The 56555-nt window shown below is 72.8% G+C and carries 51 protein-coding genes and 1 pseudogene (2 of these 52 running past the window's edge); 16 read left to right on the plus strand and 36 right to left on the minus strand.

Translation table 11 applies throughout. The features are described 5' to 3' along the window. Nucleotides 1-259 carry the start of an SLC13 family permease gene (locus tag KBY32_RS17435; RefSeq protein WP_210980687.1) on the minus strand. Its footprint begins 1136 nt before the window's first position, so only the first 259 of its 1395 coding nucleotides appear in the window; the start codon lies at nucleotides 257-259; the stop codon falls past the left edge of the window. A gap of 197 nt (nucleotides 260-456) precedes the next feature. Here KBY32_RS17435 and KBY32_RS17440 point away from each other — a divergent pair, with 197 nt between their 5' ends. Further along, nucleotides 457-1164: a FadR/GntR family transcriptional regulator gene (locus tag KBY32_RS17440; protein ID WP_210980688.1), complete on the plus strand. Its 708-nt coding sequence runs from the start codon at nucleotides 457-459 to the stop codon at nucleotides 1162-1164. Here KBY32_RS17440 and KBY32_RS17445 read toward each other — a convergent pair. Beyond that, a pseudogene (locus tag KBY32_RS17445) lies at nucleotides 1157-1421 on the minus strand (MerR family transcriptional regulator); the annotation flags it as partial. The gene KBY32_RS17440 and the pseudogene KBY32_RS17445 overlap by 8 nt on opposite strands. Nucleotides 1422-1559: 138 nt before the next feature. Here KBY32_RS17445 and KBY32_RS17450 point away from each other — a divergent pair. Beyond that, a complete protein-coding gene (locus KBY32_RS17450; RefSeq protein WP_210980689.1) occupies nucleotides 1560-2429 on the plus strand; it encodes a RimK family alpha-L-glutamate ligase in 870 nt (289 codons plus the stop codon). 160 nt (nucleotides 2430-2589) lie between these two features. On the opposite strand, the gene KBY32_RS17455 is transcribed toward KBY32_RS17450, so the two are convergent. From KBY32_RS17455 to KBY32_RS17500, 10 genes are all read right to left on the minus strand, one after another. Further along, the gene (locus tag KBY32_RS17455; protein ID WP_210980690.1) at nucleotides 2590-3207 is read right to left on the minus strand and encodes a hypothetical protein; all 618 of its coding nucleotides are present in this window, start codon (nucleotides 3205-3207) and stop codon (nucleotides 2590-2592) included. Beyond that, the gene (locus KBY32_RS17460) at nucleotides 3173-3991 is read right to left on the minus strand and encodes an FkbM family methyltransferase (protein WP_210980691.1); all 819 of its coding nucleotides are present in this window, start codon (nucleotides 3989-3991) and stop codon (nucleotides 3173-3175) included. Before KBY32_RS17460 ends, KBY32_RS17455 begins: the two co-directional genes overlap by 35 nt. A 29-nt stretch (nucleotides 3992-4020) precedes the next feature. Then, nucleotides 4021-4230 carry a Trm112 family protein gene (locus KBY32_RS17465; protein ID WP_055620801.1) on the minus strand — a complete coding sequence of 70 codons (210 nt, stop codon included), beginning with the start codon at nucleotides 4228-4230 and terminating at the stop codon, nucleotides 4021-4023. Then, nucleotides 4227-5132, minus strand: coding sequence for a hypothetical protein (locus tag KBY32_RS17470; RefSeq protein ID WP_210980776.1), 906 nt, complete (start codon nucleotides 5130-5132; stop codon nucleotides 4227-4229). The genes KBY32_RS17465 and KBY32_RS17470 overlap by 4 nt, the downstream gene beginning before the upstream one ends. Nucleotides 5133-5156: 24 nt before the next feature. Then, the gene (locus tag KBY32_RS17475; protein WP_055620799.1) at nucleotides 5157-5894 is read right to left on the minus strand and encodes a class I SAM-dependent methyltransferase; all 738 of its coding nucleotides are present in this window, start codon (nucleotides 5892-5894) and stop codon (nucleotides 5157-5159) included. Continuing rightward, on the minus strand, nucleotides 5891-7264 hold the full coding sequence (locus tag KBY32_RS17480; protein ID WP_210980692.1) for a condensation protein: 1374 nt from the start codon (nucleotides 7262-7264) through the stop codon (nucleotides 5891-5893). Before KBY32_RS17480 ends, KBY32_RS17475 begins: the two co-directional genes overlap by 4 nt. After that, complete coding sequence (locus tag KBY32_RS17485; protein WP_210980693.1) at nucleotides 7261-11619, minus strand: DUF3367 domain-containing protein; 4359 nt, start codon at nucleotides 11617-11619, stop codon at nucleotides 7261-7263. Before KBY32_RS17485 ends, KBY32_RS17480 begins: the two co-directional genes overlap by 4 nt. Then, nucleotides 11616-12395 (minus strand): bifunctional 2-polyprenyl-6-hydroxyphenol methylase/3-demethylubiquinol 3-O-methyltransferase UbiG, encoded by a 780-nt coding sequence (locus KBY32_RS17490; RefSeq protein ID WP_055620797.1) that lies wholly within the window; start codon nucleotides 12393-12395, stop codon nucleotides 11616-11618. Before KBY32_RS17490 ends, KBY32_RS17485 begins: the two co-directional genes overlap by 4 nt. Beyond that, nucleotides 12376-13536, minus strand: coding sequence for a glycosyltransferase family 4 protein (locus KBY32_RS17495; RefSeq protein ID WP_055620796.1), 1161 nt, complete (start codon nucleotides 13534-13536; stop codon nucleotides 12376-12378). Before KBY32_RS17495 ends, KBY32_RS17490 begins: the two co-directional genes overlap by 20 nt. 222 nt (nucleotides 13537-13758) lie before the next feature. Beyond that, nucleotides 13759-14745, minus strand: coding sequence for a DUF3068 domain-containing protein (locus tag KBY32_RS17500; RefSeq protein ID WP_210980694.1), 987 nt, complete (start codon nucleotides 14743-14745; stop codon nucleotides 13759-13761). Nucleotides 14746-14950: 205 nt separating this feature from the next. Here KBY32_RS17500 and KBY32_RS17505 point away from each other — a divergent pair, with 205 nt between their 5' ends. Together KBY32_RS17505 and KBY32_RS17510 are read left to right on the plus strand one after the other, a co-directional pair. Then, nucleotides 14951-15103 (plus strand): hypothetical protein, encoded by a 153-nt coding sequence (locus tag KBY32_RS17505; protein ID WP_210980695.1) that lies wholly within the window; start codon nucleotides 14951-14953, stop codon nucleotides 15101-15103. A 2-nt stretch (nucleotides 15104-15105) separates the two neighbouring features. Further along, nucleotides 15106-16353 carry a CdaR family transcriptional regulator gene (locus KBY32_RS17510; RefSeq protein ID WP_055620794.1) on the plus strand — a complete coding sequence of 416 codons (1248 nt, stop codon included), beginning with the start codon at nucleotides 15106-15108 and terminating at the stop codon, nucleotides 16351-16353. Nucleotides 16354-16358: 5 nt separating this feature from the next. Here the strand turns inward: KBY32_RS17510 and KBY32_RS17515 are convergent, their stop codons facing one another. Further along, nucleotides 16359-16922: a DUF2269 family protein gene (locus tag KBY32_RS17515; protein ID WP_210980696.1), complete on the minus strand. Its 564-nt coding sequence runs from the start codon at nucleotides 16920-16922 to the stop codon at nucleotides 16359-16361. 187 nt (nucleotides 16923-17109) lie between these two features. On the opposite strand from KBY32_RS17515, the gene KBY32_RS17520 reads away from it, so the two are divergent. Beyond that, nucleotides 17110-17883: an IclR family transcriptional regulator gene (locus KBY32_RS17520; protein ID WP_210980697.1), complete on the plus strand. Its 774-nt coding sequence runs from the start codon at nucleotides 17110-17112 to the stop codon at nucleotides 17881-17883. After that, nucleotides 17880-18728 (plus strand): SMP-30/gluconolactonase/LRE family protein, encoded by an 849-nt coding sequence (locus KBY32_RS17525; RefSeq protein WP_210980698.1) that lies wholly within the window; start codon nucleotides 17880-17882, stop codon nucleotides 18726-18728. The genes KBY32_RS17520 and KBY32_RS17525 overlap by 4 nt, the downstream gene beginning before the upstream one ends. Here KBY32_RS17525 and KBY32_RS17530 read toward each other — a convergent pair whose 3' ends face one another. From KBY32_RS17530 to KBY32_RS17540, 3 genes are read right to left on the minus strand one after another with little or no spacing between them, the layout of a single operon-like run. Beyond that, complete coding sequence (locus tag KBY32_RS17530) at nucleotides 18729-20135, minus strand: FAD-dependent oxidoreductase (RefSeq protein WP_210980699.1); 1407 nt, start codon at nucleotides 20133-20135, stop codon at nucleotides 18729-18731. After that, entirely contained in the window at nucleotides 20128-21363 is a 1236-nt protein-coding gene (locus KBY32_RS17535) for an MAB_1171c family putative transporter (protein ID WP_370592060.1), read from the minus strand. The genes KBY32_RS17530 and KBY32_RS17535 overlap by 8 nt, the downstream gene beginning before the upstream one ends. After that, nucleotides 21360-21974: a toxin-antitoxin system, toxin component family protein gene (locus KBY32_RS17540; protein WP_181890492.1), complete on the minus strand. Its 615-nt coding sequence runs from the start codon at nucleotides 21972-21974 to the stop codon at nucleotides 21360-21362. Before KBY32_RS17540 ends, KBY32_RS17535 begins: the two co-directional genes overlap by 4 nt. Nucleotides 21975-22208: 234 nt before the next feature. Between KBY32_RS17540 and KBY32_RS17545 the strand changes: the two genes are divergently transcribed. Beyond that, complete coding sequence (locus KBY32_RS17545; RefSeq protein WP_210980700.1) at nucleotides 22209-23717, plus strand: alpha-N-arabinofuranosidase; 1509 nt, start codon at nucleotides 22209-22211, stop codon at nucleotides 23715-23717. A gap of 221 nt (nucleotides 23718-23938) precedes the next feature. Then, nucleotides 23939-24598 (plus strand): DUF4360 domain-containing protein, encoded by a 660-nt coding sequence (locus KBY32_RS17550; RefSeq protein WP_055620788.1) that lies wholly within the window; start codon nucleotides 23939-23941, stop codon nucleotides 24596-24598. An 85-nt stretch (nucleotides 24599-24683) separates the two neighbouring features. On the opposite strand, the gene KBY32_RS17555 is transcribed toward KBY32_RS17550, so the two are convergent. The 8 genes from KBY32_RS17555 to KBY32_RS17590 form a co-directional block, all read right to left on the minus strand. Further along, nucleotides 24684-26318 carry a histidinol-phosphate transaminase gene (locus KBY32_RS17555; protein ID WP_210980701.1) on the minus strand — a complete coding sequence of 545 codons (1635 nt, stop codon included), beginning with the start codon at nucleotides 26316-26318 and terminating at the stop codon, nucleotides 24684-24686. Nucleotides 26319-26445: 127 nt separating this feature from the next. Beyond that, the gene (locus KBY32_RS17560; RefSeq protein ID WP_055620786.1) at nucleotides 26446-27597 is read right to left on the minus strand and encodes an aldose epimerase family protein; all 1152 of its coding nucleotides are present in this window, start codon (nucleotides 27595-27597) and stop codon (nucleotides 26446-26448) included. A gap of 59 nt (nucleotides 27598-27656) precedes the next feature. Continuing rightward, the gene (mmsB, locus tag KBY32_RS17565; RefSeq protein WP_210980702.1) at nucleotides 27657-28901 is read right to left on the minus strand and encodes a multiple monosaccharide ABC transporter permease; all 1245 of its coding nucleotides are present in this window, start codon (nucleotides 28899-28901) and stop codon (nucleotides 27657-27659) included. Further along, entirely contained in the window at nucleotides 28898-30448 is a 1551-nt protein-coding gene (gene mmsA / locus KBY32_RS17570) for a multiple monosaccharide ABC transporter ATP-binding protein (RefSeq protein ID WP_055620784.1), read from the minus strand. Before mmsA ends, mmsB begins: the two co-directional genes overlap by 4 nt. A 32-nt stretch (nucleotides 30449-30480) precedes the next feature. After that, the gene (chvE, locus tag KBY32_RS17575; RefSeq protein WP_364796813.1) at nucleotides 30481-31590 is read right to left on the minus strand and encodes a multiple monosaccharide ABC transporter substrate-binding protein; all 1110 of its coding nucleotides are present in this window, start codon (nucleotides 31588-31590) and stop codon (nucleotides 30481-30483) included. 182 nt (nucleotides 31591-31772) lie between these two features. Then, the gene (locus tag KBY32_RS17580; RefSeq protein ID WP_115508682.1) at nucleotides 31773-32735 is read right to left on the minus strand and encodes a hypothetical protein; all 963 of its coding nucleotides are present in this window, start codon (nucleotides 32733-32735) and stop codon (nucleotides 31773-31775) included. 154 nt (nucleotides 32736-32889) lie between these two features. Continuing rightward, complete coding sequence (locus tag KBY32_RS17585) at nucleotides 32890-33894, minus strand: zinc-binding dehydrogenase (RefSeq protein ID WP_210980703.1); 1005 nt, start codon at nucleotides 33892-33894, stop codon at nucleotides 32890-32892. Then, on the minus strand, nucleotides 33891-35048 hold the full coding sequence (locus KBY32_RS17590) for a mandelate racemase/muconate lactonizing enzyme family protein (RefSeq protein WP_210980704.1): 1158 nt from the start codon (nucleotides 35046-35048) through the stop codon (nucleotides 33891-33893). Before KBY32_RS17590 ends, KBY32_RS17585 begins: the two co-directional genes overlap by 4 nt. 313 nt (nucleotides 35049-35361) lie before the next feature. Here KBY32_RS17590 and KBY32_RS17595 point away from each other — a divergent pair, with 313 nt between their 5' ends. After that, a complete protein-coding gene (locus KBY32_RS17595) occupies nucleotides 35362-36357 on the plus strand; it encodes a hypothetical protein (RefSeq protein ID WP_210980705.1) in 996 nt (331 codons plus the stop codon). A gap of 19 nt (nucleotides 36358-36376) precedes the next feature. Here the strand turns inward: KBY32_RS17595 and KBY32_RS17600 are convergent, their stop codons facing one another. Continuing rightward, nucleotides 36377-36814 (minus strand): MarR family winged helix-turn-helix transcriptional regulator, encoded by a 438-nt coding sequence (locus KBY32_RS17600; RefSeq protein ID WP_055620778.1) that lies wholly within the window; start codon nucleotides 36812-36814, stop codon nucleotides 36377-36379. 75 nt (nucleotides 36815-36889) lie between these two features. Here KBY32_RS17600 and KBY32_RS17605 point away from each other — a divergent pair, with 75 nt between their 5' ends. Both KBY32_RS17605 and KBY32_RS17610 read left to right on the plus strand, forming a co-directional pair. Then, complete coding sequence (locus tag KBY32_RS17605) at nucleotides 36890-37903, plus strand: NADP-dependent oxidoreductase (protein WP_055620777.1); 1014 nt, start codon at nucleotides 36890-36892, stop codon at nucleotides 37901-37903. 94 nt (nucleotides 37904-37997) lie between these two features. Next, on the plus strand, nucleotides 37998-38417 hold the full coding sequence (locus tag KBY32_RS17610) for an organic hydroperoxide resistance protein (protein WP_115508849.1): 420 nt from the start codon (nucleotides 37998-38000) through the stop codon (nucleotides 38415-38417). 55 nt (nucleotides 38418-38472) lie between these two features. On the opposite strand, the gene KBY32_RS17615 is transcribed toward KBY32_RS17610, so the two are convergent. Then, nucleotides 38473-39624 carry a serine hydrolase domain-containing protein gene (locus KBY32_RS17615; protein ID WP_115508850.1) on the minus strand — a complete coding sequence of 384 codons (1152 nt, stop codon included), beginning with the start codon at nucleotides 39622-39624 and terminating at the stop codon, nucleotides 38473-38475. Between the two features lie 156 nt (nucleotides 39625-39780). Between KBY32_RS17615 and KBY32_RS17620 the strand changes: the two genes are divergently transcribed. Next, the gene (locus KBY32_RS17620) at nucleotides 39781-40569 is read left to right on the plus strand and encodes an EI24 domain-containing protein (protein ID WP_055620949.1); all 789 of its coding nucleotides are present in this window, start codon (nucleotides 39781-39783) and stop codon (nucleotides 40567-40569) included. On the opposite strand, the gene KBY32_RS17625 is transcribed toward KBY32_RS17620, so the two are convergent. Together KBY32_RS17625 and KBY32_RS17630 are read right to left on the minus strand one after the other, a co-directional pair. Then, a complete protein-coding gene (locus tag KBY32_RS17625; protein WP_210980706.1) occupies nucleotides 40559-41836 on the minus strand; it encodes a pyroglutamyl peptidase in 1278 nt (425 codons plus the stop codon). The two genes, KBY32_RS17620 and KBY32_RS17625, sit on opposite strands and share 11 nt — an antisense overlap. 105 nt (nucleotides 41837-41941) lie before the next feature. Further along, entirely contained in the window at nucleotides 41942-42523 is a 582-nt protein-coding gene (locus KBY32_RS17630; protein WP_210980777.1) for a TetR/AcrR family transcriptional regulator, read from the minus strand. 103 nt (nucleotides 42524-42626) lie between these two features. Between KBY32_RS17630 and KBY32_RS17635 the strand changes: the two genes are divergently transcribed. Continuing rightward, complete coding sequence (locus KBY32_RS17635) at nucleotides 42627-45062, plus strand: glycoside hydrolase family 3 protein (RefSeq protein ID WP_210980707.1); 2436 nt, start codon at nucleotides 42627-42629, stop codon at nucleotides 45060-45062. Nucleotides 45063-45146: 84 nt separating this feature from the next. On the opposite strand, the gene KBY32_RS17640 is transcribed toward KBY32_RS17635, so the two are convergent. Together KBY32_RS17640 and KBY32_RS17645 are read right to left on the minus strand one after the other, a co-directional pair. Then, nucleotides 45147-46124, minus strand: a complete 978-nt coding sequence (locus tag KBY32_RS17640; RefSeq protein ID WP_055620773.1) for an aldose epimerase family protein — start codon at nucleotides 46122-46124, stop codon at nucleotides 45147-45149. A 10-nt stretch (nucleotides 46125-46134) separates the two neighbouring features. Further along, nucleotides 46135-47025 (minus strand): SGNH/GDSL hydrolase family protein, encoded by an 891-nt coding sequence (locus KBY32_RS17645; RefSeq protein WP_210980708.1) that lies wholly within the window; start codon nucleotides 47023-47025, stop codon nucleotides 46135-46137. Between the two features lie 253 nt (nucleotides 47026-47278). On the opposite strand from KBY32_RS17645, the gene KBY32_RS17650 reads away from it, so the two are divergent. Next, complete coding sequence (locus KBY32_RS17650; protein WP_055620771.1) at nucleotides 47279-47773, plus strand: DUF3145 domain-containing protein; 495 nt, start codon at nucleotides 47279-47281, stop codon at nucleotides 47771-47773. Between the two features lie 87 nt (nucleotides 47774-47860). Here the strand turns inward: KBY32_RS17650 and fabF are convergent, their stop codons facing one another. The 5 genes from fabF to fasR all read right to left on the minus strand — a co-directional run bounded on the left by fabF (nucleotide 47861) and on the right by fasR (nucleotide 52797). Next, entirely contained in the window at nucleotides 47861-49132 is a 1272-nt protein-coding gene (gene fabF / locus KBY32_RS17655) for a beta-ketoacyl-ACP synthase II (RefSeq protein WP_055620770.1), read from the minus strand. Nucleotides 49133-49218: 86 nt separating this feature from the next. Next, nucleotides 49219-49467, minus strand: coding sequence for an acyl carrier protein (locus KBY32_RS17660; protein WP_004001566.1), 249 nt, complete (start codon nucleotides 49465-49467; stop codon nucleotides 49219-49221). Between the two features lie 109 nt (nucleotides 49468-49576). Next, on the minus strand, nucleotides 49577-50575 hold the full coding sequence (locus KBY32_RS17665; RefSeq protein WP_210980709.1) for a ketoacyl-ACP synthase III: 999 nt from the start codon (nucleotides 50573-50575) through the stop codon (nucleotides 49577-49579). A 15-nt stretch (nucleotides 50576-50590) separates the two neighbouring features. Further along, nucleotides 50591-51502: an ACP S-malonyltransferase gene (locus KBY32_RS17670; RefSeq protein ID WP_210980710.1), complete on the minus strand. Its 912-nt coding sequence runs from the start codon at nucleotides 51500-51502 to the stop codon at nucleotides 50591-50593. An 89-nt stretch (nucleotides 51503-51591) separates the two neighbouring features. Beyond that, nucleotides 51592-52797: a fatty acid biosynthesis transcriptional regulator FasR gene (gene fasR / locus KBY32_RS17675; protein ID WP_055620767.1), complete on the minus strand. Its 1206-nt coding sequence runs from the start codon at nucleotides 52795-52797 to the stop codon at nucleotides 51592-51594. A gap of 85 nt (nucleotides 52798-52882) precedes the next feature. Here fasR and KBY32_RS17680 point away from each other — a divergent pair, with 85 nt between their 5' ends. Both KBY32_RS17680 and KBY32_RS17685 read left to right on the plus strand, forming a co-directional pair. Next, nucleotides 52883-53536: a pirin family protein gene (locus KBY32_RS17680; protein WP_210980778.1), complete on the plus strand. Its 654-nt coding sequence runs from the start codon at nucleotides 52883-52885 to the stop codon at nucleotides 53534-53536. Nucleotides 53537-53644: 108 nt separating this feature from the next. After that, entirely contained in the window at nucleotides 53645-55864 is a 2220-nt protein-coding gene (locus KBY32_RS17685; RefSeq protein ID WP_210980711.1) for an MMPL family transporter, read from the plus strand. Nucleotides 55865-55867: 3 nt separating this feature from the next. Here KBY32_RS17685 and KBY32_RS17690 read toward each other — a convergent pair whose 3' ends face one another. Then, nucleotides 55868-56555, minus strand: partial view of a serine hydrolase gene (locus KBY32_RS17690; protein WP_210980712.1) — the 3' portion only. The gene runs 128 nt beyond the window's last position; only the last 688 of its 816 coding nucleotides appear in the window; the start codon falls outside the window, past its right edge; the stop codon is at nucleotides 55868-55870.

The raw sequence follows: 56555 nt of genomic DNA on the forward strand, positions 1-56555 counted from the left end.
CCATCCGGACGGCGGCGTGCACGAGCCAGTCCGTGGTGCCGTTGGCCCGCGCGACGGCGAACAGGTAGGTGACGCCGACGAGGACGACGAACAGGTCGCCGGGGAAACCGGCGAAGATGCCGTCCGCGTCGAGGTCGGCGACGAGCGTGCCGACCCCGAAGGCGGCGGCGAAGGCCAGCGCGCCCATGTTGATCGAGCGGGTCGTCGCGATGACGAACACCACGGCGAGGACGAGGATCGAGAGGAGTTCGGGGGACATACGGGCTCCCGTCTTGGGTCCCGGAGCGGGTTGGGGGGACGGCTCGCCAAGTGGCCGATTGGCTGAGCCAATTCAGGGGTGCTGGCTGGACAGCGTGGAGCGCGCACCCGGCCCCGTCAAGGGGTCGCACCGGAATTGGCTCAGCCACTTAGCCATGACGGGCGCCGGTGTTACGCTCCCGTCGAGAGGGGGACTCCGTGACCGACGCCCTGCGCCCCATGACCCGGCAGCGCCTCTACGAGCAGGTGCTCGACCGGCTGCGCGCCTATGTCACCGAGGGCGGCCTCGGCGCCGGGGACCGGCTCCCGACCGAGCGCGACCTCGCCCAGCGGCTCGGCGTCAGCCGGGCCTCCGTGAAGCAGGCGATCGTCGTCCTGGAGGTCCAGGGCCTGGTCGAGGTGCGGCACGGTGGCGGCACCTATCTGGTGCGGGACACCCTCGACGTCGAGCCGGTGGAGCGGATGGTCGAGCGGCGCCGGCGGCTGCCCGACGTGCTGGAGGCCCGCGAGGCCCTGGAGACCAAGCTCGCCGAACTCGCCGCCGAGCGCCGTACGTCCGACGACCTCGCCGCGATGCGCGCGGCCCTCGCGCACATGGAGCGGGAGGTCGAGGACGGTGGTCACGGCGTGGAGGGCGACCGCCTCTTCCACGCCGCCGTCACCGCGGCCGCGCACAGCAGCCTCCTCGCCGAGTTCATGCGCTCCATCGCCGGGCAGATCGCCGAGAGCCGCACCGAGTCGCTGCGTCAGCCGCACCGCCCAGCCCGCTCGCTCGCCCAGCACCGGGCCATCCTCGACGCCATCGAGTCCGGCCTGCCGTCCCGCGCGGCCGCGGCGATGCGCCGCCACGTCCGCACGGTGGCGAAGGTCCGCCTCCTCGACTGGGAACCGGACGACACGGCGTAGGCGCGGATCTCCCAAGCGGCGTCGGCCGCGGGCAGTGCGCGGACCTGACGGATCCGGGCCAGCGGCATTCCCGGCCGGCGCAGCCATGCCACCAGCCGGGCCTGCTCCAACTGGGCCACGGCGTAGTACCGGTAGCCGGTGACCGGGTCGACGCGGTGCGGCCGCAGCAGCCGCAGCTCGTCGTAGAGCCGCAGCGCCTTCGGCGACAGCCGGCTGGCCCGGGCGAACGCCCCGATCGTCAGCTCGTCCTCGCTCATCCGCTTCCCCCTCGCTCGTGCGCCCCGATGCTGCGGCTTCCCCGAAGGTGAAGGTCGAGCGGCCCGTTCCGGTTCCCTTCCGCAGGCTTGTTAGCCTGCGGTTTCCGCCCCGTCAGCCCCCCGCCCGGAGGAACCGCCGTGCCCCGCATAGCCCTGGTCACCTGCCGTCCCCGACCCGACGTCAGCGAGGACCGGGATCTGCCGGTGCTGGTGGGCGCGCTGCGGGAGGCGGGCGCCGACGCCGGGGCCGTGCACTGGGACGACGACGGTGTCGACTGGGGCGCCTACGACCTCGCCGTGATCCGCTCCACCTGGGACTACAGCTGGCGGGCCGCCGAGTTCCTGGCGTGGGCCGAGCGGTGCGGCGCGGCGACCCGGCTCGCCAACCCGGCGGCCGTGGTGCGCTGGAACGCCGACAAGCGCTACCTCGGCGACCTCGCGGCGGCCGGCGTCCCCGTCGTCCCCACGCGGTACGTCGCCCCGGGCGACGCCCCTGATCTGCCGGACGGGCACGAGTTCGTCGTGAAGCCCACGTCCGGCGCGGGCGCCCGGTTCGCCGCCCGGTACACACCCCAGGAGCACGACACCGCGCTGCGGCACCTCGCCCGGATGCACGCCGACGGCCTGACCGCGATGGTCCAGCCCTACGTGCGGGCCATCGACAGCGGCGGCGAACGGGCCCTGCAGTTCTACGGCGGGCGCCTGCTGCACGCCAGCCGCAAGGGCGCCGTCCTCACCGCCGGCACCCCCTACGACCAGCGCAAGGTCGCCCACCCGAACCTGGAGCCCTGGACGCCCACCCCGGCCGAACTCTCCGTCGCCGAGCGGGCCCTGGCGGCCGTACCGAACGCGGACGGGCTGCTCTACGCGCGCGTGGACCTCGTCGACGGGGACGACGGGCAGCCGCAGGTGATGGAGCTGGAGCTCGTCGAGCCGAACCTGTTCCTGTCCGTGCACCCCGGCTCGGTGCCCCGCGTCACCGAGGCGATCCTGGCCGCCGCCCGCTAGGGGCCTTTCCTTTGGATCATGCCGGGCTCGCGGGGTCTGGCACCGCACCTCGCCGCGTTGTCGTCGGTTGCCATGGCTCCGCCATGGCGCCCTCCCTCCGCCTTGCGATGCACGGCCCCAGACCCCGCTCCCTGATCCGGCCTGATCCAAACGAAAGGCCCTATACAGCGACCGTCACCCGCTGCAACAGCCCCCACGTGAACTCGGCCGTCACCTCGTGCGGCACTCCCTCCGCGTCCGGTGCCGTGAACGCCAGGCCCCAGCGGGTCGGGGCGCTGCCCTCCAGCGGGCGGGCCGGCGCGAAGGCGCGGGCCGCCTCCTCGACCGTGCACGACCAGGGCGTGAGGTCCTCCAGGGTGCGCAGCTCGGGCGCCGGGGCGCCCGGGGCGCGCACCAGCCACTCGTTCCACACCGACCCGCCCGGCGCCAGCACCACCTCGAACCGCAGCGTCGGCCACAGCGGCAGAGGCCACCGCCACGCCTCGCAGTCCAGATCCCCGATTCTGCGGGCCACCACCGACTCGGGCGGGCCCAGCACCGAGCGGTAGCGGGCCGCCGAGCCGCGCGCCCGGGGCGAGCGGACCATCGCCTGCCAGCGTTTGTTCGCCTCGCGCATCTCGGCCTGGGACACGCCCAGCTCCCGGCGCGCGTCCTCGACCAGATCGGGGTTGTGGTCGGCCATGCGGCGCAGCAGGACGAGCTGGAAGTGCAGCGGGGTGAACGGACCGGCGGCGTGCGGTCCGTCAGCGGGGCGTCTCGCGGAGGGCATGGGACCCATGCTCGCGCACCGGGCCGCCCGGGCGGCGTCCGTCGGGCAGGAACAGCACCGAGTTGACGTAACGGGGGCCGTGGAACGGCAGGACCCGGCGCAGCAGCCCCATGCCGACCACGTACGACGTCGCCGCCTGGTGGGCCTGGAGCGGGAACGACGCCAGCGGCACCCAGGAGCGGCCCGGCAGCACCCAGCCGTCGTAGCCGAGCATCGACAGATACGTCAGCACCGGGCCGGGCGGCTGGATCCGGGACTCCAGCTCCACGAACAGGGCGGGCCGGTCCCGGGCGAGGATGCCGGTCGCGCCGCGCAGCACGGACAGTTCGGCGCCGTCCACGTCGACCTTCACGAAGCCGACGTCCCGCAGCCCGAGATCGTCCAGGGCGACACAGGGCACCCGCAGCGCCCGTCCGTGGATGTCCCGGCGCACCAGGGACGACACACCCCGGTCGCCCTCGTCGTCCGGCGGCAGCCACAGCCGTGCCGTGCCGGGGCGGTCGGCCGCGGCGGCCTGCACCACGCGCAGGTTCGCCGGGGCGCCCGCGGCGAGCAGCCGTGCCAGCCGGGGGACCGGTTCGACGGCCACCACCTGCCGGGCCCGGCCGCACAGCCGGCGCGTCCAGGGGCCGTACCAGCCGCCGACGTCGACGGCCGTGCCGCAGTCCGGCGGGCACAGCTCGCCGAGCCGGGCCAGCTCCGGTTCGAAGCGGGGGTAGACGGCCCGGGCGGTCGCGGCGACCAGCCGCGCGGGCAGCAGCGGCGCCAGCCGGGCCGTGAGGGTGGAGGTCATGGGTCCGTCCGGGTCGTCGTCGAAGGCGGTCAGGGGGCGAGCCGTCTCAGCAGGTCCTCGTGCTCGTCGTCGGTGACCTGCTCACCGGAGTCAGGCAGCAGCTGCGGGACGCCGTCCACGATCGGATAGCGGCGCCGCAGCCGCGGGTTGTAGAGGGCCTCGTCGGGCGTTACGAGGTGCAGGGGCCCCTTGTCGAGCGGGCAGGCCAGGATCCGGAGCAGCGGGTCGTCGGGCTTCATGGAGGGGTCAACTCCTTGACGCTTGCGTGGGGTTGCGGGGCCGGGTCGTGCTTGGGCATGGCCAGCAGGACGGCGACGGCGAGCACCGTGCCCGCGAGCCGCAGCGCGAGCCGCGCCGGGTCGGTGGGCAGGGACTCGCCGAACGAGAGCGTGCCGAGCACCGCCGTGTACAGACAGGTCACCGTCGTGCACACCGGCACGATCAGCGAGGCCCGGCAGCGCTGCAGCGCCGCCTGCGACATCACCAGCCCGAACACCCCGGTGAACAGCAGCAGATACGGGTACGGCGAGCGCAGCAGGTCGAGCAGCGCGGCGCCCGGGCCGGACGACGTCAGCCGGCTCGACACGCCCTTGATGGCCAGTGAGCTGACCCCGTACAGCAGGCCCACCGCCACGCCGTACTCGACACCGGTCGTCGGCATGCGGTGCCGGTGCCGGGTGCGCCGCTCGGCGGAGCCGTACAGCCATACGCCGGCCGCCAGCGAGGGCACGCACACCAGCAGGATGAGCGGGTACGGGGCGTCGCGGCCGACCTGGTCCGCGCCCTCCTCCAGGGACAGCACGACCATCAGCAGGGCCAGCAGGATGGCGGCGAGCGCGTACCGCTCCCGCCCGGTCGTCTCCTCGCCCAGCAAGCGCGCCGACAGCAGGACCAGCAGCACCAGACCGGAGACGAAGATGCCCTGCGCCGCCGCGATCGGCAGGGTCCGGTACACCGCGAGCTGCGCCGCGAACCCGGCCGCCAGCGCGAGCGACCCGCCGATCCACAGCGGGCTGCGCAGCACCAGACCCAGCAGCCGGGCCGGCCGCCGGATCGACACCTCCGGCAGGGCGCCCAACGCCCGCTTCTCCAGCACGAATCCGACGCTGTACAGGGTGTTCGCCAACAGGGCCGCCGCCACTCCCCACCACATGGCCCACGCCCCCTACGTCCTGCGCGCATGCAGCAGCAGGATCGAGGAGAGGGACGGTCTGGCGCACGCCAGCCGGTCCAGCGCCCGCAGCGGACGCGGCACCCCGTGGAAGGGCGCCCCCGCCAGCCGTACGACCTCGAAGCCGGACGCGGCCACGAACTCCCGCAGCGCACGGGCCGTGTAGAGCCGCAGATGCCCCACGACCTCCCGTCCCGGCCGCCCGTGGATCGCCCGCAGACTCACCTCCGAGAACACCGGCTGGACCCCGGCGAGCAGCAGTGCGCGGTTGTACCAGGCGGCCAGGTTCGGGGTGGACAGCATGAGATGGCCTCCGGGGCGCAGGACGCGGCGGATCTCGTCCAGCGCCGAGTCCGGGTCGACGAGATGCTCGACGACCTCGCTGAACAGCACGGCGTCCACACAGCCGTCCCGGAACGGCAGCCCACCGCCGGTCAGTTCCCCTCTGACGGCGTACGGCAGCCGGGTGCGGGCCCGACTGAGGGCGTCCTGGGACCAGTCGACGCCGACGATTCGGTGACCGGTGAGGAGCGGGGCGGCGGTGGCGGCCGCCGTGCCGTCGCCGCAGCCGATGTCGAGGACGGTGCACGGCGCGCTGCCGGCCGTGCCGAGGGCCTCGGCCAGCATGCGGGCCTGGCGCAGGGAACGGGGGGTGCCGGAGGCGACGGGGACGGCGGGGTCCTCGTAGAAGTCGCGGAGGCCGCCGTGGCGCGGGGGCGCGGTGGTGTTCACGGTGCCACCTCCGTGGTGTGCAGGTAGTGCTCGAACAGGTCCCGCAGATGGGCGCCGTCGCCGTGGCCGAGCAGGGCCCGGGACCAGCGCAGGGCGAGATGGAGGCGGCCCGCGGTGGAGGCGGTCGTCACCGTGAGGCCGCGGGGCATCCGGGCGGGCGCCGAGAACCACACGGCGTGCGCGCGGCCCGCCTCCTCGCCGAAGTCCAGGGCGTACGGGATCCGGCCGATGTTGCTGAGCAGCGTCGTGGACGTCCAGGGCGCGGCGGCGCGGCGCAGCCCCCGGGTGAGGGCGGCCCGCCAGGCGACCGGTGTCACCGGGGCGGTCAGCAGCGCCGCTCCGCGCCCGAGCTGCGGGCGGGGTTGAGCCTTGAGGGCCCGCGTCCGGGCGGCCGTGCGCTGGAGGAGTGCGGGCATCCGGTCCGGGTCCGCCGTCAGCTCCTCGTGCGCGAAGGCGACTTCGACCAGCCGGGTGCCGTTGCCTATGGGCATGCCGACGTCGCGGGGGCGGTCGTCCACGGGCATGGTGATCCGCAGGGGGCGGGGGCGGGCGCCGTGCTCGCGGTTCCAGTGGGCGAGGGTCAGGGCCGTGGTGACCATGAGCTGGTCGGTGACGGGGGAGGGGTCGCCCTGCGGGCGGGGGGGCAGCGGCAGTTCGGTGACGAGGAGACCGTTGCCGGGGGAGGGCTCGGGGGTGCCGGGGGCGACCCGCGCGGGCCGGGCCCAGGAGGACGGGGCGTCGTCGGCGGGCGGTACGGCATCGGGGGTGCCGCGTACGGGGGGTGCGGCGGGGGAGTTGTCCCGGCCGCCGTACACCTCGGCGGCGGTGGCCAGCACCCGCAGACAGGCGGGGCCGTCGAGGGCGGTGTGGTTGATGGTCAGGAACAGCACGGTGCCGGACGCGGTGTCCGCGGGGCGGTCCGCACCCCGGGCCGGGCGCCCGACCGCGTCGCCCGCCTCGCTGCCCTCGACCGGCCCCGCCGCCCGGACCACCTCCAGCCGGACCGGCGGCGACGCCGACAGCGCGGGCGCCTCGGTCAGCGCCCGGGTCCGCGCGTCCCGCAGGGCGTCACGCCCCGGCGCCGGGAAGCGCACCACCTCCACATCGGGCTCCGCCGTCAGCTCCCAGGTGTACCGGCGCCGGTACCACCGCCCCGGCGCCTCCCGCATCAGGATGCGCGGATGCCGGCGCAGCGCCTCGGCGAAGGCCGCGCGCAGCCGTGCCTCGTCCAGCCGGCCCGGCAGATGCACCTCGATGTGCACGGTCTCCGGCTCCTCCTCCTGGAGGCAGTGCCGGGCGACCTCGTCGACGACGGGGAACGGCACCCGGGCGGGCGCCCCGGCCCCCACGGGCCGCTGCAGCGCGGTCATGGGGCCGGGTCCTTCCGGTCGCGGTCGATACGGGTCTCACGGTCGATACGGGTCTCGGGGGCCGGGCGGTCGCCGGGGCCGCGCGCGGTGACCGTCGGGCCCGCGGCGGGTCCCGGTGGTGTGCCCAGAGGGCTCTGCCCGCGTTCCCGATGGGGGAGGTTCGGCAGCGGACCGGCCGATGGCTCACCGGTCGAGGGCTGCCCCGTCGATGGCCCACCGACAGCCGCCCGGCTCTCCCCCGGCCGCTCGCGCACACTCACCAGCGCCGCGAACAGCCCGATCAGCGCCAGCAGTTGGGCCGTGTGCCCGAACGCGCCCCGCCCCGCCGCCACCGGCTCCCCGCCGCCCACGGCCGCGACGATCCCCGCGCCCGCGAGGGCCGTGAACGCGATCGGCACGAGCAGGGTGTGCCGGCGCCACGCGAGCAGTGCCAGCGCCGGGACCAGCAGCGCCAGCCACCCGGCGACGAGCACGGCCACCACCGTCAGCGCGACCGTGCCCGGCCACAGCCCCGGCAGCGGCGGCGCGGGGCTCGGACCGTCCGGGTTGGGCTCCCGGCGCCGCCACAGCACCAGGCCCACGAGGATCGCGAGCCCGACCGCGCTGCCGATCAGCCCGGCCTCGTACGTCACCGCCGGTTCGTACGACAGGCGGACCGTGCCGCCGGCGCCCGCCGGGATCCGCCAGCCCTGCTGCCAGCCGTCCAGCCGGACCGGCGTCAGCTCGTCGCCGTCCAGTGTGGCCCGCCAGCCGTCGTTGAAGTTCTCGTACATGGTCAGATAGCTCGCCGTGCCGGAGCCCACGGTCAGGGTGCGCCGGTCGCCCAGCCAGTCCCGGACCGTCAGCTCCCGTGCGGCCGCGGGGGCCTCGGCGACCGTGCCGCGGGTCAGCGTCACCTCGGTGAGCGCGAGCGGGCCGGCGTCGCCGCCCTCGACCCGGTGGTCCCCGGCGGACAGCGACAGCCCGGCGTCGTCCCGGCCGCGCTGACACAGCGTCACATCGATCCGCCGGCGCTCCACGAGATCCCGTACGGTCCCGCGCGCCCCCGTCTCGTACAGCTCGCCGTCCACGGCGACCACCGGGCCCTTGCCGCACGGCAGGGTGAACTCCCGGTCGGTCTCCGGCTGCGGGGTGCGGTACCGGTCGAGCGCCGGGACGTACGCCTCCGTCAGGCCGACCGGGAGACGCAGATCCTCGTCCACGACCGGGTTGTGCAGGGTCAGCGGGGCCGATTCGGTGATCGTGATGTCCAGTCGGTCCGTGGTGATCGGCGGGAAGCGGACGACGCCGTTCTTGTCGACGCCCGCGATCGCCGCCCCGTCGGGCGAGGAGATGTGCACCTCGGTCGGCCGGGTGGACAGGCCGCCGGCCGCCGCCAGCACGATCTCGCCGACCGCCTGCTTCCCCGGCCAGGACAGATGGATCACCGGCCGGTCGCCCGCGATCCACGCCGTGGTCAGGTCCCCGTCGGTGAGGTTGCGCGCGGCCAGCCCCGCGCCCAGCCGGGCCGTGGAGTCGGCGGTGGCGGTGATCCGCTCCCGCTGCTCGGGCGCCACCGTGTACAGCAGCCGGTCCAGGGCCTCGCCGGGCACCGGCACCGCCTGCGCCCGCACCTCGTACGTCCCGGCCGTGGCGGTCGTGAACCGCCGGTGCAGGCCCGCCTCCGTGCCCGTCGCGGACAGCCCGGTGGGGTCGGCGGCCCGGGACAGAGAGACGATCTCCGCGTCGGCGGAGGAGTTCCCGGCGTCGGTGGGCAGCCGCAGCAGCCGCGTCACCTGGACGTCCGGCAGGGAGATCTCCGAGAAGCCCGCACCGGTCAGGCCGGCCCGCCGGGACACCGAGTCCGTGATCGTCAGCTTCATCCAGCGGGTCGCGCCCGCGGGCGCCTTCACCGACTGCGCCGACCCGTCCGGCCGCAGGACGCTGTCGCGCGTCCCCTTCTCCGTCTCCACCCGCACCCGCGTCGGCGCCGCCCGCACCCCGTCCTGCGGCAGCGGCGCCACCTCGAACGACGACGGCATGTCGTACGCGCCGCCCGCGAAGGCGATCCGCAGCCACTCGCCGTCCGCCGACCCCGCCGAGCCCTCGGCCCACGCGGTGCCCGGGTCGCCGTCGAAGGCGTTCACCGGGTCGAACTGCGGCAGATGGAAGAGCCAGTTGCCGTACGAGGACGCCGTGACCGACCGGGCGCCGCGCAGTTGGGCCACCGTCTGGTGGGCGAGGCCGGTCACCGGCAGGATCTGGTGCGGCTCTTCGCCCGCGTCCTGCGAGGCGCCCGGCGCGTTCCGCTCGTCGGCGCTGTAGGTGTACGACGTGTTGGCGTTGACCAGCCCGAACCGGGTGTCCGCGCGCCGCATCCCGTCGCCCGTCACCCGCACCTGCGGCGAGCCGAGGCCGGGGTGACGGTCGCCGGTGAGGACCGCGGCGCGGCCCCGCAGCTCCGACGCCAGGGGCAGCAGCGCCTCCGGGCCGCCGGACACCACGGCCGCGGAGGCCACCGGCAGCAGCCCCGCCTGGTGCGGACGCGGTACGTCCGCGCCGGTCGGCCGGTAGATCTCCACGGCACGCTGCCGCGCGTACAGCCCCTCGACCTGGAGCGGGGTGTCCGGGGCGATCCGCCCGCCGGTCATGACCGGCCCGAAGCCCGTCACCCGCTCGTACCCGGACTGCTCCAGGGTCCGCTTCACCGTGGTGGTGGGGACGGCACCGATCTGGTCGGGGTCGAGGTCGTTGCGGACGACGACGTAGTGGATGCCCGCCCGGCCCAGGAAGTCGGCGAGTCCCGGCACCTGGCTCCCGGTCATCAGGGCCTGCTCGACCGCGTCCATCGCGCGCCGGTTGCCGGGGGTGCCGAAGGGCACGTAGTCGCGCTGCGCCCAGCGGGAGGCGGCGACCACGTCCAGCGGCTGGTCGATGGTGGTGCCCCAGGTGTGGATGCCGTGCGCGGTCGCCGGGGCCACCAGCACCCGGGCGTCCGGCGAGTACTTCGCCATCCAGTCGGCCGTGGCCCGCCAGTACGCGGGGATCTCCTTGAAGGAACCCGGGTTGAGGATCGAGCCGTTCAGATACGGCCATATGAGGCCGGGCAGCACCAGCACGGCCACGGCCAGCGGCGCGAACCGGCGTCCGCGCACCGGCCGGGCCCCGCGCGCCTGGGCCGCCACGCCCGCCAGATGCGCGAGACCCAGCACCAGGGCGAGCGCCAGCCCGGTCTGGAACTTGTAGACGTTGCGGAAGGGGGCGAGCCCGCCGTCCAGCCAGTCCTGCACGACCCCGTGGAAGGGCGCGCCGAACGCCCCGCCGTACCCGGCGAGCAGCACCGGCACGACCGTCAGCGCGGTCAGCACCAGCCACCGGCGTTCCGGCATGTCCCGCCGGGCCAGTCCCGCGAGGCCCAGCCCGGCCGCCAGCGCCGAGCAGACGATCACCACGGCGGCCGAGACGACGGTCCAGCCGGCCGGCAGCCACGCCTCACCGAAGTGCAGATACGCCACCCAGTTACCGGCGCCGCGCAGCGCCTCGGTCGCCGCCATGGTGTCGGTCGTGGTCTGCGAACTCTCGACGTACGGAAGGAAGTTCTCGCCGTGGGTGCCGAGGAGCAGCAGCGGGATCACCCACCAGGCGGTGGCCAGCAGCACCCCCGGCACCCACCAGGCGATGAGCTTGCGCCGGCGCGGCCCGGGCGGCCGGGACAGCAGGTAGAGCGCGGCCGGCAGCAGCGAGGCCAGCGTCGAGGCGGCGTTGACACCGCCCATGAACGGCACGACGAGCGCCGAGCGCAGCGCGGCGACCCGCGCGCTGTACCGTTCGTCGGCCAGCGGCAGCAGGACCCACGGCAGGAACGCGCCGGGCAGCGCGGCCGCCGAGGTCGAGCCGACGACGACGGTGAACACCGGCCACAGCGCGTAGGCGGTCGCGGCGACCAGCCGGGAGCCGCCGTTGCCCACCCGCAGCCGCTCGGCCAGCCGCAGCGCGCCCCAGAACGCGACCGACACGATCAGCGACATCCACAGCCGCTCGGCGAGCCACACCGGCAGCCCCACGGTGTCCGCCAGCCAGTGGAACGGCAGCATCGGCCACAGATAGCCCGCGTACTGGTCCTGCAGACCACCGAAACCGCCCTGGTCGTGCCACAGCTGGCCCAGGTCGCCGAGGAAGCGCCCCGGGTCGGTGGTCACGCCCAGCTTGGTGTCGAAGGTCTGCCGCCCCGGCCGCACCGCGAGGAACAGCGCGAACACCACGGCCCAGAACCCCAGCAGCCAGCGCCGCGACCGCGGGCCCTCGGGCGGGCCGGCGGAGGGCGCGGAGGTGGGCACGGCTGCCGGGGGAGGGGCCTGGACCGTGGTCGTCGTCATGGTGGACACCGCCTGAGGATGAGGAGGAGGTTCCAGGTGGCGAACTCGCGCAGGCCGGGCGCCTTCACGACGGCCTCCGCGAGGAACGGCCAGTAGCGGGAGCGCGCCGACACGATCTCCACGTCGTGCCGGGCGCGGACCTGCCGCAGGGTGCTGCCGACGTGCACGGCGAACAGGTTCTCGCCGAGGGTGTGCTTGGCGTCGCGTCCGGTGCGCCGCCGGTAGCGGGCGCGGGCCCGCTCGGCGCCCAGGTAGTGCCAGGGCGCCCACTCGTGACCGCCCCACGGGGACAGCCAGTTGGTGAACGACACGTAGAGCAGCCCGCCGGGACGGGTCACCCGGGCCAGCTCGCTCAGGAAGGTCCCCGGGTCGGCCACGTGCTCCAGCACATTGGAGGAGAAGGTGACGTCGGCGGCCCCGTCGCGCAGGGGCAGCAGATAGCCGTCGGCGACCACGGCCCCCTCGGGCGGCCGCGCCCCCAGCTCTCGGGCGTCCGGTTCGAAGAGGTAGGCGTCGGCGCCCCGGCGCCGGAACTCCTCGACGAAGTACCCGCTGCCGCCGCCGACGTCGACGACGGTCCGCCCGGCGAGGGGACCGCCGTACGCCTCGAGCTGGTCGGCGGCGTCCCGGGCGAGCAGCGTGTAGCAGGACACGGGGTCGTCCTGCTCGTGGAGGAACGCGCGGAACAGGGCGAGGGACCGGCGCAGCGACGGGTCGCGGACGGGCCGGGTCCCGGGGGAGCCGCGCGGCCGCCCGCTACGGCGTACGGTCGCCACGGCTCACCGCCTCCGCGGCCACCGCGCGGAACTGCCGCACCGTCCGCTCCCAGCGGTAGCGCGCCGCCCGGTCCCGCGCGGCCTTCCCCATCAGCTCCCGGCGGTGCCCGGACAGCGCCAGCGTGCACCAGGCGGCGGCGAACGAGGACTCGCCGCCTGCCAGCACGCCGGTCTCCCCGTCCACGACGGAGTCCCGCAGCCCGGGCACGTCGAAGGCGACGGCCGGCGTCTCACGGGCGGCGGCCTCGGTGACGACGAGCCCCCACCCCTCCACGGCCGAGGGGTGCAGCAGCAGCCAGGCCGCGCACAGCAGCCGGTGCTTCTCCGCCTCGGAGACATGGCCGGTGAACTCCACGCCGGGCCCTGCGAGTTCCTCCAGCCGTCGCCGCTCGGGTCCGTCGCCGACGATCACGAGCCGCCCGCCGGTCACGGGCCGCACCCGTTCCCACAGCCGCAGCAGCAGATCGATCCGCTTGTACTCGACGAGCCGTCCGACGGCGACGAACAGCGGCTCGGGCGACCGCTCGCCGAGCGGCCCCGGCTCCTCCACACCGTTGTGCACGACGCGGATGCGCTCCCGCTCGACGCCGATGGCCCGCAGGGCGTGAGCGGTGGACGGGGAGACGGCGACCAGCAGGCCCCGCTGCCGGGCCCCGGCGAGCGCCCAGTGCTCCAGGCGCCGGCCGAGCCGGGCGGCGGGGGTCAGCGGGCCGCCGAACCGCATCGGCCACAGATCGGTGTGCACATGGTTGACCAGCCGCAGCGTCGGTCCTCGGTGCCACAGCGGGGCGAGATAGGGCATGCCGTTGCAGACCTCGACGAGCAGGTCGCAGTCGCCGACCTGGCGGGCGAAGGCGGATCTCGCCCGCAGATAGTGGTCGAAGGGGCCGCCCGCGGAGACGACCCGGTAGTCGCGGTAGGCCGCCGGGCCCCCGCACAGCAGGGTGACCTGGTGGCCGAGCCGGGTGAGGCCGTCGGCGAGTCGGTCGACGAGCAGCTCGGAGCCGCCCGCGGCGCGGTTGCCCAGGTCGCGATGGGCTAGAAAAACGATTCGGCGCGGTTGTGGGGGGAGCGTCGAAGGGTGCAGCCGCGACGCGCAGGGGAGTGTCGCGCGCAGCGGCGGAGGTACGTGCTGGGGCATCGGTGCTCCAACTCGTCAGGGTGCGGAACTCGGTGTGGGGAGCGAGGTCGGGTTCCTGTGGGGGGAGTCGAAGATCCTGTTCGGCGTGCGGGGGTGGTGCGCGGGACGCGAAGAACATGGACAGGCTGTGTCCGGGTGGGAGGGGACAGTTTTCGCCCAGCCGTCCCCCCGCGGCTACTCACCGAGGTGACAATTTCGGCCCCGAACGGAGCTGACGTTATGTCACATCGTGAGAGAAGGGTGGGGTGTTTCCGGCGTACCGGTCGATTCCGGCCGCCTGCGTCCCCGGACCACCAGTACGGCACCGGCCACCGCGAGCACACCGCCCGCCACGGCCGCCCCGATCGGCAGCGTCACCCCGACCGTGCGCAGCATCCCGCTGTCCTGCTCGGCCTGCCGCACGGCCTCCTTCTGCGTGGCCGTGGTGAACGCGATCTTCCGGCTGTCCAGCAGCACCGCCGCGTCCCGGTCGCCGCCCGGCGCCCGCAGGGTGCGGCGCGGACCGGTCTGCGCGTAGAGCACCCGGCCCGTGCGCTGGTCCACGACCAGCTTGAACCCGTGGTTGGCGTACCACTCCTCGGCCAGCACCTGCGGCCGTTCCGGCTGCCCGACGATGCTGCCGGGGACCAGCCGGGTGCCGACCTTGCGGGGCGCCACCTCGGCGGTGAACCGGTAGCCGGTGTACCCCTGGACCTTCTCGGTGCCCGAGTACCGCATCGTCACCGTCGTCCCACCGGTGTTGTCCCACCACTGGTAGTCGCGTTTGCGCACGTCGAACGGGAACTTCAGATACGCCTCGCCCTCGATGTACGGGCTCTCCTGGCAGCAGTGCACCGGCCGGGTCGTCCGGCGGTCCATCACCCAGCGGTGCGGCGCGAAGTCCAGCGCGTCGTGCGGATCGGCGGCCGGCAGCGAGTCGTCGGTGTCGACGGTCGTGATCACGTCCCAGACGGCGTTGCCGCTGCGCTCGCTCGCCGCCACATCGCCCCGGACGCGCTGGGTGACGGTGATCGTCCTGTCCGGCACGGTCTCGATGCGCTCGGTGTCGAAGACGCTCCCGGTGCCCTTGTAGACGGCTGTGGTGTCGATGTCGACGGGGTTCACGGCGGCCCGCGGTGTCACGTACCAGGCCAGCATCGGCGCCAGGACCAGCAGGAACGTGCCGAGACCCAGCAGGATCAACGAGAGAGGTGAGGCTGTACGGCGCATCCGGCACTCCTGGGGTCGACGCGTGGACGATGCCTGGCCGTGCTCTGGGCGGGGAACCGTAGGGCGGGCCGGACCGGGGTGTCAACGGTCTTGACGGACCATCACGCGTTGTCGACACTGGCCGGACAGGCAGAGGTCGGGACCGGACGGGCGACACCCGGGTGGGGACAACTCCGGGATCTCGGACAGAGAGGCTGACCCTGCGATGTCCAGACTGCTCGCCGCCACGCTGACCGTCGTGCTCGCCGCCCTCCTCGCGGTGGGCGCCGCGCTCGGCGTCGTCGCGCTGCTGGAGGCCACCCCCGACCAGCCGAACACCCCGCTGATCACCTATGAGCGGGCCGGTCAGGGGAGTTGACGGTGGCCGTCCCCCGCCCCGCCGCCGGGCCGGCCGCACTCACCCGCTCGGCCTGGCACGACGTGCCCCGCTTCCAGGTCCGCCGCTTCGCCCAGCTCGTCCTCGCCGACGCCCCCGGGCTCGCCGAGGAGATCCTCGAGGAGATCCGGCGCGAGTACCCCCATCTTCCCGTCGTGCTCGACGAGTCGGGCGAGCCCATGGCCCTCATCGGCATCCGGCGCGCCATCGAGGTCTTCATCGGGCACCTGGAGACCTCGGAGGGCCGGCCCACGGTCCCGCCCGGCGTCTTCCAGGACTTCGGCCGCGGCGAGGGCTACAACGGCCGCTCCCTCGACTCCCTCCAGGCCATCTACCGGCTCGGCGTACGGCTGGCCTGGCGCCGCTTCGCCGAGATCGGCCAGCGCGTCGACATCCCGCCGCCCGCCATGTACGAGCTGGTCGACGCCGGTTACGAGTATCTGGACGGCCTGGTCGACCAGTCGGTGCGCGGCTACGCCGAGGCCGCGGCCCGCCAGGCCGGTGAACGTCTGCGGCTGCAGCGCCGGCTGATGGAGCTGCTGCTCGCCGAGCGCCACCGCGGCGACCCGGCCGACGCCCTGGCCGAACGGGCCGCGCGGATCGGCTGGGCGCTGCCCGCGAAGGTCGCCGTCGGCGTGCTGCTGCGCCCGGCGCGGGAGGCGCTCGCGCCGGCCGTCGGGGAGGGCGTGCTGCTCGACCTGGAGTACGAGCGGCCGCGGATGGTCGTCCCCGAACCGGACGCCGCAGGGCGTCACGAACTGCTCGGCCGGGCGCTGAGCGGCTGGTCCGGGGCGATCGGACCGCCCGTGCCGCTGGCCGAGGCGGCGAAGTCGCTGCGCTGGGCCGAGGCCGCCGTGGGACTGATGGAACGGGGGCTGCTGCCGGCCGGGGAGGTCCTGCACTGCACCGAGCACACCGAGGCGCTGGTGCTGCTCCAGCCCGAGGAGCTGATCGACGACCTGGCGGTGCGCTGTCTGGCGCCGCTGGAGCACTGCGGGCCCTCGCACGGACGGCGGCTCGCGGAGACCCTGCTGGCCTGGCTGGAGACCAGGGGCGGGGCCCCGGAGGTGGCGGCCCGGCTCGGGGTGCATCCGCAGACCGTGCGCTACCGGCTGCGGCAGATCCGCGAGCTGTGGGGTGCCGAGATCGACGACCCGGACCGGCGCTTCGAGCTGGAACTGGTGCTGCGCGCCCAGCGGTTGCGCGGGGTGCTCGGCGAGACGCCCCGGTAGCAGTGTCAGGCGTCCTGACGGACCCGCCGGTCCCGTCCGGAGCGGGCGGCCTGAGTGCGCAGCCGCCGCCCCCGCCGGGTGAGTCCCCAGGGCTTCAGCACCGAGATCACCGTCATGAAGACGTATGCCGACAGGGACACCACCGGGCCGAACAGGACGTCCCCGGTGTCCGGCAGCGGCCCGCCCGCGGCGACCTCCGCGACGGCCGTGTCCACGGCGGGCCGCAGGACCAGGGCGGTGGCCGCGGTGGTGCCCAGGGTCAGCCAGAACTTGGTGAACACCCAGCGGTGCCGGGCCAGCCCCCAGTGCGTGCCCAGCGCCAGCACCAGCCCGCTGACCAGGGTGAGCAGGGCGAGCGGCAGCAGCAGCCAGTCGGCGAACAGCTTCATGCCCCGTACGGACGCCTCCACGGCCGCCGGGGACCCGGTGGTCGCCGCGGTGGTCCCGAGCGCCAGCAGTCCCAGCGTGAGCCCGAGCCAGCCGGCGGAGGCGAGGACGTGGACGGCGAGGAGGCCCCGGCGGACCCGGCGGCTCAGCCTCGTGACGGTGGTGGACGCGGTGGAGGTCATGGGCACCACGGTGCCGCGCGGGAGCCCCGGTGGCGTCCGACGGCGGGAGTAACCCGGCGTACCGGCGAGGGAGTACCCACGCGGCCATTGCCGGGGCGGAGGGCTCGGACTAGCCTGTGTTCGTCATTCCGATCGGCTGTTGAAATATCGAACGCAGCCTCTTCGACCCCCAAGGAGGAGGCCGGACGTGGGACGCCTCGTACCTGCCGTGACCCGGGCCCTCGACATACTCGAGCTCTTCCTCGACGGGGACGGCACGCTCTCCGCCCCCGACATCGTGCGCCGGCTCCAGCTGCCGCGCACCACCGTGCACGAGCTGGTCACCACCCTCGCCGCCCGGTCGTACATCGTGCAGGTGCCGGGGCAGCCGGGACGGTACCGGCTGGGCGTACGGCCGTACCAGCTCGGCAGCCGGTACGCCGAGCAGCTCGACCTCGCCGCCGAGGGCCAGCAGGTCGCCCGGTCCGTCGCCGAGACCTGCGACGAGACCGTGCACGTGGCGATCCTCGAGGGCACCGACGTCATCTACATCGCCAAGGTCGACTCGACGCACGCCGTGCGCATGGTGTCCGCCGCCGGGCGCCGGCTGCCCGCCCACTGCACCTCGGTCGGCAAGATGCTGCTCGCCTCCCTCCCCGAGGCGGAGCTCGCCTCCCGCCTCCCCGACGACGCCGAACTCACCGCCATGACACCGAACAGCATCACCGACCCCGCCGTCCTGCGCGAGGCCCTCGCCGAGATCCGCCGGCGGCAGCTCGCCGTCGAGACCCGCGAGTCCAACCCGGACGTCTCCTGTGTGGCCGCCCCCGTACGGGACCGCACCGGGCAGGTCGTCGCCGCCCTGTCCATCTCCGTCCCCATGATCCGCTGGAGCGACGAGCGCCGCGCCGAGCTGGAGCAGCTCGCCGTGAAGGGCGCCGCCGAGCTGTCGGAGCGCCTCGGCCACCGGAGCGCGGCATGAGCGCGCCCTACGAGGTGGCGGTGCGGGCCGAGGCCCAGCTGGGCGAGGGCCCGACCTGGGACCCCGCGAACGGCCGCCTGCTGTGGATCGACATCCTGGGCTCCCGCCTCCACACCTACGACCCGGTCTCCGGCCGGCGCTCCGTGCGGACCGTCTTCCAGCACATCGGCGCCGTCAAGCCGCGCGCCGGCGGCGGACTCGCCCTGAACCTCCGGGACGGCGTGGGACTGCTGGACCCGGACGGCGCCTTCCGCTGGCTGCGTCACGAGCCGGTGCCCGGCCGCCGCGCCAACGACGCCGCCGTCGCCCCCGACGGCTCGCTGTGGGCCGGCACCATGCGCTACGACGAGGCGCCGGGCGGCGGTACCCTGTCCCGGCTCACCGGTGAGGGCGCGGCACAGGTCGTCCTGGACGACGTGGCGGTGAGCAACGGCACCGGCTGGAGCCCCGACGGACGCCTCATGTACTACATCGACTCGCCGACCCGCCGGGTGGACGTCTTCGACCACGAGGACGGCCGGGTGACGAACCGGCGCCCCTTCGCCGAGATCGAGGAAGGCGCCGGGTTCCCCGACGGGCTGACCGTCGACGCCGAGGGCGCCGTCTGGGTGGCCCTGTGGGACGGCTCCGCGGTACGCCGGTACACCCCCGACGGCGTACTGGACCGGGTGATCACGTTCCCGGTGCCCCGGGTGACGGCGTGCGCGTTCGGCGGCCCCGGCCTGACCGACCTGTACGTCACCACGGCCCGCGTCGGCCTCGACTCGCCCCCGCCGCTGGCCGGTTCGCTGTTCGTGGTGCCGGGCGCGGGACGAGGAGCGGTGCAGCCCGCCTTCGACGGGTGACTAGGGCAGCAGCCCCGCCTTCTTCATCTCCTCGGCGGTCAGCGGCGGCCCGGTGAGCTGGGGCTTCAACGGCCCCACCGCCGCCGCCAGCAGCACCGACGGGCCCAGCAGCACCTCCGCCCGCCGCTCCAGCGACGTCACGTCGGTGACGCGGCGGGCGATCCGCCCGTTGCCCGTGGCCGTGTGCATCAGCCGGTCCACGTACCCGGCCACCAGCCGGTCCCGCAGGGTCGGCCCGGTCTCCGTGGCCCCCGGGTAGAACACGTCCTGGCCTATCGCCAGATCCCAGGCCGCCCCGACCGGCCGCGCCACCGCCTTCTGCACCCGTCGGGCCAGCCCCGCCGCGCCCCAGCCGTACCGGCGGACCGTCTCGCGCAGGATCAGCGCGCTCTGCGCCCCGACCGACAGCCCGTGCCCGTACACCGGGTTGTACGCGGCGAGCGCGTCGCCGAGGACGGTGAGGTTCTCGGGCCAGTCCGGCATCCGTTCGTAGGAGTGACGGCGGTTGGCGGTGGTGCGGGTGAAGGCCACGCCCGACAGCGGCTCGGCCCGCTCGATCAGCTCGCCGATGACGGGGTGCCGCAGCTCCTCCCGGGCGAACCGCGCGAACTCCTCGTCGGACGTCCCCGGTTCACCGCCCCGTGTGCCGCTGAGCGTCACCAGCCAGCGGCCGTGCTCGATCGGCAGCAGCACCCCCGCCCGGCCGGGGCCGCCCGCGCGCGGGTCGGCCTGCACATTGACCACCGGGAAGCCGTCCCGGGCCGGCTCGGGCGCGAGATACAGCCGGCTCGCGTACGCCAGCCCCGAGTCGACCTCGCGCCGCACCGGCGCGGGCAGCCCGAGCGCGGCCAGCCAGCGGGGCGCCGCGGAGCCCCGGCCGGTGGCGTCCACGACCAGGCCCGCCTCCAGGGTGCTCTCCCGCCCGTCGCGCCCCCGCAGCCGTACGCCCGTGACGGCCCGCGCGTCGCCGAGCAGGTCCACGACCTCGGTGCCGTCGAGGAGTTCGATCCGCTCGTCGGCCAACACCCGGGAGCGGACCGTCGCGTCCAGCAGGTCCCGGCCGGCCAGGACGATGTGGTGCGACTCGGGCCAGCGGCGGAACCAGCCGCGCGGCGACAGCGCGACCATGTCCGTGGTGATCGGCGCCCGGCGCGCCCCGGCCGCGCGCAGGTCCGCGCCGATGCCCGGCAGCAGCTCCTCCAGCGCCCGCACCCCGCCCGACCACAGCAGATGCACATGCCGGGACTGCGGCAGGCCCTTGCGGGGGTCGGGCCCGGACGGCAGCACGTCGCGCTCCACCACGACCACCCGGTCGGCGGACCCCGCCAGGGCCTGTGCCGCGAGCATGCCGGTATGGGATCCCCCGAGGACCACGGCGACTCTGGCGGGGGAGGGTCGTTCACTCATGCGCGGACATGCTCTCTGCCGGGACGGCCGCGCGGGCGCGGACCGCCTTGATCTCGTCGGGCCTGCGCAGGACGCCGGAGACGGCGTGGATCTCGCGCAGCAGATAGGTGGTGTCGGGCTCCGCTGCCCCGTCGCCGTCCGGGACCCGCCGTCCGCTCTCCACGGCGTCGACGATCGTCACGGCGACCGCGAGGGCCTGGGCCCGGCCGGGCTCGGCGCCGAGGGCGAGCGCGGCGGCGTGGGCGCGCCGGCGCAGATCCTCGTCGAGATGGCGGGAGAGCTGGAGCAGCGCGTCGCGGATGTAGGTCTCCCGGCGGATCAGCCGGATCTCCGGCGCCGCCCGCAGCACGAACGGCTCGTGGCGCCCGGCGACCGGCCGCAGCAGCCGGGCCAGCGGCTTCAGGCCACGGCGCCGGCGGCGGACCAGCAGCCGCTCCTGGAGGTACTGGCCGGCGTGCGGGACGATCACGCCGACGGCGACCATCGTGGCGCCGATACAGGCGGCGGACGGCGCGACGTTGGTGTTCAGCCAGTCCAGGTCGTGCCCGGTCCAGCGGGCCACGATCGCGGTGAACTTGGCGGCGCTGAACAGCAGGTTGGTGACATAGCCGACGCTCAGGAAGCGCAGCCCCCAGCGCAGCCAGCCGTCGAGGCCGTCGGTGCGGATCCAGGTCCAGATCAGCCGGGCCGTGATGAGGCAGGCCACCGTGTGCACGACCAGGTAGAGGAGGATCTCCTCCCGCATGAACGGCGTGGACGCGTAGTAGGTGTCGAGGTCCTCGATCTGCTCCACGGGGACGTCGGCGAGCGCGAACAGCACCCACAGCGCGACCACCACGGTCGCGTACACGGAGACCACCCAGCGGGTCGCGCGCCGGGTCCGCTCCCGGCGGTCGGTGTGGCCGCCGCCGCGCCAGTGCACCACCAGCAGCAGCCAGGACGCGGACAGCGCGGTGATCAGGGAGTACACCCACGGCGCGGCGATGTTGGGGACGCCGATGACACGGTTGGTCCAGGCGATGGTGCCGGGGGCCGCGAACACGAACACCATGCAGGCGAGCAGCAGCAGTCCGCCCACGGCGCGCAGCAGCGGGTCGCGCCACAGCTTCACGATGCTGGGCAGCTTGATCGCCAGGGCCGCGCCGAGGACGAGGCCCGGCAGCCAGAAGGAGATGTACAGGCCGGACAGGAACTCCACCGGCCCGTCCGCCAGCCGCAGAGGTGTCACCGCGCCCTGCCTCCGCGTCCGCGGTACCCGAGCGAGCGGTGGACCGGGTCGGCGGACCCGCTTCCGTTCTCCCCGGAGACCAGCTCCCGGACGGCGGCGGCCAGCCGGTGCCCGAAGTCGTCGGCCTCGGCCTCGTCGCTCTGCCGGGAGCCGTCGCGCGCGGCCACGGTCAGGGCCACGTCGTCCCAGCCGGGCCGGCCCGCGAGGGCGTGCGCGGCGGCCGTGCCGATGCCGTGGTGATGGTGCCGGTGCCCGGCGTGCATGTGCCACAACTCGTGGCCCAGGATGACCAGTTGCTGGACGGCCTCGGCGCGCTCCTCGACGATGACGAGGTCGAAGTCCTGGAACTCCACCCAGAGTCCGGTCACCTCGATCTCGTCGGGGAACCGCTCGAAGCGCAGTTCGACGGGCCGGCCGCCGCGCCGCGCGCTCATCCGCGCGCACAGCGCCCGGCACACCGCGTGGACACCGGCCGGGGGGCGGGGCCCGGAGCGCAGCGCGGCACTCAGATCGCCGGCCAGATCCCGCATGGCGACGGCGGTGTGGGCACGCCGCGGCCGTAGCGCCGAGACGAACCGGGCCGCCCTCGTCCGCGCGCCCGCGATGTCCATCGCACCCCCTGTTCCTCCCGTCGCCTCGACGGGCTGTTCGAGCCTACGCGGAGCCCGGTGTCCCCGTCATGCGCTCCGGCGACCGTAGTTCAACCCCGAACGACCGTCACCGCCCGCGATCGTCCCCGGCTGTTGACGGGCAAGCGCTTGCCCCCTACGGTCCCGTCCGAAGTCACGTACAGAGTCCGGTATTTCGTACAGACGGCAGCCCGCCCCGCACCCAGAGAGGCGCCCATGCGTACCGCCCGCTTCACCCTCGACCCCTCCTTCACCGTCGGCGACGTCGACCCCCGGCTCTTCGGGTCCTTCGTCGAGCACCTCGGCCGCTGCGTCTACACCGGCGTCTTCGAGCCGGACCACCCCACCGCCGACGACCGGGGACTGCGCCGGGACGTCCTCGCCCTCGTCCGGGAACTCGGCGTCACCGTCGTCCGCTACCCCGGCGGCAACTATGTCTCCGCGCACCGCTGGGAGGACTCCGTCGGCCCCGCGCACGAGCGCCCCCGCCGCCTCGACCCGGCCTGGCACTCCACGGAGACGAACCGTTTCGGCCTCTCCGAGTACCGGGACTTCCTGCGCAAGGCGGGCGCCGAGCCCATGATGGCGGTCAACCTCGGCACCCGCGGTGTCGCCGAGGCCCTGGAGCTCCTGGAGTACGCCAACCACCCCTCGGGCACCGCCCTGTCGGACCTGCGGGTCGCGCACGGCGACAAGGACCCGTTCGGCATCCGGCTCTGGTGCCTCGGCAACGAGATGGACGGGCCCTGGCAGACCGGGCACAAGACCGCGAGCGAGTACGGCCGGATCGCGGCGGAGACGGCCCGCGCCATGCGCCAGTTCGACTCCGCCGCCGAACTCGTCGTCTGCGGCTCCTCCAGCCGGTCCATGCCGACCTTCGCCGCCTGGGAGGCGACGGTCCTGGAGGAGACGTACGACCTGGTCGACCACATCTCGCTGCACGCCTACTACTGGCCCGAGGACGGCGACACCGACTCCTTCCTCGCCTCCGCCGTCGACATGGAGTCCTTCATCGAGGCCGTCGTCGCCACCGCCGACCACGTGGGCGCCCGGCTGAAGTCGAGCAAGCGGATCACCCTCTCCTTCGACGAGTGGAACGTCTGGTACCTGCCCGAGTGGGTCGCCCGCTCGAAGACCTTCCCGCCGGACGAGTGGCCCGAGGCCCCGCGCCTGCTGGAGGACGGGTACAGCGTCACGGACGCCGTGGTCGTCGGCTCGCTGCTCATCGCCCTGCTGCGGCACGCCGACCGGGTCGCCGTCGCCTGCCTCGCGCAGCTCGTCAACGTGATCGCCCCGATCATGACCGAGCCGGGCGGCCCGGCGTGGCGCCAGACGACCTTCTTCCCGTTCGCGCAGGCCGCGCGGTACGGCCGCGGCCGGGTCCTGGACGTCCGCGTGGACGCGCCGACCCACGAGACCCGCAAGTACGGCGAGACCGCCCTGCTGCACGCCACCGCGGTCCGCGCCGAGGACGGCTCGGTCACCGTCTTCGCGGTCAACCGCGACCGTACGGAGCCGCTGCCGCTGGAGGTGGCGCTGCACGGCCTCGACGTCACCCGGGTCGTGGAGCACAGCGCCCTCGCGGACGCGGACCCGGACGCCCGCAACACCCTGGACGACCCCGACCGGGTCGCCCCGCACCCCGTGCCGGGCACGACCCTTCGGGACGGCCGCCTCACCGCTCTCCTGGAACCGCTCTCCTGGAACGTGATCCGGCTGGCCTGAGGACGGACGCGAGCCGGCCGCGGACGACGCCTGCACACTACAGTCGATTTATCTTCAACTACCAAATAAATGGCCGGAGTTGACCCCTGCGGAGGGTGCTTTCCGCCCCCTACGATGCGTACGCCTCCGGCCTTCACAGAAACCCCACCCTTTCTTCAAAGGTTCAACCAGGGTGGGCCGGGCCGGGGGCGCAGCCACCCCCCCATCCCGAGGAGAGATCCATGGCACGTGGACTCCTGAGACTGCTGCTGAGCGGAGGCGCGCTGACCGCTCTGCTCACAGCCGCCCTGCCCGCCCACGCGGACCCGGCGTTCGAGGACCCGCCGCCGGACAAGATCGTCATCAAGGTCGCCACCGTGAACGGCTCCGGCTGTCCGCAGGGCACGACGGCGGTCGCCGTGTCCGAGGACAACACGGCGTTCACCGTGACCTACAGCGACTATCTCGCCCAGGTCGGCGGCAACTCCGACCCCACGGCGTTCCGTAAGAACTGCCAGCTCAGCCTGGTCGTGCACGTCCCCGGCGGGTTCACGTACGCCATCGCCAGCGCCGACTACCGCGGCTTCGCCGCCCTCCAGCCCGGCGCCAACGCCATCCAGCGGGCCTCGTACTACTTCCAGGGCTCCCCGAACACCCAGTACCGCAACCACCCGTTCTCCGGCCCGCTCAACGACAACTGGCAGGCCACGGACGAGACCGACTGGGCCCAGCTGGTCTGGGCACCCTGCGGGGTCCAGCGCAACTTCAACATCAACACCGAGCTCCGGGTGAACCTCGGTTCGTCCTCCCCGAGCAAGGTCAGCTTCATGACCATGGACTCGACCGACGGCGACATCAGCACGGTCTACCACCTGGCGTGGAAGGAGTGCCCGAAGAAGTAGCCCCGACCCACGCGAACACGGCCGGCCCCGAACCCTCCCGCCGGGGCCGGCCGCACGCGTCTCCGGAGAAGCCGTACCGGGTCGCCTACCCCATCCCCGCCGCGTTCGGCCAGCTCTGGGCGGCGGGCCAGCCGGTGGCCGGGGCCGGGGCGAGGCCCGGGACCGGGCCGGTGGTGCCGCGGACCTGGGCCGCGGTGAGGCCGCCCCGGGCCGGGACGCCGGGCGGGGTAGGGCCCGGCGGCACCATCGTCGCGGCCGGCGCCACCGGGGACGGGAACGGCATCGGTGTCGGGGTGGGCTGGGGAGCCGGGGCAGGCGTGGGGGCCATGGCCGCCGCGGCCGGGACCGGGGCGGGGGCCGGCATGGGCGCGGGGGCAGGTGCGGGAGCGGGTAGGGGGGCCACCGGGACCGGGGCCGGCATGGGGGCCGCCACCGGCTGGGGGACCTGCTGCGGCACCTGCTGAGGTACTTGCTGCGGTACCGGCTGCGGCTGGGGCACCGCCGTGAAGCCCGCCCCGTTGGTGGAGCCCACCAGGCGGTCCACGGCCGCCGTACCCGAGCTGTAGCTGGTCCCGTTGCCCAGCTCGGGTACGGCGGCTCCCCTCCTGGTCCCGTAGAGCACCTGTTCCAGACCGGACACCAGGCGACGCACGTCCGTCTGGGGGCGCACCACGAGTCTCAGGAAGCGGCTGGACGAACCGATCTTGTTGCCGCACTCGCGGACCAGGATCCGGTGCTCGGTGAGCAGCCGGTCGCGGACCACGGTGCCCTCGGCGCCCACGGGCAGGCGTACGAAGAGGAAGTTGCCCTGGGACGGGTAGACCGTCAGGCCGGGCAGCGCGGAGAGGGCCCCGGCCATCTCCAGCCGGTCCTTGCGGACCTGCTGGAGGCTCTGCGCGTACTCAGCGCCATGGTCCTTCAGCATGAACACCACGTGCTCGGCGAAGGAGTTGAGGTTCCACTTCGGCAGCATCGAGCGGACCATCCGCGCGAGCGCCGGGTTGGCCACCAGATAGCCGAAACGGATGCCGTGCAGGCCGAAGTTCTTGCCGAGGCTGCGCAGCACGATGACGTTCGGCCGCAGCATGGCCTCCTGCACGACCGACGGCTCCTGCTCGGCGTCCGCGAACTCCAGGAAGCTCTCGTCGACGACGACCAGGTCCAGATCGGCCATCGCGTCCATGAACTGCACGATCGCGTGCTTGTGCAGAAAGCCGCCGTCGGGGTTGTTCGGGTTGCAGATCACCGCGACCCGGGTGCCCCTGGCCCGGATGAACTCGGCGTACTGGGCGAGGTCCAGGGCGAACCCGCTGGACTCCTGGAGCGGGAACATGTCGACCCGCTTGCCGGTCTCCATCGGCTGGTCGGTCCAGCGGCCGAACGTGGGGACGGGGATGGCGAGGGACTCCCGGACCATCAGATGGTCGATCCAGGTGATCAGCTCGGTGGAGCCGTTGCCCATCGCCACGCACTGCGGCGGAAGCTGGAGCAGACTGCACAGCTCGGCCGTGATGGTGTCGGCGCTGCTCGGGTAGTACGTGATGATGTCCCGCAGCTTCCCCGCCATGTCCTCGAACATCTCGGGTGTGGGGAAGTACGGGTTGCAGGGGATGCAGAAGTCGACCGGGCCGGCCCCGTCGCCGCCCTCGCGTGCCAGCGCCGCCATCGACGGGCTGTGTGCCGCGGTGCTGCGGAACAGCGAGGTGACGTTGTCGGCCATGGAACCTCCGTATGGGGCGGGCCCGGCGGGGACGACCGGGCCCGTCGTCATTGGGTGGCCCGCGCGGGGGAGCACGGGCCGCCGTTACATACGGAGACTGGGGTGACGCCGTTCAATCACCGGGGAATCAGCGGGTGAACGAGTGCACCGTCGTGGATCGGTAGGTCTGGCCCGGCCGCAGCACCGTCGACGGGAACGACGGACGGTTCGGCGAGTCCGGGAAGTGCTGGGTCTCCAGGCACAGTCCGTCGCCCTGCCGGTAGACCCGGCCGCCCGTGCCGACGAGGGTGCCGTCGAGGAAGTTGCCGGAGTAGAACTGGAGCCCCGGCTCGGTCGTCGCGATCCGCAGGGTGCGTCCCGAGGACGGGTCCTGAAGGGTGGCGGCCCACTCCGGGCGCGGTGAGATCCCCTTGTCCAGCACCCAGTTGTGGTCGAAGCCCTGGCCGTACAGAAGCTGCTGGTGGGCTTCGCGCAGATCCTCGCCGACCGTCTTGGCGCGGCGGAAGTCGAACGGGGTGCCCGCGACCCGCGCCTGTTCGCCGGTGGGTATGAGACCCGCGTCGACGGGGGTGTAGCGGGAGCCGTCGATCTTCAGCCGGTGCCCCTCGATGCTGCCGCTGCCCTCGCCGGCGAGGTTCCAGTAGACGTGGCTGGTCAGATTGACGACGGTCGGCTTGTCCGTGGTCGCCGCGTAGTCGATGCGCCAGTCGCCGTACCGGGTGAGCGTGTACGTCACCTTCACCCGGAGCGTTCCCGGGTAGCCCATCTCGCCGTCGCGGGACGTGAGATGGAGGTGCAGGCCGACATCGGCGCCCTTCGTGAACGGCTCGACGTCCCACACCCGCTTGTCGAACCCCTGGGCGCCGCCGTGCAGGCTGTTCTCGCCGTCGTTGACGTCGACCTGGTACGTCCGGCCGTCGAGGGTGAAGCGCCCCTTGCCGATCCGGTTGCCGTACCGGCCGATCAGCGCGCCGAAGTACGGGCTGGAGGCGACGTAGTCGTCCAGGGAGCGGAAGCCCAGCGAGACGTTGGCGAGCCGGCCCCGGCGGTCGGGGACCTCCAGGGACTGCACGACACCGCCGTAGGAGAGGACCTTCATCCGGGTGCCGCCGTTGGCCAGCGACCAGCTGTGGACCTTGGTGCCGTCGGGGAGGACGCCGAAGAGGGACCTGACCGGGGCGGCAGCCCCGCTCCCCGTGGCGTGTGCGCTGCCGAGGGTCGCGGCGGTGAGACCCGCCGCCGCGGCTCCGGCGATGACCGTGCGTCTGCTCATGTCCATGTGCGGCTCCTGTTCAGGAAGGCGGGGCCCCGCCGTGCGGCGGGGCCCCGTGCGTGGACCTACGAACCGACCTTGCGCTTGTTCCACACGTCGAAGCCGACCGCCGCCAGCAGGACCAGGCCCTTGATGACCTGCTGCCAGTCGGTGCCGATGCCGACGAGGTTCATGCCGTTGTTCAGCACACCCAGGACCAGACCACCGATGATCGCGCCGAGGACGGTGCCGACACCGCCGCTCATCGACGCGCCGCCGATGAAGGAGGCGGCGATCGCCTCCAGCTCGAAGTTGAGGCCCGCCTTGGGGGAGGCCGCGTTGAAGCGGGCGGCGAAGACCAGACCCGCCAGGGCCGCGAGCATGCCCATGTTCAGGAAGACCAGGAAGGTGACCTTCTTGTCCTTCACGCCCGACAGCTTGGCCGCGGGCAGGTTGCCGCCGATCGCGTAGATGTGCCGGCCGATGATGGCGTTGCGCATGACGTAGCCGAACCCGACGAGCAGCACCCCGAGGATGAGCAGCACGATCGGGGCGCCCTTGTAGCTGGCCAGCAGCATCGTCAGGGTGAGGATGGCGGCGGCCAGCGCCACCAGCTTCAGCAGGAACAGGTTGAACGGCGGGACGTCGAGGTGGAACTCCAGCTGCCGGCGGCGGTCGCGGAACTCCTGGAAGACCACGAACGCGACCATCGCGAAGCCGAGCAGCAACGTGAGGTTGTGGTAGTTGGTGTCCGGGCCGACCTCGGGCAGGAAGCCGTTGGCGACCTTCTGCAGCCCCTCCGGGAACGGGCCGAGCGTCTGCCCCTCCAGGAAGATCTCCGTCAGACCGCGGAAGATCAACATGCCCGCGAGGGTCACGATGAACGACGGTATGCCGCCGTACGCGATGAAGAACCCTTGTGCGGCACCGGCGAGGGCGCCCATCGCGAGGCAGAGGATGACGGCGACCGGCCAGGGCAGATCGTTCTTGACCATGAACACGGCGGCCATCGAGCCGATGAACGCCGTCAGCGATCCCACCGACAGATCGATGTGGCCCGCGATGATGACCAGCATCATGCCGATCGCGAGGATCAGGATGTAGCTGTTCTGCAGCACCAGGTTGGAGACGTTGCGCGGCAGCAGCAGGTCGCCCTCGGTCCACACGGCGAACAGCACCACGATCAGGCCGAGCGCGATCAGCATGCCGTACTGGCGCATGTTGCGGCGCAGGCCCGCCAGCACCAGCTGGAGCAGGCCTTCGGCACCGCCCTGCGCGCTCTTGCCCGGCGGCGCGGGGGCCGGGCTCTTGGCGGTCACATCCGTGCTCATCGGGTTACCTCTTTGTCCTTCGTCATCTGACGCATCAGCGATTCCTGCGAGGCCTCTTCGCGCGAGAACTCGCCGGTGAGCCGGCCCGCGGCCATCGTGTAGACGCGGTCGCACATGCCGAGCAGCTCGGGCAGCTCGGAGGAGATGAAGACGACCGCCTTGCCCTGGGCGGCCAGCTGGTCGATGACCGTGTAGATCTCGTACTTGGCGCCCACGTCGATGCCGCGGGTGGGCTCGTCCAGGATCAGCACATCGGGACCCGCGAAGATCCACTTGCTGAGGACGACCTTCTGCTGGTTGCCGCCGGAGAGCTTGCCGACCGGCTCGAAGACGGTCGGCGCCTTGATGTTCATGGACTTCCGGAAGCCCTCGGCGACCTGCCGCTCGCCGTGCTCGTCGACCACGCCCCGCTTGGCGACCTTGCCCAGCGCGCTGAGCGAGATGTTGCGGTTGATGGTGTCGATGAGGTTCAGGCCGTAGTGCTTGCGGTCCTCGGTGACGTACGCGATCCCGTGCTTCACCGCCTCCGGGACGGTCTTGGTACGGATCTCCTTGCCGTCCTTGAGGACCGTGCCGCCGTGGTAGCGGCCGTAGGTGCGCCCGAAGACGCTCATCGCCAGCTCGGTGCGGCCGGCGCCCATCAGCCCGGCGATGCCCACGATCTCCCCGCGCCGCACGTGGAGCGACACGTCGTCGACGACCTTGCGCTGCTGGTCGATCGGGTGGTGCACGGTCCAGTTGCGGATCTCCAGGGCCGGCGCCGCGCCCTCCTCCGGCTCGTGCGGGGTGCGTTCGGGGAAGCGGTGCTCCAGGTCCCGGCCGACCATCCCGCTGATGATCCGGTCCTCGGTGGTCTCCGGTGCCTTCACGTCGAGCGTCTCGATGGTCCGGCCGTCGCGCAGGATCGTCACCGAGTCGGCGACCTTGCGGATCTCGTTGAGCTTGTGGCTGATGATGATCGAGGTGATGCCCTGCTTCTTCAGCTCCAGGATGAGATCCAGGAGCTTGCCGCTGTCCTCGTCGTTGAGCGCCGCGGTCGGCTCGTCGAGGATGAGCAGCTTCACCTTCTTCGACAGCGCCTTGGCGATCTCCACCAGCTGCTGCTTGCCGACGCCGATGTCGGCGACCCGGGTGTCCGGGTGGTCGGACAGACCCACCCGGCGCAGCAGTTCGGTGGCGTGCCGCAGCGTCTCCCGCCAGTCGATGAAGCCGCCCTTGGCGTGCTCGTTGCCGAGGAAGATGTTCTCCGCGAGGGAGAGGAACGGCGACAGCGCCAGCTCCTGGTGGATGATGACGATGCCGCGCTGCTCGCTCGCCCGGATGTCCTTGAACTCGCAGACCTCGCCCTCGAAGAGGATGTCCCCCTCGTAGGTGCCGTGCGGGTGGACGCCGGAGAGGACCTTCATCAGCGTCGACTTGCCGGCGCCGTTCTCCCCGCAGATGGCGTGGACCTCGCCCTGCCGGACGGTCAGGGTGACGTCCGACAGCGCCTTGACGCCGGGAAAGGTCTTGACGATCGAGCGCATTTCCAGGACGGGTCCCGCCATGGTCGTGCCTTCCAATCAGAGTGGGCCGGCGGTTACTTGAGGTCGCTCTCCTTGATGTAGCCGGAGTCCACGACCTCCTTCTGGTAGTTGCCCTTGTCGACGGCGACCGGCTCGAGCAGGTAGGCGGGGACGACCTTCGAGCCGTTGTCGTAGGTCTTGGTGTCGTTGACCTCGGGCTTCTTGTCGTTGAGCAGGGCGTCGACCATGCCCGAGGCGACCTTGGCGAGTTCGCGGGTGTCCTTGTAGACGGTCATCGACTGCTCGTCGGCGATGATCGACTTCACCGAGGCGACCTCGGCGTCCTGACCGGTGACGACCGGGAGCGGCTTGTTCTTGGAGCCGTAGTCGTCCGACTTCAGGGCGGACAGGATGCCGATGGAGATGCCGTCGTACGGCGAGAGCACCGCGTCGACCCGCTCGGACTTGTAGGCCGAGGTGAGGATGTCGTCCATGCGCTTCTGGGCGGTGCCGCCGTCCCAGCGCAGGGTGGTGACCTGGGTCAGCTCGGTCTGGCCGGAGCGGACGACGAGCTGCTTCTTGTCGATGTAGGGCTGGAGCACCTTCATCGCGCCGCCGAAGAAGTAGCGGGTGTTGTTGTCGTCGTTGGAGCCGGCGAACAGCTCGATGTTGAACGGGCCCTTCTTGCCGGACTTCAGGCCGAGCTTGTCGACGATGTAGCTGGCCTGCAGCTCGCCGACCTTCTCGTTGTCGAAGGAGGCGTAGTAGTCGACGTTCGGGGTGCCGAGGATCAGGCGGTCGTAGGAGATGACCGGGATGTCCGCGTCCTTGGCCTGCTGGAGCACGTTGTTCATCGACTTGTTGTCGATGGCGGCCACGATCAGCGCCTTGACGCCCTGGGTGATCAGGTTCTCGATCTGGGAGACCTGCTGGTCGGGGTCGTCCTCGCCGTAGACCAGCTTGGTCTTGTAGCCCTTGGACTGGAGGTCCTTCACGACGTTGTTGCCGTCGGCTATCCAGCGCTCGGAGGACTTGGTGGGCATCGCGATGCCGATCGTCGCCCCCTTCGTGCTGCCGTTGTCGTCCTTGCTCCCGCCCTCGCTGTCCTGGCCGCAGGCGGTCAGGGTCAGCGCGAGGGAGGCGACGGAGGCCATGGCGGCGAGTGCGGCTCTGCGACTACGCATGATCATCATCCTTGATGTGAGTGGAGCGGGGCTCGGTCGGGCCGGTCCGGTCGGGCCGGGTGCTGCGAGGGGCGATGCGAGGACGTGTCCGGGGCTGTTCGGCTCGGTCGGCCGTTCGACCGAGGGTGTGTGGGATTGTGTTCGCCTGCGTCCGCTTCTGTGAAGGGGGTTTCGCCGGAACGTTATGCGCGCGTTTCGAAACGGGTCAGCGTTCCGGGCAGCCGTGAGCCGAGCGGCGCCATCGCGCCGTCGGCCCCGTGCCGGGCGAGCAGGTCCAGGGCCAGCCGTCCGCGCCGCACGCGTTCGCGGGCGGTGGCCAGCGTCAGCTCTCTCATGTGGTGGCCGTAGGGGTAGATGCCGGGCGCCTTGGAGAGCCCGAACTTCAGGTAGAGCGGGGCGCCGCGCCGGATGAGCTCGGCGACCTCGTACATGCGCACATAGCCGCCGAGGTCGTCGGGGGCCTCGATGTACAGGTCCATGGGGGCGGCGGAGACCCGCCGTATCTCGGTGAGGTGGTCGAGCGTCAGATCGCTCGGCACATTGACCGAGTCGGCGCCGAGCCGCTCGTACACCGCGTACGAGGCGGGGTTGACCGGGCCGATCAGGGCGCTGACCTTCAGGGTGGTGTCGGCCGGGATGATGCCGGCGACCCGCGCCCGGTGCAGCGTCCACAGCACGCCCTCGTCGGCGACGAGCAGGCACTTCACACCGAGTTCGGTGGCGCGTACGGCGTCCTCCACGCAGCCGGCGACCGCGTCGTGGCCGCGGGCGCGCAGCCCGGCCCCGCGGGAGTCGGTGCGGGTCGAGCCGCCGATGTCCCAGGTGCCGCGCGGGCCGGTGAACAGGCAGAGCTCGATGTCCCGTTCGGCGGTCGCCTCGGCCATCTCCGTGATCTCGGCGTCGGTCAGCATCCAGACGCCGCTGCCCTGGCTGATCCGGTGGATCGGCACGTCCAGCCGGGAGGCTTCCTTCAGGACGACGGCCAGCGCCTCGGGCCCCTCGCACGAGGGGATCTCGGTGCGCCAGCGGCCCCCGCCCGGGAAGGTGTGGGGCGAGGCGTCGGCGGGGGAGGGGTCGGGCGCGCCCAGGCCGAGGGCGGCGAGCGCCGGCTCACCGGGTCGTCGGGCTGCGGAGGCGTCGGTCACGGGCTGTCCTTAGTGTTCGGTATTTCGGACGAGGTTCGCATCTCGGGGCGCGCGGACCTCGGGTACGCCGGCACGGGGACCGTCAGGGTGCCCCCGTGCCGGCGTACGGCGAAGGGATGGCGCGTACGGCGGGAGCCGCGTGGGCGGAGGGCCGTCAGGGGCGGAGGAGGACCTTGCCCACCTTCGGGTCGCCGGACCCGACCAGCTCGATCGCCTGTGCGAACTCCGTCAGCGGCAGTTCGTGCGTGACCAGCGGCAGCGGGTCGAGCAGCCCGGCGGAGAACACCCGCACGGCGTGCGCCCAGGCGTCGGGCGGCGCCCCGAAGACCGTCCGCACCTCCAGCTGCCGTACGACCAGATCGGTCGGGTCGAGCCCCGGCGCGCCCGGCGCCGGGATCCCGGTGAGGACCAGCCGCCCGCCCCGCCGCAGCAGCGCGGCCGAGGTGCGCGCCGCCTCGGCGGACCCGGCGGTCTCCACGACCACGTCGTAACCACCCCCGAGATCCTCGTCCTTGGTGCGGAAGGCTGTCGCCCCGTACGCGTACGCCAGCTGCTCCCGGTCGCGGCGCGTGCCCACCACGAGCAGCTCGCCGGGCGAGCCCGCCGCCAGGAACTGCACGGCGAACATCCCGAGCGTCCCGGTCCCGACCACCGCCACCCGCTCACCGGGCAGCGCCCGCGCCTTCATCGCCGCCGCGGCGATACAGGCGGCCGGCTCCAGCAGGGCGGCGGCGGTGAGGTCGCAGTCGTCCGGCAGGACGTGCAGCAGCCGGGCCGGGAGGGTGAGCGTGGCCGCCATGGCGCCCGGCTGGGTGAACCCGGTCTCCTCGTACCCCGCCTCGCACAGCGTCGTCTCACCGGCGTGACAGCGGTCGCAGACCTGGCAGTTGCGGAACCCCTCGCCGACCACCTTGCGGCCCACCAGCCGCTCCGGCACCCCGGCGCCGACGGCGGCGACGGTCCCGGACCACTCGTGGCCCGGCGTCAGCGGGTAACGGACGTACCCCTCGGGCCGGTTGCCCTGGTACAGCTCGCGGTCGCTGCCGCAGATCCCGGCCGCGTGCACCCGGACCAGCGCCTCGCCGGGACCGGGCTCGCGCGGGGTGTGCTCGACGAGCCGGTGGGCGCCGGGCGCCTCGACGACGACCGCGGCGCTCATCGCGTCCCCTTCGGCTTGCGCTGCTCCCAGCCCTCGGCCCACAGGTCGAACCGGGCCTGCTGCTGCGGGAACTCGGCGGCGGCCTCGGCGTCGAACTCCACACCGAGCCCCGGGGCGTCGGAGAGATGGAAGTAGCCTTCCACGACCTGCGGCGCGCCCTTGACCACCTTCTTGATCTCGGCGTCCGCGAAGTCGTTGAAGTGCTCCAGGATCTTGAAGTTCGGCGAGGTGAAGCCGACTTGGAGCGAGGCGGCGGTGAGCACCGAACCGCCGACGTTGTGCGGGGCGATCAGCGTGTAGTGGGTCTCGGCGGTCGCGGCGAGCTTGCGGGTCTCCCAGATGCCGCCGATATGGCCGACGTCGGGCTGGATGATGTCGGCCGCCTGGCTCTCGAACAGCTCCCGGAACTCGATCCGGTCGTGGATGCGCTCACCGGTGGCGACCGGGATGTCCACCTTGGCGGCGACCTTCTCCAGCGCCTTCAGGTTCTCCGGCGGGCAGGGCTCCTCCAGCCAGGCGGGCTTGAAGGGGGCCAGCTCGTGCGCGAGGCGCACGGCGGTGGCGGGGGAGAAGCGGCCGTGCATCTCCAGCATCAGCTCGGCGTCGGGGCCGATGGCGTCCCGTACGGCCTCGATGAGGGAGACGGCGTACAGGGTCTGCTCGTGGTCGAGCTCGAAGTGCCCGGTGCCGAAGGGGTCGATCTTGAGCGCCCGGTACCCGCGCTCCATCACGCCCCGGGCGGCCTTGTGGTACGCCTCGGGCGTGCGCTCGGTGGTGTACCAGCCGTTGGCGTACGCCTTCACCTTGTCGGTGACCTTGCCGCCGAGCAGCTGCCAGACCGGCACCCCGAGCGCCTTGCCCTTGATGTCCCAGCAGGCCATCTCGATCACGGCGATACCGGACATCACGATCTCGCCGGCCCGGCCGTAGTCGCCGTACTTCATCCGGCGGACCAGGTCCTCGATCGCGAACGGGTCGGAGCCGGCGATGTGGTTGGCCTCGGCCTCGCGCAGATAGCCGATGAGCGCGTCGGTGCGGCCCAGCATCCGGGTCTCGCCGACTCCGGTCAGTCCCTCGTCGGTGTGCACCTGGACGTAGGTCAGGTTGCGCCACGGCGTCCCGACCACGTGAGTGCTGATTCCGGTGATACGCACGGCAGTCGCCCCTTGCTGCGTCGTCGGCTCATTCGGTTGTGCATCCTGCGTGTTCGATATTTCGTCACACGTTCGAAATGCTGACGTGACAGTAGGGAGGGGGCGACGGGGGTGTCAATGGGTCGCGCGCATAACGGTTTCGACACCACTCGCGGGGCCCGGAAAGGGGCTCTTCGTCGCGCAGCGTGCGGGGCGTGTCTGGCGTGTCCTGGCATATCCGCCAACTGGCCATGCCTGTGCGCATTGTTGTCCACAAAACTTTCACAGCCGTGACTAGGAACGGTGCGCGTCCGGAACCTAGTCTTCCCGCGTCATGGACTACTGCCACCCGTGCCGACGGCACCTGAACGGCGCCCTCGCCTGCCCGGGGTGCGGCGCCACGACCGAACAGCCGCACGTGTACGCGGACGCCATGGGCGGCGCCCGGTACCCGCAGCAGGCCGAGCGGTCCCCGGGCGCGCCCGCGGCGCACGCCGCGTACGCGGGGCAGTACGGCGAGCCCTCCGACGGCTCCTACGACGCCCCGGCGCCGGGCACCGCCGAGAGCGCGTACGAGGCCGAGAGCGCCTATGAGCCCGAGGAGACCGGCGAGACGGCCGAGGCGGCACCCGAGGGCGGCCGGGCCGCACGACGCGCGGCACAGCGACGCGGCGGCCGGGGCCGCCGGCGCGGCCGCGACGAGCAGCCGGCCCCCGGCGCCTACGACGACGGCGAGGACTACGACGACGCCGACGCGTACGACGACGAGGACGGCGACCCCGAGGACGAGGCCGGGACCGGCACGAGCCGCCGGGACCGCAAGGCCGCCGCGCACCGCCGCCGCAGGCGCCGCACCCTGCTCGTCACCGCGGGCTTCGTCCTGGCCGCCGGCGGGCTGAGCCTCGCCGAACTCGGCATGGACGCCCCCGGCGACAGCCCCAAGTCGGCCGTGGCCGGGGACTCCTCGGCGGACGGCGCCGCCAAGGGCGAGCTGACGGCATCACCCGGCGCCACCGACCCCGCCGCCCTCCCGGGCGGGGGCGCGGCCTCGGGGAACCCGTCCGCCTCCCCCTCGGCCTCCGAGTCCGGCAAGGACAAGGACAAGGACGACGAGGACGGGAAGAAGGACGAGGACGCCGACGGCACCCCGGACCCGGAGTCGCAGTCGGCCACCACCGGCAGCGGTGTGGACACCCCGCCCCCGGCCCCCGACCCCACGCCCACCTCGGGCGGCGACTCCACCCCCACCGAGGAACCGCCCCCCGCGAACCCCACGCCCGACCCCAAGCCGACGGACGAGTGCAAGCGGTTCCTCTGGTGGTGCACGTAAGCCCAGGCTCGGGCGGGCGTCAGTCCGCCAGCATCCGGCGCAGCAGATCGCGCAGCGCCAGCCGTTCGTCCTCCGACAGGCCCGCCAGCGGCTCCCGGGCGAACCGCAGGGACTCCCTGAGGCTCCGGGCCACCTGACGGCCCTCCTCGGTCGCCGCGGCCAGCTTCACCCGGCGGTCCGCCGGGTCCGGCCTGCGCTCCACCAGACCCCGGGACTCCAGCCGGTCCACGATGCCGGTCACGTTCGACGGCTCGCAGCGCAGCCGCTGCGCCAGCTTGCGCATCGGCAGCGGCTCCAGCGAGAGCAGGCTCAGCAGCCGCGCCTGCGCGCCCGTGAGCGCGTGCTCCGCGGCCGCCTCCTCGTACTCCGCGTGATAGCGGGCCACGACCGCGCCGATGAGGTCGACGACCTCGAAGGTCAGCTCATCCGGACGGTGGATCTTGGGTGGAGTGGTCACGCTTCCAGGGTACTCGGTTACTTGACATCCTGAAATATTCAGGCGCATGGTTGTTTCAGGTACTGAAGTATTTTGATGGAAGGGCACCCCGTGATCAACCGCGAATGGCACCTCGTCTCCCGTCCCGTCGGCTGGCCCAAGACGGAGGACTTCGCCCTGGTCGAGGCCGAGGTGCCGACCCCCGGCGAGGGCCAGATCCTCGTCCGCAACAAGTACCTCTCGGTCGACCCGTACATGCGCGGCCGCATGTCGGCCGCCAAGTCGTACGCCGACCCCTATGAGCTCGGCAAGGTCATGCAGGGCGGCGCGGTCGGCGAGGTCGTCGAGTCGAACGCCGAGGGCATCGCGGTCGGCGACCACGTCCTGCACTTCTTCGGCTGGCGCGAGTACGCGGCCCTGGACGCCCGGCACGCCGTCAAGGTCGACGCGGACGCCGCCCCGCTGTCCACGTACCTCGGCGTCCTCGGCATGACCGGCCTCACCGCCTACGCGGGCCTGCTGCGCACCGCCGCCTTCAAGGAGGGCGACGCGGTGTTCGTCTCCGGCGCGGCCGGTGCCGTCGGCAGCCAGGTCGGGCAGATCGCCAGGCTCAAGGGCGCCTCGCGGGTCATCGGCTCGGCCGGCTCCGACGAGAAGGTGAAGCTCCTGGTCGAGGAGTACGGCTTCGACGCCGCGTTCAACTACAAGAACGGCCCCGTCGCCGAGCAGCTGAAGCAGGCCGCCCCCGACGGCATCGACGTGTACTTCGACAACGTCGGCGGCGAGCACCTGGAGGCCGCCATCGGCCGGCTCAACCGGGGCGGCCGGATCGCCGTCTGCGGCATGATCTCGGTCTACAACGACACCGAGCCCGCCCCCGGCCCGCGCAACCTCGCCCGGCTGATCCAGACCCGCGGCCGGATCGAGGGCTTCCTGGTCGGCGACCACTACGACCTCCAGCCGCAGTTCGTCCAGGAGGTCGGCCCCTGGGTCGCCTCGGGCGAGCTGAAGTACCGCGAGACGGTCGTCGAGGGCATCGAGAACAACCTGGAGGCGTTCTTCGGGGTTCTGCGCGGCGACAACATCGGCAAGATGATCGTCAAGCTCTGACCCCTACTGCAGGATTCCGGTATGCGGTAACTTCTTTCCGAAACCGTCGTCGATCGTGGGCGCGAGTCGCGGCGGACCGAGAAGGAGACACCGCATGCCCATCCAGCCCGCCGACGTCCTCTACACCGCCGTCGCCACCGCCGAGAACGGCCGAGACGGCCGGGTCGCCACCGACGACGGCACGCTCGACGTCGTCGTGAACCCGCCGAAGGAGATGGGCGGCAGCGGCACGGGGACCAACCCCGAGCAGCTGTTCGCCGCCGGGTACAGCGCCTGCTTCCAGGGCGCCCTCGCCGTCGTCGCCCGCCGGGAGAAGGCCGACGTCACCGGCTCCACCGTCACCGCGAAGGTCGGCATCGGCAAGAACGACGACGGCTTCGGCCTGATCGTGGAGATCTCCGCGAACATCCCGAACACGGACGGGGAAACGGCCCGCGCCCTGCTGAAGAAGGCCCACGAGGTGTGCCCGTACTCCAGGGCGACGCGCGGGAACATCACCGTGACCCTGGTCTGACCCGGCACGAAGGCCGCACCCCCGCACGCGGGGTGCGGCCTCACGCGTTCCCGCCTCAGACGGCCAGCGCCGCGCTGTGCACCAGCCGCACCAGCCGGTCGTTCTCCACGGCCGCCCCGCCCGGATAGGCGTAGCGGCGCCGCGTGTAGCCGTACGCGAGACCGCTGCGCGGGTCGGCGAACGCCTGGGAGCCGCTCGCGCCGGCGTGCCCGAACGACCCGGCGCCCAGGAACGGGTACCACGGGTCCGCGACCGCCTGGAAGCCGAGCCCGAACGATTTGTACGTCCCGGACACCAGGTCCTGGCCGGTGGAGTGGATCTGCCCGACCTCGGCGACCATGTCCGGCTTGAGCAGCGGCGGCCGCCCGTCCAGCCCGCTCACGGCGGCCGCGTACATCCCCGCCAGGCCCCGCGCGGACCCGACCCCGCCCGCCGAGGAGGGCCCGTTCGCCCGCACCGCGCGGGAGTTGGGGTAGTCCGCCAGCTCGCCCGGCATCGGCACATGCGTGTTGAACGCGATCGACGCCAGTGTGTGCGGGCCGGTCGGTGTCGCGTCCAGCACCGCCTGCTGCTCCGGCGTCGGCGCCATCGGCTGCACGGACCGGTAGCGGGGCTCCAGGGCCTCGGGCAGCCCGAGGTGGAGGCCCAGGTCGTGCGGGGCCCGCACACGCTCCTCCCAGACCTCCTGGAGGGTGCGGCCGGTGGCGCGCCGGACGACCTCGCCGGTGAGCGCGCCGATGGTGAGCCCGTGGTAGCCGAAGGCCGTGCCCGGCCGCCAGAACGGCCGCTGCCCGGCGAGACGCTCCGCGATGGCGCGGTCGTCGGCCAGCTCCTCCACCGTGAACCCCGCGTCGAGGCCGACGACCCCGGCGCGGTGCGTGATCAGCTCGCGCAGGGTGATGCGGGCCTTGCCCTCGGCCGCGAACTCCGGCCAGTAGGACGCCACTTCACGGTCCAGGTCCAGCACACCGTCCTGGACGAGCAGCGCCACCACCAGATGGGCGGCGCCCTTCGTGGAGGAGAACACCCCGTAGAGGGAGTCGGCCTCGGCGCCCGGGCCCGCCCACAGGTCGACCACCCGCCGCCCGTGCACATACGCGCACACCTGGCCCTCGTAGTCCGGCCGCTCCGTGGCCACGAAGGCCGCGAACTCCTCCCGCACCGCCTCGAAGCCGTCCGCGACCGTGCCGTGGATCTCCGCTGTCATCCGCTCTCCTCACCCAGGGCCAGTGATGTCCGCCACGACCTCAACACCCTCCGCACACGGGCCCATTCCCCCTCGCGGAGAGCGCGCCGGCCGCCGTGACGGGGCGCCGAAGACGCCGTGACGGCCGTGTGACACACCCCGGCTACAGTGATCCGCATGCGCGATCTCGGCTCCGGTTTCCGGTACTTCCTCAGAGGCCAGCGATGGGTGGCCCGGCACGGCAGGCAGTACGGCTTCGGGCTGATCCCGGGCCTGATCACCCTCGTGCTCTACGCGGGCACGCTCGTGGCGCTCGCGCTGTGGGGCCAGGACCTCGTGGCCTGGTCGACCCCGTTCGCCGACGACTGGTCCAGCCCCTGGCAGGGCCTGTTCCGGGGGCTGCTCACCGCCGTCCTGTTCGCCCTGGGCCTGCTCCTGTCCGTGGTCACCTTCACCGCCGTGACCCTGCTGATCGGCCAGCCCTTCTACGAGAACCTCTCGGAGAAGGTCGACCGGGACGTCTCGCCCGACGGCACGGCCCCCGAGTCCGGGCTGCCGCTCTGGCGCGAGCTGTGGATCTCGGGCCGCGACAGCCTGCGGATCGTCGTGCGCGCCGCCCTCTGGGGCGTGCTGCTGTTCGCGGCCGGTTTCATCCCGGTCGTCGGCCAGACGGCCGTCCCGGTCCTCGGTGTCGTCGTCACCGGCTTCTTCCTCACCGAGGAGCTGACGGCCGTCGCCCTCCAGCGCCGCCGGGTCGAGCTGCGGGAGCGCCTGGCGCTGCTGCGCTCCCGCAAGAGGCTCGTCTGGGGCTTCGGCACCCCGCTCGCCGCCGCCTTCCTGGTGCCGTTCGTCGCGGTGTTCCTGATGCCGGGCGCGGTCGCGGGCGCCACCCTGATGGCCCGGGAACTGTCCGGCGAGGAGACACGGGAGGACGAGCCGGCCGAGCCCGAGAAGGTCACCTGGTGACCGGGCTGCCGGCCGCCACCTTCAGGATCGTCCGGACCTGGGCGATGATGTCCAGCCGGTTGCGGACGAACTCCGGGTCCGTGACCGCCCCCGACGCCGGATCGGTGTTCCCGGCGCCGAACTGCAGCACCGGTGTGTGCACATGCCCGCCCGGCAGCGTGTCGTGCAGCCCCAGCCGGTCGCGCAGCAGCGTCGCCCGGTAGGCGATCTCGTTGGAGAGGTAGTCGCCGCCGCCCCCGGCCCGGGCGCTCGACCCGGGCGTCGGCCCGTCCGGCCGGACGACGGGCGTGGTGCCCCCCGCCGGGATCTCGGTCACGCTCGTGTTGTCGTACACCGGGAACCGTCCGGTGGGCGCGGCGACGATCGCCGCGTACGGCAACGTGGTCGTCGTCCACTGCGGCTGCGAGCCGGGGTCGGCGACCGGGGCGAGGCCGGTGCTGGAGGCGTTCTCGTTGTCCGCGAAGCCGCCCCGCCAGGCCCCGTTGGTCCGCTCCACGTCGAAGCGCCCCACCCGTCCCTGGCTCACGGTCGTGAACAGGTCGACCCGCTCCAGATACGGCCGCAGCGCCCGCTCCACCGCGCCCTCGGCGAAGTCCCGCCAGCGCACCGGGAACACGGCGGTCTCGACGCGCGCCGGACCGTCCGCCGTCTCGACGACCGTGCCGTCCAGCGCCAGCGCGGTCGCCCCGGACGGGTTGGAGATACGGATGTCCCGGTCGAGCGTGAACGGGTCGAACCCGGTGAGCAGGATGCGCCGGACCCCCTTCTCGCCCTTGTCGCGCTTCTCGTGCGGGAGCCGGATGTCGCGCTGCCCGCGCGAGGTGCGCTCCAAGGCGTCGAGCAGCGCCGCCCGCCGGGTCTCGCCGAGCGCGAAGCCCGGCTCCCAGGTGCGCAGTTCCCGTGTCATCGTCAGCCGGGCCCAGTACAGCGGCCGGTCGTCGTCCCGGCTGAGGTCGCCGCCCGCCGGGCCCCGCCCCTGCGCCCGGTCGACGGCCCGCCGCCACAGCGCCGAACCGTGGCGCTCGACGGCGCGCCGGGCCGCCGCGTAGCCGCGCGCGGAGTCCAGGGCGCGGGTGAAGGCGGCGGTGGCGGTGTCGAATCCGGAGCGGCGCAGGATCTCCTGCGGCACCGCCCGGGTGAGCCGTTGTTCCTCGACGGTGGGTGCGGCGGCCGTCCCGGCGGCGGCAGCGGTGCCGGTGGCGGGTGCGGCGAGGCCGGTCAGCAGGGCCAGGGCGAGCACTCCGGTCCGAACACGGGGGGATATCACAGGGGTTCCGGTCCTTCCGTCACGGTGGGGGTCGTGCGGGACGCCGGAAGTATCGCGTGACAGGAGAGGTCCACGCCATGGTGCGTACGGCCTCGTCCGCCCCAGTCAGTCGGGGAGTTCGCCCAGCAGCAGGAGGAAGTCCCGGAAAGCGCCCGGCATGTCGACCGACGAGGGGTCCAGAAGCCACTGGTACTGCAGGCCGTCCATGACGGCGACCAGCAGCGGGGCGGTGCGCTCGGGCGTCAGCCCGTTCGGCAGCCGGTCGCCGTACTCGGCGCGCAGCATCTCCGCCATGCTGGCCCGCACCCGGGTGTACCGCTCGGAGAAGAACGTCCGCGCCGGGTGCCCCTCCGTCACGCTCTCGCCGAGCAGCGCCGAGAAGGTCTGCACGATCCCGGGCCGCATCGCGTTGTACTCGACCAGCGCGGCCAGCAGATCGGTCCGCCACCGGCTGCCCGGCACGGCGTCCCACTGGTCCCGCTCCTGGAGCACGGCGACGAGCAGCGCGTCCTTGGTCGGGAAGTGGTGCATCAGGCCCTGCTGGGTGAGCCCCACCCGCTCCGCGACCGCGGCCAGGCTCGCGCCCCGGTAGCCGCGCTCGGCGATCACCTCCAGCGCCGCCCGGACGATCTCGGCGCGGCGCTCCTCGCTCCTGACCCTCGCGTTCATGGCGTCACGGTACGGGATGCCCACGACCGCTGTGTAACACGCGGATAACGAAACCTACCGGTCGACAGGTGACCGATGCAGGATGGTGCCCACAGCCCGGACTCGACGAGGAGGCACCGCGATGGCGGGAACGCGCACCCAGGCCGATGCAGCACGCGAGGCGGTCGTGGAGGCGGCCCTCGCCCGGCTCGACCTCGACGCGAAGACACGGCTGCTGTCCGGCCGGGACATGTGGTCCCTGCCCGCCCTCCCCGAGATCGGCCTGCCCTCCCTCGTGATGTCCGACGGCCCGATCGGCGTGCGCGGAGTGCGCTGGACCGCCGACGACCCGTCCGTCGCCCTGCCGTCCCCGACCGCCCTCGCCGCCACCTGGGACCCCGGCCTCGCCCACCGGGCCGGCGTCCTCCTCGCCCAGGAGGCCCGCCGCAAGGGCGTCCACGTCCTGCTCGCCCCCACCGTCAACCTGCACCGCTCCCCGCTCGGCGGCCGCCACTTCGAGGCGTACAGCGAGGACCCGTTGCTCACCGGGGCCATCGGCGCGGGCTATGTCTCCGGGGTGCAGTCCGGCGGCGTCGGCACCACCGTGAAGCACTTCGTCGCCAACGACGCCGAGACCGAGCGCTTCACGGTCGACAACGTCGTCGGCGAACGCGCCCTGCGCGAGCTGTATCTGGCGCCCTTCGAGCACATCGTGGAACACGCCCGCCCCTGGGGCGTGATGACCGCGTACAACTCCGTCAACGGCACGACCATGACCGAGCACCGCCGGCTGGTCGAGGAGGTGCTGCGCGGCGAATGGGGCTTCGACGGTGTCAACGTCTCCGACTGGGCCGCCGCCCGCGACACCGCCGCCGCCCTCCACGGCGGCCTCGACATCGCCATGCCCGGCCCCCGCACCGTCTACGGGGAGGCCCTCGCCCGGGCCGTGCGCGCCGGCCAGGTGCCCGAGGCCCGGGTCGACGACGCCGTGCGCAACGTCCTGCGGCTGGCTTCCCGCGTCGGCCTCCTCCCCGGCGCCGAACCCGTCGTCACCGCGCTGCCGCCCGAGACCGACGGCCCGGCCCTGGCCCGCGAGATCGCCCGCCGCTCCTTCGTCCTGGTCCGCAACCAGGACGTCCTGCCGCTGCCGCCCGGCGGCACGGTCGCGCTGATCGGCGGCGCCGCCCGCGACGCCCGGGTCCTCGGCGGCGGTTCCGCGACCGTCTTCCCGGCCCGCACGGTCTCCCCGCTCGGCGGCCTCACCGCCGCCCTCCCCGAGGGCGCCCTCACCTACGCCGTCGGCGCCGACCCCAGCACCGAACTCGGCGTCGCCGACCGGGGGTTCGCGCTGCGGGCGGTATGCCGGGACGCAGACGGCCGCGTCCTCGGCACCGGCTCCGCGCCCAGCGGGCACATCCAGTGGATGGGCTCCGACCTCCCCGACGGCGTGACCCACGAGGAACTGCACAGCGTCGAGCTGACCGGCACCTTCACCCCCCGCGACACCGGCACCCACACCTTCGGCATCAAGGGCATCGGCGCCTTCCGGCTCGTCGTCGACGGCACCACCCACTACGACGACGTCCAGCGCCCCACCAAGGACGACCCCTTCATCAGCTTCTTCGGCGCCCCCGTCGCGCACGCCCGGCCCCACCTCACCGCCGGCGTCCCGGTCGAGGTCTCCCTCACCTACGTCGTCGAGCACCCCGGGGACGCCCCGCTGCGGGTCGTCGGCTTCACGCTCGCCCACCAGGAGCCGCTGCGCGACCCCGACGAGCTGATCGCCGAGGCCGCCGAGGCCGCGCGCGCCGCCGACACCGCCGTCGTCGTGGTCGCCACCACCGAGCGGGTCGAGTCGGAGGGCTTCGACCGCACCGATCTGCGGCTGCCCGGCCGCCAGGACGACCTGGTCCGCGCCGTCGCCGCCGCCAACCCGCGCACGGTCGTCGTCGTCAACTCCGGCTCCCCGGTGGAGCTTCCGTGGCGCGACGAGGTCGCCGCCGTGCTGCTGAGCTGGTTCCCCGGGCAGGAGGGCGGCGCGGCCCTCGCCGACGTGCTCACCGGCGCCGAGGAGCCCGGCGGCCGGCTCCCCACCACCTGGGGGTCGCTCGCGGACGCCCCGGTCACCGAGGTCACCCCCACCGACGGCACCCTCGTCTACTCCGAGGGTGTCTTCATCGGCTACCGCGCCTGGGAGAAGGCGGGCCGCAGCCCGTCGTACCCGTTCGGGCACGGCCTCGGCTACACCACGTGGGCGTACGAGTCCGCCGAGGTCAAGGGCACCACGGTCCGGGTGCGGGTACGCAACACCGGCGAGCGGGCGGGCCGCGAGGTCGTACAGGTCTATCTGGCGCCCGCGGAGCCGGACGCCGGGCGCCCGGCGCGCTGGCTGGCCGGATTCGCCGGCGTCTCGGCCGAGCCGGGGGAGAGCGGCGAGGCCGTGATCGAACTGTCCCGCCGCGCTTTCGAAGTGTGGGACGAGACGACCGAGGCGTGGACCTTTGTGAAGGGTTCGTACGAGATTCGGCTCGGACGCTCGATCGCCGACCGCAGGCTCACCGCGACCATTAACGTCTGATCGGGAGAAGTACCCAGGAACAGCCCCGGTCCGGGCCCTGACACCGGGACCGGGGCTCGGGCCTCCACCGCGCCTCGGCGCCTGTCAGCGCGCCGAGAAGGCGTACACCGTCTCCGAGCGGTACACCTCGCCGGGCCGCAGCACCGTGCTCGGGAAGTCCGGCCGGTTCGGGGAGTCCGGGAAGTGCTGTGTCTCCAGCGCGACGCCGTCACCGGGGGAGAAGGGCTCCTCGATCTGGTCGGCGGTGTAGAGCTGCAGGCCGGGCTCGGTGGTGGACACCGTCAGCACCCGCCCGCTCGAGGGGTCGTACAGCTCGGCGACCTCCCGCGCGTCCTTGGTCACCCCCTTGTCCAGCGCGAAGTTGTGGTCGTACCCGGAGCCGACCTTGCGCGCCTGGCGGAAGTCGAAGCGGGTGCCCGTGACGTCCTCCAGGACGCCGGTCGGGATGAGGTCCGCGTCGACCGGGGTGAACCGGGAGGCGTCGAGCCGCAGTTCATGACCGCCCGCGTCACCGGACCCGGCCCCGGCGAGGTTGAAGTAGCTGTGGTTGGTCAGATTGACCACGGTGGGCGCGTCCGTCACCGCCTCGTACACGAACCGCAGCGCCCCGCCGTCCTCCAGCGTGTACGTCGCGGTCACCTCCAGCCGCCCCGGGAAGCCCTCCTCGCCGTGCGGGCTGACCCGGGTCAGCCGCAGCCCGTGCTCGACCGGCGCCACGTCCCACACCCGCTTGTCGAACCCGCGGGCACCGCCGTGCAGGGAGTTCGGCGGCGTGTTGGGGTCGAGCGCGTAGGTGACGCCGTCCAGCGGGAAGCGGCCGCCCGCGATCCGGTTGGCGTACCGGCCGATCAGAGCGCCGAGATACGGCCCGGGATGCGTCACATACCCGTCGAGATCGGCGAACCCGAGGACCACGTCCGCCGTCCGGCCGTCCCGGTCGGGCACCTCCAGTGACTGCACGATCCCGCCGTACGACAGGACTCGCACCCGAACGCCCGCGCGCTCCAGGGTCCAGCGGTGGACCTCCGTGCCGTCGGAAAGTGTGCCGAAGTGTTCGCTCATGAGCGGAACACTAGTTCGTGACCGTCCGGTAGGCGATCTCCGCCAGCCGGGCCTGACCGTCGACGCTCGGATGGAAGAAGTCCCACTGGCTCAACTGCGCCTGCCCGAACCGGAAGTCGTGCACCGCCCCGCCGTCGAAGCGGCACCGGCGGTCCTTCGCGCAGACGTCCTTCAGCACCGTGTTGTACGCCTCGACCCGGTCCTGCACGGTGGACCGGCGCTGCTTCGCCCCCGCCGTCAGGGACTCCGCGTCCCCCAGCATCGACGGGCAGATCCCCAGCTTCCACACCTGCAGGCCCATCGGGCTGGTGCGGCCCTGCTCCCACAGCCGCATCAGATTCGGCACGCTCGCCACGTACACCTGCGACTTCGGCAGCGACCGGCGCAGGGTGCGCAGCGCCTCCTCGAAGCTCGCGCGGAACTCCGCGACCGGTGTCATCGAGTCGACCGACCTGCGGCAGGCGTCGTTGGCGCCCGCCATCACCGTGACCAGCTCCGGCCGGTGCGTCACGGCCCGCGCCATCTGGGCGGGCACGTCCTCCATCCGGGCCCCGGTCACCGCGAGGTTCCAGCTGCGGTCCGCCGCCTTCGTCCGGCCCAGCAGCCGCACCGCCAGACTGTCCACCGAGGCCCGGCTCCCGGTCGCCCAGGACACCTCGGGGCAGTCCGACAGGACCGCACAGGCGTCGAAGCCGGTCGTGATGGAGTCGCCCACCGCCGCGACGGAGGCCGGACTGCGGTCCCACACCGGCGTCGGCTTCGGTGACGGCCGCGCGCCCCGCGCCTCGGTCCCGGACGGCGCGGGGGAGGCCCCGCCCACGGCGTCACAGCCGGCCGCGCCCAGCACGGCCGCGGCCACGGCGGCGAGGACGGCGCGCGAGACATGCCGTGGCTTCCGCATACCCGTCCATCCCCTCGTCGGACCCGTCGAAGTGTCCAACCCATGACACCGCACCCGGGTTCCCGGGCCGCGCATGCAACGGCTCACACCCGCACAAGCGTCCTGCCGGGTGAATGGCGGGCGTTTCACGGCCCCGGGACCGACGGTACGTCACACTCCTTGCGCCGCCGCACGGTAGCCTCGCCTCAAACGTGGCTCCCCGGCCACGATCGTCCGCCAGTTCGCAAGATGTCCGCTCAGCCCGGAGGTCCCGGTGACGACACGTGGAGTTCTGTACGTGCACTCCGCGCCGCGCGCGTTGTGCCCGCATGTCGAGTGGGCCGTCGCCGGGGTGCTCGGCGCGCGCGTCAACCTCGACTGGATCCGGCAGCCCGCCGCGCCCGGCACCTGGCGCTCGGAGTTCTCCTGGCAGGGCGAGGCCGGCACCGCGTCCAAGCTGGCGTCCGCCCTGCGCGGCTGGCAACTGCTGCGCTTCGAGGTGACGGCCGAGCCGTGCCCCACCGCCGAGGGCGAGCGCTACAGCTGCACCCCCGACCTGGGCATCTTCCACGCCGTCACCGGTATGCACGGCGACATCCTGATCCCCGAGGACCGGCTGCGCGCCGCGCTGACCCGCGCCCAGCGCGAGGAGACCGACCTGGAGGCGGAGATCGCCAAGCTGCTGGGCAAGCCCTGGGACGACGAACTGGAGCCCTTCCGCTACGCCGGCGAGGGCGCGCCGGTGCGCTGGCTGCACCAGGTGGTCTGACTCCCGCTCACCTCCTGGCACACGAAGGGCACACGAAAGGGCCCCCGCCTCGAAGGCGGGGGCCCTTCCCGTGCGTACGGGGGTCGCTCAGACCGTCCGGAACGCCAGCACCACGTTGTGGCCGCCGAAGCCGAACGAGTCGTTCAGCGCCGCGATACGGCCCTCCACGGGCAGCTTGCGGGCCTCGCCGCGGACCACGTCGGCGTTCGCCTCGGCCTCCGGGTCGAGGTTCTCCACGTTGATGGTCGGCGGGGCCACCCGGTGGTAGAGCGCCAGCACGGCCGCCACGCTCTCGACACCGCCGGCGCCGCCCAGCAGATGGCCGGTCATCGACTTGGTCGCCGAGACGGCCATGTGGTCGGCGTCGTCGCCGAAGACCTTGCGCAGCGCCTTCAGTTCGGCGATGTCACCGGCCGGGGTCGACGTGGCGTGCGCGTTCACGTGCACGATCTCCGCCGGGTCCAGGTCGGTGCGGTCCAGCAGGTTCTGCAGGGCGTGCGAGATGCCGCGGCCCTCCGGCTCCGGCTGCACGATGTCGTGGGCGTCGGCGGAGATGCCCTGCCCGACCGCCTCGGCGTACACGCGGGCGCCGCGCTTGGCGGCGTGCTCCGCGGACTCCAGGACGATCACGCCGGCGCCCTCGCCGAGGACGAAGCCGTCGCGGGCGACGTCGTAGGGACGCGAGGCGCCCTGCGGGTCGTCGTTGTTCTTGGACATCGCCATCATGTTGCCGAACGCGGCGATCGGCAGCGGGTGGATGGCCGCCTCCGTGCCGCCCGCGATCACCACGTCGGCACGGCCGCTGCGGATCATCTCGATGGCGTAGCCGATGGCCTCGGCGCCCGAGGCGCACGCCGACACCGGCGTGTGCACGCCCGCGCGGGCGCCCACGGCCAGACCGACGTTCGCGGAGGGGCCGTTCGGCATCAGCATGGGGACGGTGTGCGGGGAGACGCGGCGGACGCCCTTCTCCTTCAGCACGTCGTACTGGTCGAGCAGCGTCGTCACACCGCCGATGCCGGAGGCGATGACCGCGCCCAGCCGGTCGGGGTCGACGTTCGGGTCCTCACCGGCCTTGGCCTCGAAACCGGCGTCCTTCCACGCCTCCTGGGCGGCGATCAGCGCGAACTGCGCCGAGCGGTCCAGGCGGCGGGCCTGCGGCCGCGGGATGACCTCGGTGGGCTCCACCGCGATCGTCGCGGCGATACGGACCGCCTGGTCGGCGGCCCACTCCTGCTCCAGGGGCTTGACGCCGGAACGTCCGGCGACCAGGCCCTCCCAGGTAGAGGCTGCGTCGCCACCCAGCGGTGTGGTTGCGCCGATACCGGTGACGACCACGGTGCGATTGGTCGGGCTCACGGGAACTCTTTCTCCAACGGATACGAGGATTCAGCGGCGCCACCGCCGGGTGGCGGGGCAGTCGGCCCAGAGGCCGGATCGGCGGATCAGCCCTGGTGCTTGAGGATGTAGTCGGTCGCGTCGCCGACGGTCTTGAGGTTCTTGACGTCCTCGTCGGGGATCTTCACGTCGAAGCGCTCCTCGGCGGCGACGACGACCTCGACCATGGACAGCGAGTCGACGTCCAGGTCGTCGGTGAAGGACTTGTCCAGCTGGACGTCCTCGACCGGGATGCCGGCGATCTCGTTCACGATGTCGGCGAGACCGGCGACGATCTCTTCCTGAGTGGCGGCCATGGTGGCGCTCCTTCGTTGTTGTTCAGGTTCTTCAGAGGGTTGGGCGCCCGCCGCACGAGCGGCAGGTGGTGCGCGTCCCGCGCCGGTTCAATGATCCGGCACGGAGTGCCTAGGGGAGAGTAACGACCGTGGCGGCGTAGACGAGACCCGCCCCGAATCCGATGACGAGCGCGGTGTCGCCGCTCTTCGCCTCGCCGGTCGCCAGGAGCCGCTCCATCGCGAGCGGGATCGAGGCGGCCGAGGTGTTGCCGGTGGTGCGCACGTCACGGGCGACCGTGACATGCTCCGGCAGCTTGAGTGTCTTCACCATCGAGTCGATGATCCGCTCGTTGGCCTGGTGCGGGATGAAGACGTCCAGGTCGTCCGGGCTGATCCCGGCCGCGTCCAGCGCCTGCTGGGCGACCTTCGCCATCTCGAACACGGCCCAGCGGAAGACCGCCTGGCCCTCCTGCGTGATCGCGGGGAACTTGTCCGTGGAGCTGTCGTACTCGTTCCACGGCACGGTCTGCTTGATCGTCTCGGACTTGTCGCCCTCGGAACCCCAGACCGTGGGGCCGATCGCCGGCTCCTGGGAGGGGCCCACGACGACCGCGCCGGCGCCGTCGCCGAACAGGAAGGCCGTCGCGCGGTCCTCCAGGTCGGTGAGGTCGCTCAGCCGCTCCACGCCGATCACCAGCACGTACTCGGCGCTGCCCTCGACGATCATGCCCTTGGCGAGGGTCAGGCCGTAGCCGAAGCCCGCGCAGCCGGCCGAGATGTCGAAGGCGGCGGCCTTGTTCGTGCCGAGCTTGTCGGCGATCTCGGTGGCGACGGCCGGGGTCTGCTTGAAGTGCGAGACGGTCGAGACGATCACGCCGCCGATCTGCTCGGCGGAGATGCCGGCGTCGGCGATCGCCTTGCCGGACGCCTCGATGGACATCGCGGCGACGGTCTCCTCGTCGTTCGCCCAGTGCCGCGTCTGGATGCCGGAGCGCGAACGGATCCACTCGTCGGACGAGTCGATCTTCTCCAGGATCACCTCGTTGGGCACGACCCGCGTGGGCCGGTACCCGCCCACGCCGAGGACGCGCGCGTACGGGGCGCCCTTGCTGGGCTTCAGCTTCGCCATGCTCCGGGCTCCTTGTCAGGCGTGCTCTGCGACGAGCTCGCGAGCAGCGTCGAGATCGTCGGGGGTCTTCAGCGCCAGGGTCTTCACACCCGGCAGTGCGCGCTTGGCCAGACCGGTCAGCGTGCCGCCCGGGCACGCCTCGATCAGGGCCGTCACGCCGAGCTCCTTGAAGGTCTCCATGCACAGGTCCCAGCGGACCGGGTTGGCGACCTGGCCGACGAGACGCTCCAGCACCTCGGCGCCGGTGGTCACCGTCCTGCCGTCCTTGTTGGAGACGTAGGCGACCGTCGGGTCGGCCGGGACGAGCTCCTTGGCCGCCTCGGCCAGCTTCTCCACGGCCGGGCCCATGTGGTGCGTGTGGAACGCGCCGGCGACCTTCAGCGGGACGACCTTGCGCACGCCCTCGGGCTTGTCCTCGCCCAGCGCGGCGAGCTGCTCCATGGTGCCTGCGGCCACGATCTGCCCGGCGCCGTTCATGTTCGCCGGGGTCAGACCCAGCTTCTCCATGTGGGCGACGCTGACCTCGGGGTCGCCGCCGAGCAGCGCCGACATGCCGGTCTCGGTGATCGCGGCGGCCTCGGCCATCGCCAGGCCCCGCTTGCGTACGAGGGTCAGCGCGGCGGTGTCGTCGAGGACGCCCGCGTAGGCGGCCGCGGTGATCTCACCGACGCTGTGGCCGGCGACGGCGCCGGGGACGATGTCACCCAGTGCCGCGGCGGACAGCAGACCGGCCGCGACGAGCAGCGGCTGGGCCACCGCGGTGTCCCGGATGGCGTCCGCGTCGGCCTGCGTCCCGTAGTGGGCGAGGTCCAGTCCGATGGCGTCCGACCAGGCGCCGAGGCGGTCGGCGGCACCGGGCAGTTCGAGCCAGGGGGTCAGGAAGCCGGGCGTCTGGGCGCCCTGGCCGGGAGCGACGAGTACGAGCACTCTCACACTCTCTCTTGGGGACGGCCGACGCCGCCCGTGGGGACAAGGACGAAGAACACGAGGGGGTTTTGTGGGCCCCCGACAAAAGACTAGAGCTGGAGATCACCGTCGGCCAGGCGCCCCAGGATCAGCGCGATTCGCAGTGTGAACGCGGAGCGTACATCGGACGGTGACCAGCCGGTGACGTCAGTCACACGTCGAAGCCGGTAGCGCACGGTGTTGGGATGCACGAACAGCATCCGTGCCGCGCCCTCCAGACTGCTCGCCTGTTCGAGATAGACGGAGAGCGTCTCCAGCAGAGCCGACCCCGCCTCCTCCAGCGGTCTGTAGATCTCCTCCACCAACTGTTCGCGCGCACTGGGATCTCCGGCTATGGCGCGCTCCGGGAGGAGGTCGTCCGCGAGGACCGGGCGGGGCGCGTCCTGCCAGGCCGTGCACGCCTTCAGGCCGGCCGCGGCGGCCTGCGCGGACCGGGTCGCGGCCAGCAGGTCCGGTACGACGGGCCCGGCCACCACGGGCCCGGCCGCATACGGTCCGATCAGCGACTTCGCCACGGCGAGCGGGTTGTCGCTGCCGCCCGCGATCACCACGAGCCGGTCCCCGAGCACCCCGGTCAGTACCTGGAGCTTGGCGTGCCGGGCGGCCCGCCGGATGGCCTCCACGGTCAGCTCGCTGTCGCCGTCGGGCGCCGTCCCGAGCACCACGCACACATGCTCCGGCGAATTCCATCCCAGCGCCGCCGCCCGGGAGACGGCCCCCTCGTCGGCCTCGCCGCTGAGCACGGCGTTGACCACCAGGGACTCCAGCCGGGCGTCCCAGGCACCGCGTGCCTCGGCGGCCTGGGCGTAGACCTGCGCGGTCGCGAAGGCGATCTCCCGGGCGTACACGAGGAGCGCCTCGCGCAGCACCCGCTCGTCGCCGGGGGCCGCGACCTCGTCGATCGCCGACTCCATGACCTCGATGGTGGTGCGCACCATCTCCACGGTCTGCCGCAGCGTGATGGCCCGGGTCAGCTCGCGCGGCGCGGTGCCGAACACGTCGGTGGAGATGGCCTGCGGGGCGTCGGGATGCCGGAACCACTCGGTGAACGCGGCGATACCGGCCTGGGCGACGAGACCGATCCAGGAACGGTTCTCCGGGGGCATGGCCCGGTACCACGGCAGCGTCTCGTCCATGCGCGCGATGGCCTGCGCGGCGAGCGAGCCGGACGACTTCTCCAGTCGCTTCAGGGTCGCGGCGTGGGCGTGGACGTCGTGCGCGGCGGCTTCGGACTTTCGGGTTACGGGTTCGGGCACGGGGACAAGACTGCCTTATCGGGACGCCGGTGCGTGCCGGAGGGTCGCCCGCGGGCTCCCCGGTGGGTCTACGGTGGTCCCCGTGATGGACGTACGGCGCGCCGCTGAGCGCTATCCGGGAGGGGATCCGGCAGCGGGCATCACCTCCCGCCACGCCTTCTCCTTCGGACCCCACTACGACCCGGACAACCTCCGCTTCGGCGCGGTCATCGCCTGCAACGAGGAGCGGCTCGCGCCCGGCGCCGGCTTCGACGAGCACCCGCACAGCCACACCGAGATCGTGACCTGGGTGGTCGAGGGCGAGCTGACCCACCGCGACTCCACCGGCCACGCCACCGTGGTGCGCCCCGGCGACGTCCAGCGGCTCAGCTCGGCGGGCGGCGTCCGGCACGTCGAACGCAACGACGCCGACGTGCCCCTGGTCTTCGTGCAGACCTGGCTCGCGCCCCTGTCGCCGGGCGGCGATCCGGCGTACGAGATCGTCCACGGCATCGCGGACTCCACCCCGTACGCCGTCCCCGAGGCCGGCGCGATGCTCCATGTACGGCGGCTCACGGCGGGGGAGCGGACGGCGGTACCGGACGCCGCGTATCTGTACCTGCATGTGGCGCGGGGCGAGGTGCGGCTGGCCGGGGAGGAGCTGGGCCCCGGCGACGCGGCGCGGATCACCGGCGCCGCGGACCTGGAGGCGGTCGCGCTGGCCCCGGCGGAGCTGCTGGTCTGGGAGATGACCGGCTGACCGGCGTCAGCCGAACGGCCCACGGCGGGCCCGGCACGGGATGCCGGAACGATCTCCCCGGCATCCAATGAAGAGGTCAGTGACCGCTCGGCAGAGAAGAGCCGGGGCATGGCCGGCAAGACCACGGAGGTGCGGGGCGACGCCCCGAGGGGGGGACTGCGCCGGCTCGGCGAGTGGTGCGCACGGCACTTCGTGATCGTGATCGCCGCCTGGGTCGTGGCCCTCGGCGTGCTCCAGGCCCTCAACCACATCCACGGCGGCGAGTACTCCGACAACTTCGCCCTGTCCGACGTGCAGTCCGAGAAGGGCCTGGACGTCCTGAAGGCGCACGATCCGCAGGCCGGCGGGTACAGCAGCCAGATCGTCCTGCACGACGCGGACAAGCCCCTCAGCTCCTTCGGCTCGCAGCTGTCGACGGCCGTCTCCGACCTCCAGAAGCTGCCGCACGTCCTGAGCGTGCAGAATCCGCTGGAGGCCACCTCCTCCAAGGTCGGGCCGCTGTCCTCGGACGGGAAGACCGGGTACATCACCATCCGCTTCGACGAGCAGCCCTCGCTGCTCGGCGACAGCTATCTGGACGGCGTCGACAGCGCCGTGGAGCCGCTGCGGCAGGCCGGTGTCGAGGTCGAGTACGGCGGATCGCTCGGCGAGCTGGAGCGGCCCGCCGGCAACGACCGGATCAGCGAGGCCATCGGGTTCGGCGTCGCCGTCGTCGTCCTGCTGGTCGGCTTCGGCAGTGTGATCGCGGCCGTCCTGCCGCTGCTCTCCGCCCTGATCGCCGTGGTCGGCGGACTGGCCTGCCTCGGACTGCTCGCCCTCGCCTTCACCTTCGCCACGGTCTCGCCCACGCTGGCCACGATGATCGGTCTCGGCGTCGGCATCGACTACGCGCTCTTTCTGCTCACCCGGCACCGGCAGAACCTCATGGACGGCGCCGACCCGGTGCGCGCCGCCGGGCACGCCGCGGCCACCAGCGGACGCGCGGTCCTGGTCTCCGGCACCACGGTCATCGTGGCCCTGATGGGCCTGTGGGTGTCCGGTGTGACCTTCATCGGGCTGCTCGGTGTCGCCGCAGCCGTCACCGTCGTCTCCGCCGTGCTCGGCGCGCTGACCCTGGTCCCGGCCCTGCTCGGACTGGTCGGACGTGCCATCGACCGCTGGCATGTGCGCAGGCCCATCGCCGAGACCGAGGCGGGCGGCGACACGGCACAGGGCACCTGGCACCGGTACGCCAAGCGCGTCGAGCACCATCCGTGGCGGTATCTGTCCGCCGGTGTGGTCACCGTCGCGGTGCTCGCCATCCCCGTCTTCTCGATCCAGCTCGGGCACATCGGCGACGGCGCCGACCCCACGTCCTTCACCGACCGGCGGGCCTTCGACCTGATGACGGACGCCTTCGGCGCGGGCTCCAACGGACCGCTGACCGTCGTCGTCGACCAGAGCGACGTACCGGACTCCCAGCGCTCCGACCTGGCCTCGAAGACCCAGCAGGCGCTGAACGACGAGTCCGGGACGTCCTTCGTCAGCCCGCTGCAGCCGACACAGGACGGCGACGTGCTGGTCGGCACGGTCTATTCGTCGGTGTCCCCGCAGAACAAGGACACCACCGACCTCGTCAACCGCCTCTACGACCACACGCTCCCGGACGCGGCGTCCGGCACCGCCGCCAAGGGCTATGTCACCGGGACCACGGCCGCCCAGGTCGACTTCCGCGACATCGTCGCCGAACGGCTGGCCTGGATCATCCTCGTCGTGGTCGGCCTGGCGTTCCTGATCGTCCTCGCCGTCTTCCGCGGCCTGCTGGTCGCCGTGAAGGCGGCCGTCCTCAACGTCCTGTCGATCGCGGCCTCGTACGGCGTCGTCGTCGCCGTCTTCCAGTGGGGCTGGGGCGGGCCCGCGCTGGGCGTGCACGGCAAGGTGCCCATCGAGAGCTATGTGCCGATGATGATGTTCGCGATCATCTTCGGCCTGAGCATGGACTACGAGATCTTCCTGCTCTCCCGGGTGCACGAGGCGTGGAAGCGGACCGGCGACGCCAAGGACTCCGTCGCCCACGCGCTGGAGATCACCGCCCGGGTCATCACCTGCGCTGCCCTGATCATGGTGAGCGTCTTCGCGGCCTTCATCATCAGCGACAACATCGTGGTCAAGATGCTGGGGCTGGGGCTCGCCGTCAGCGTGCTCATCGACGCGACCGTGGTCCGGCTGCTCATGGTGCCCGCCGTGATGACCCTGCTGGGCGAGCACGCCTGGTGGACCCCCCGGTGGCTGGACCGGATCCTGCCGCACATCGACACCGAGGGGACCGGAGAGAAGCTCGGCCGGTGACCGTCAGATCTCGGCGAGCACCGCGTCCGTGAACGGCGGCCACACCTCGGCCGCCCACGGCCCGAACGCCCGGTCCGCCAGCGCCACACAGGCCACGCCCGCGTCCGGATCGATCCACAGGAACGTCCCCGACTGGCCGAAGTGCCCGAAGGTGCGCGGCGAGGACGAGGCGCCCGTCCAGTGCGGCGCCTTGCCGTCCCGGATCTCGAAGCCCAGCCCCCAGTCGTTGGGGTTCTGGTGCCCGTACCCCGGCAGGACCCCCTTCGTCCCCGGGTACTGCACGCTCATGGCCTCGGCGACCGTGCGCGGGTCCAGCAGCCGGGGCGTCTGCACCTCCGCCGCGAACCGCAGCAGATCCCCGACCGTCGACACGGCGTCCTTCGCCGGGGAACCCTCCAGCGAGGTGTCCGTCATGCCCAGCGGCTCCAGCACCGCCTGCCGCAGATACTCCCCGAACGGGATGTCGGTCGCCTTGGCGATGTGGTCGCCGAGCTGCTCGAACCCGGCGTTGGAGTACAGCCGCCGCTCCCCGGGCGGGGCCGTCACCCGGTGCTCGTCGAAGGCGAGGCCCGAGGTGTGCGCGAGCAGATGCCGCACGGTCGAGCCCTCGGGCCCCGCCGGCTCGTCGAGCTCTATCGCGCCCTCCTCGTAGGCGACCAGCGCCGCGTACGCGGCCAGCGGCTTGGTCACC

Origin of the sequence: Streptomyces sp. RK62, assembly GCF_018070255.1 — a bacterium.
GTDB classification, from domain to species: Bacteria; Actinomycetota; Actinomycetes; order Streptomycetales; family Streptomycetaceae; genus Streptomyces; species Streptomyces nigra.

Coding starts and splice junctions, on each gene's coding strand:
- KBY32_RS17455 (WP_210980690.1), bottom strand. CDS start 3,207: ATGGGTCCCATGCCCTCCGCGAGACGCCCCGCTGACGGACCGCACGCC.
- KBY32_RS17460 (WP_210980691.1), bottom strand. CDS start 3,991: ATGACCTCCACCCTCACGGCCCGGCTGGCGCCGCTGCTGCCCGCGCGG.
- KBY32_RS17465 (WP_055620801.1), bottom strand. CDS start 4,230: ATGAAGCCCGACGACCCGCTGCTCCGGATCCTGGCCTGCCCGCTCGAC.
- KBY32_RS17480 (WP_210980692.1), bottom strand. CDS start 7,264: ATGACCGCGCTGCAGCGGCCCGTGGGGGCCGGGGCGCCCGCCCGGGTG.
- KBY32_RS17485 (WP_210980693.1), bottom strand. CDS start 11,619: ATGACGACGACCACGGTCCAGGCCCCTCCCCCGGCAGCCGTGCCCACC.
- KBY32_RS17495 (WP_055620796.1), bottom strand. CDS start 13,536: ATGCCCCAGCACGTACCTCCGCCGCTGCGCGCGACACTCCCCTGCGCG.
- KBY32_RS17500 (WP_210980694.1), bottom strand. CDS start 14,745: ATGCGCCGTACAGCCTCACCTCTCTCGTTGATCCTGCTGGGTCTCGGC.
- KBY32_RS17505 (WP_210980695.1), top strand. CDS start 14,951: ATGTCCAGACTGCTCGCCGCCACGCTGACCGTCGTGCTCGCCGCCCTC.
- KBY32_RS17515 (WP_210980696.1), bottom strand. CDS start 16,922: ATGACCTCCACCGCGTCCACCACCGTCACGAGGCTGAGCCGCCGGGTC.
- KBY32_RS17525 (WP_210980698.1), top strand. CDS start 17,880: ATGAGCGCGCCCTACGAGGTGGCGGTGCGGGCCGAGGCCCAGCTGGGC.
- KBY32_RS17530 (WP_210980699.1), bottom strand. CDS start 20,135: ATGAGTGAACGACCCTCCCCCGCCAGAGTCGCCGTGGTCCTCGGGGGA.
- KBY32_RS17540 (WP_181890492.1), bottom strand. CDS start 21,974: ATGGACATCGCGGGCGCGCGGACGAGGGCGGCCCGGTTCGTCTCGGCG.
- KBY32_RS17545 (WP_210980700.1), top strand. CDS start 22,209: ATGCGTACCGCCCGCTTCACCCTCGACCCCTCCTTCACCGTCGGCGAC.
- KBY32_RS17550 (WP_055620788.1), top strand. CDS start 23,939: ATGGCACGTGGACTCCTGAGACTGCTGCTGAGCGGAGGCGCGCTGACC.
- KBY32_RS17555 (WP_210980701.1), bottom strand. CDS start 26,318: ATGGCCGACAACGTCACCTCGCTGTTCCGCAGCACCGCGGCACACAGC.
- KBY32_RS17560 (WP_055620786.1), bottom strand. CDS start 27,597: ATGGACATGAGCAGACGCACGGTCATCGCCGGAGCCGCGGCGGCGGGT.
- mmsB (WP_210980702.1), bottom strand. CDS start 28,901: ATGAGCACGGATGTGACCGCCAAGAGCCCGGCCCCCGCGCCGCCGGGC.
- mmsA (WP_055620784.1), bottom strand. CDS start 30,448: ATGGCGGGACCCGTCCTGGAAATGCGCTCGATCGTCAAGACCTTTCCC.
- chvE (WP_364796813.1), bottom strand. CDS start 31,590: ATGCGTAGTCGCAGAGCCGCACTCGCCGCCATGGCCTCCGTCGCCTCC.
- KBY32_RS17585 (WP_210980703.1), bottom strand. CDS start 33,894: ATGAGCGCCGCGGTCGTCGTCGAGGCGCCCGGCGCCCACCGGCTCGTC.
- KBY32_RS17595 (WP_210980705.1), top strand. CDS start 35,362: ATGGACTACTGCCACCCGTGCCGACGGCACCTGAACGGCGCCCTCGCC.
- KBY32_RS17605 (WP_055620777.1), top strand. CDS start 36,890: ATGGAAGGGCACCCCGTGATCAACCGCGAATGGCACCTCGTCTCCCGT.
- KBY32_RS17610 (WP_115508849.1), top strand. CDS start 37,998: ATGCCCATCCAGCCCGCCGACGTCCTCTACACCGCCGTCGCCACCGCC.
- KBY32_RS17615 (WP_115508850.1), bottom strand. CDS start 39,624: ATGACAGCGGAGATCCACGGCACGGTCGCGGACGGCTTCGAGGCGGTG.
- KBY32_RS17620 (WP_055620949.1), top strand. CDS start 39,781: ATGCGCGATCTCGGCTCCGGTTTCCGGTACTTCCTCAGAGGCCAGCGA.
- KBY32_RS17635 (WP_210980707.1), top strand. CDS start 42,627: ATGGCGGGAACGCGCACCCAGGCCGATGCAGCACGCGAGGCGGTCGTG.
- KBY32_RS17640 (WP_055620773.1), bottom strand. CDS start 46,124: ATGAGCGAACACTTCGGCACACTTTCCGACGGCACGGAGGTCCACCGC.
- KBY32_RS17645 (WP_210980708.1), bottom strand. CDS start 47,025: ATGCGGAAGCCACGGCATGTCTCGCGCGCCGTCCTCGCCGCCGTGGCC.
- KBY32_RS17660 (WP_004001566.1), bottom strand. CDS start 49,467: ATGGCCGCCACTCAGGAAGAGATCGTCGCCGGTCTCGCCGACATCGTG.
- KBY32_RS17665 (WP_210980709.1), bottom strand. CDS start 50,575: ATGGCGAAGCTGAAGCCCAGCAAGGGCGCCCCGTACGCGCGCGTCCTC.
- KBY32_RS17680 (WP_210980778.1), top strand. CDS start 52,883: ATGGACGTACGGCGCGCCGCTGAGCGCTATCCGGGAGGGGATCCGGCA.
- KBY32_RS17685 (WP_210980711.1), top strand. CDS start 53,645: ATGGCCGGCAAGACCACGGAGGTGCGGGGCGACGCCCCGAGGGGGGGA.